We start from the raw sequence: 57671 nt of genomic DNA, 5'->3' as shown, positions 1-57671 counted from the left end.
ACCCCACTGTAAAACAGGCTCTCAGCGTTTCGTTATATAGAGGTTGAATTCTCTTCTGCAAAAATAATTGCAGAGAGAGATTTTGATAATATGGCGCAAAGGAGGAAGTAACCTGGTTATGGCAAGTACCTTTGGTCTGCCTCTTGGCGATGGAGCTCTCCTAAGCGGAAGGCCGCTGGTTCGATTCCAGTCAGATGCCCAGATGAATTCCCAGAATGTAGATGCTTTGGAGATCGGTGATACCGACGGCAGTCCGATCGAAGTGAGGATTCCGTTGATTGCTCCAGATGATCCAAACAGTCCTGTAAGGATTCCTGCCATAACGACCCATGAAATGTGGGAAGGTGATAACGGTCTGTACAACACGTTTCACCGCTTTCTTTCGGATTTCATTCAGGAACAGTGCAACCAGGATCGCACACGGCATCTGGAATGATCATCAGGTAAATCATTTTATAATCCTTCCAGATTTTTCTTATTTTGTTTTTGCCCTTTTTCATTTTCTCCCTCCTGTTCTGGTTTCGTATCTCTTGAACTTTATGGCTTTATTATAGAGAAAACAGGGCCTTTCTAAAATGTACCTTTTCTCCCTTTTTCTTAGAAAAAAAGAACCTGCCATTGCATGTTCTTCCCCCAGGATCCTACCTTCCATCCTTTCTCTTCTGTCATACCCTGCTGTAAGTATAGCATAGACTTTTGTTTCCGGCATTAAAAATTCCATCGACATCCGTTTCTGCACACGGTATAATAGGTATCATGTAAAGAAAAAGGAGGTTGTTTTCTTATGTTATCCTGCACCTACGAAGTAGTCGCCATCGATGGTGATTACGCGCATTTACGCCGCAATGACATCGAACCGGAGTACAATGAAACGAAACTGGTTGCCCGCGCGCTGCTGCCGCCGGAAATTATGGAGGGCAGTATTTTGAAATACGAGATGCTGCAGTATGAAATCATTGGCTGATGCTGTTTTTCCGGCCGAGGTGTTTTCTCTCCCGCTCTTTCATGGCATCTCGGAAACCGGGCGGACGGCTCTTGTTTCGAGCGGGTGGCTACGGACGTGTTCGTTTGAGAAAAACCAGACCATTTATCACATGGGTGACCGCGTGTCCGAACTGGGGATTGTGCTGTCCGGCAGCGTTTTCGTGGAGAATACGGATCTCTGGGGCAACCGCAGTATCTTAAGCAAGATCACCCCCGGCCAGGTATTTGCCGAAACGTATGCCTTCTGTCGGGAGCCGATGATGGTGAATGTCACGGCAGCCGAAGCCTCGACGGTTCTCTTTTTCAATCTTCGAAACCTCGACCAGACCGCCGATGGTGATGATGCATGGCTGTCCCAGCTTCGCAGTAACATGCTCCGCATCTCCATGCAGAAAAATCTTACCCTCTCCAACCGCATTTTCTGCACTACACCAAAGACGATCCGCGAGCGCGTGCTGGTCTACCTCGCCGCGCAGTCTGCCAAAACCGGCGCCGACACCTTTACGATCCCCTTCGACCGCCAGGGCCTCGCCGACTACCTGAACCTCGACCGGAGCGCCCTCTCCAAAGAACTCGGAAAAATGCAGAAAGAGGGAATCCTCGAATTTCATAAAAACAAATTTACGCTGCGTCATCCGTCTCTCTAGGCGGTACCGCAGCGTAAATTTTTTACCGTTTCATCGTTTCAAATGCTTATTTTTCATAAATGAATATACACAAAAAGTATTTTTCCGTGGTTATAACCACATACTTTTCCTGTTCTATCCGATATTCTATACGTGTAAATTATGAAACTCCGCGCAGATCTGTTTTTCCCTCTGCGCTTAACCCCTCGGAAATACCCTACAGGAGGAACTATTTTTATGGAACAGAATATGTTTTGCTACCAGTGTCAGGAAACTGCCGGCTGCTCCGGCTGTACAAAATCCGGTGTCTGTGGAAAGCGCCCGGAGACAGCGGCGCTGCAGGATCTGCTGATCTGGACGACGAAAGGACTTTCCGCCGTGACGACACAGCTCCGCCGCGAAGGAAAAACCGTCGATGCCAGCGTCAATCATCTCATCACCGAAAACCTGTTTACGACCATCACAAACGTGAACTTTGATGATGATACGATCCGCGCACGAATTGAGGCAACGCTTGAGACCAAAGCGCTTCTCGCTCAGCTTGCCGACTGCTCCGCTCTGCCGGAGGCCGCCCTCTGGAACGGCACAACCGATAAGTTTGCCGCAAAAGCGGTTACCGTCGGCGTACTTTCCACGGAAAATGAGGACATCCGCTCTTTACGCGAGCTCATCACCTACGGTCTGAAAGGACTTGCCGCGTACACCAGCCATGCCAATGTTCTCTTAAAAGAAAACGAGGAAATCGATGCCTTCCTGCAGCGTGCTCTCGCCGCAACGCTCGACGATTCCCTCTCCGCAGAGGAACTGACGGCTCTCGCACTCGAGACCGGCTCCTACGGCGTGCAGGGAATGGCACTGCTCGATGAGGCCAATACTTCCGCTTACGGCAATCCGGAGATCACCACCGTCGATCTCAGTGTCGGCACCCGCCCGGGTATTCTCGTCTCCGGTCATGATCTGCGCGACCTCGAGATGCTGCTCGAGCAGACCGTGAACACCGGCATCGATGTTTACACCCACTCCGAAATGCTGCCTGCACACTACTATCCGGCGTTCAAAAAATATGAACATTTTAAGGGAAATTATGGTAACGCCTGGTGGAAGCAGAAAGAAGAATTTGAAGCCTTCAACGGCCCGATTCTGATGACGACGAACTGTATCGTGCCGCCGAAGGACAGCTACAAAAACCGTATTTACACAACCGGAGCGGTTCGTTATCCGGGATGCCCGCACATCGACGGCGTCATCGGTGAGACAAAAGATTTCTCTCTGCTCATCGAACAGGCAAAGCACTGCGCACCGCCGACGGAACTCGAGCAGGGAACCATTGTCGGAGGCTTCGCCCATGCACAGGTACTCGCCCTGGCAGACCAGATCGTCGATGCCGTGAAATCCGGCGCGATCAAAAAATTCGTTGTCATGGCTGGATGTGACGGCCGTGCAAAGAGCCGCAGCTATTACTCTGATTTTGCACAGGCACTGCCGAAAGACACCGTGATTCTGACCGCCGGCTGTGCAAAATACAAATACAACAAGCTGAACCTCGGCGACATCAACGGCATTCCGCGCGTCCTCGATGCCGGCCAGTGCAATGATTCCTACTCTCTTGCCGTGATTGCACTGAAATTAAAGGAGGTCTTCGGCCTCGACGATATCAACGATCTGCCGATCATCTACAATATTTCCTGGTACGAGCAGAAAGCTGTGATTGTTCTTCTGGCACTGCTGTCGCTCGGTGTCAAGAACATCCACCTCGGTCCGACACTTCCGGCATTTTTAAGCCCGAATGTTGCAGCTCTTCTCGTTGAAAACTTCGGCATCGCCGGAATCGATACCGTTGAAAACGATATGGAATTGTTTTTCGGGAAATAAAGAAAACCCCTTGCTTTCTTTCATTTTTCCACGTATACTGTATATGTTCAGACAAAAATATCTTTGAATTTGGGCATATCAGAAAACGGACCTCAGATTCCATTTCTATACACGCCCGACACTGATGAGTCATCTCATCTTAATCACACATTTTTAGAACGTGCCTGGGAATTTTTTCAGACACGTTCTCATTCTATCACGGAGATTTATGAACTATGAGCATCATGAAAAATATCAATAAAGCCAAGGTTATGGTCTTAAAAGATCAGGTTTCCTACCAGGAAGGCCAGATCGTCAGCAAAACACTGGTACAGAATGAATCCGTCAGCATCACCTTATTTGCCTTCGACAAAGGCGAAGAAATCAGCACCCACGAGTCCGGCGGCGACGCCTTCGTCACCTGCCTCGACGGAACCGGTGAAATCACCATTGACGGCGTAAAATACGAACTCCACGAAGGCGAATCCATCGTCATGCCGGCAAAACACCCGCATGCTGTATACGGCAAAGAGCAGTATAAGATGCTGCTGGTCGTTGTATTCTAAATCCGCACCTTACATCCTAAAATACACAAATCCCAATCAACGCCTTCGCTTTTGCGAGAGTTTGTTGATTGGGATTTTTTACTTTTAGATTTGTGCCTTACTAACTTGATTTAATACATTCTTTTTGTTACACAACGCTTTACAATTTATTTTTTCTTCTTTTTCTTAAATATATTAATACTCCAGCAAAAAGCAACGCGCTTAACACCACTAACATAATCTCTTTTTTTAAACTCTCCTCTATCAATGTATAAACGCTAAAATGTGATGTTTCAAACGTAAATCCTCCATTTTTTATTTTCACATCCATTTCTGTTAAAGTTCCATCTGCTTCCACCCTGTAAATTTTTGTTTTTCCAAGATAAGCAAAAAGTTTCATTTTCTCCGGAATCGGAATGTATACCTGCACATTTTCTTCTGGCTGTATTTCTTCTCCGCTTTCCATAAGTGAAATATTATATGTGTAAGATGTTCGATCTTTAATTGCATTGTAAACCTCTAAATTTGTTTTCTTTAGTTCCTCCAGTTTTTCAGAATCCAATTCTACTTTAAAAACTCTTAACGATGTTTCATCTGAAAATCCATTTTTGCTCTCCACTTTGATCTGCTGAGATGATCGAAACCCTTTTTGATTTTGAATATAAACAGAACCCACTCCCTGCGATCTGACAAAATTCATATGTTGTAAAAATTCATTTTCAAATTTTCCCATAGCAAATATTGCATCTAAAGCTTTTCCTGCAGGTCCAGATACAAAATGAAACATTTTTTCGCCAATACTCACACCAAAATCTTTAGCTGTATCTTCAATGACATCCATCAAATCAAATTCATTCAAATTTTTTATAATGGTTTCACTAAATGATCCCAACGATTCTGTTGAGAAGAACACTTTATCAGAAACACCTTTGCATAAATTTTGTGGAAGTTCACTCCCATCCTCAATTAAAGTTACAAACGCTTTACTTTCCAGCAGTTTTTTAGTCAATGCTTCGCTGAATACTTCACTGTCCACATCAAAATTTTTGATTGTCTTTGCCAGTTTCCCGAACCCAATCAGAAGATCTGCTGAATTTATAATATTTACCACTGCTGAATCCTGCGGATCATTGCTGATTTTAATATACCCTTCTTTTGGTATTTCTACCTTGACTGATGTCTTTTTCGAAAATCCACTTTTTTGTCGATAGCTTCCTATTGTTCCCTCTTTCAAATCAGAAATCAATCCACTGGTATTATCCCACAATGCACCTTTCATACTCGTATTGCCAGAACTCATCTTTTTAATCAAAACCACATCTTTTAAATGTCCCTTTTCATCATACGTCTCTACACTTCCATATATATAACTGCTATTATATACATCAAACGATACACTTGCTGTCCTGTTATCTTTATTTATTTCATATGTATAATTATCAATATATAAACCGTTCATATTATAAATATTGGTAGCATATTCTTTTTCAATATATTGTACAGGCACAGTATTTACCGTATAGGAATACTGGTGACCTTGATACACTGTAACTGGAATCTCACTCATATACCCTGTATTTGTATCTTGAAAAAACACATGTGCCGTTCCCGTCTGAATTCCTTTCCATTCTGTATAACGTCGTTTATCTGCCACACCTGTTTTTTTCAGTTCAAGAACCGATGAATCGTCTACCCAAAATGTAATTCCAGAAACATCATCCATCAGTTCTCCATTATTGAAAATCCCAGCGCTTAACGTAATGCTATTATCTTTACAAATACTCAGACTGGTATAATCTGAATAAACCGCTAAGCCATCTTCCGGTGTATTTTCCCTCTCCTCATTTTCCTGCTGTTCCGTTTCCTCTGTTCCAACCTGATCAAGGCTTAAAAATTTATATTTTACCGTATACTGCATATCCGCATTATATCCCTGATACTGCATGGAAGCTTGAAAATCCATAAGAATTTCATCAATCTTTCCTGTTGTTTCATCTATGTTTATTTTCACCTCTACATCGCTGTATTTTAAATTTTCTACGCCATCTATCATCTGCGCAGCAGCTATTCCTATCTCATTTGCTTTCTCTGCCGGAATTGTAAAGGTAATCTCATCTCCGGAAATTTTACCCCTTTTCATCATATTCTGTGTTAATGAAGTGAACTGAAAGTAATTTGGATTCATCTCAACATCTACCGTTTTGCTTACTGGTTCCTTATATTCATAGTGAGCCTTCCCATCTCGATATGTCATATTCCATATATATTTTTGTCCAAGCACAGCCATACTGGCAGAGCCTGTCATTTGAACAGCAGAGCTGTCATTCTCATCATAATCAGATACCTCTGTAACTGCATCTAATGTAACTTTCGTTTTCGTTTTTGCTTTTCCCTGGATAATTGTCATATCTGCATCCATATCCAGTTCTTCTTTCCAGTTTCTCGACGCGACTGTTTTCTGCATTGCTTCCTGATATATCAGAAAAGCATCTTTCCCTTTTCCATATACCGTAATCGGAAATAATTGAAACCCTATTACCAACGCAATCAAAATATTCCTCATTTTCTTTCCCATTTGTGCTCCTTTCAAAAAAGGACCCCGTATAAAACATACAGAGTCCTTTTTTCATCTGATTTTTTTCCTAAAACAGGTTTCCCATTGTATACAGATCCAAATACCAAGAACGATCTACTTTTATCACAGATACTTCCAGCGAATTACTTATTTCTGTTTCATCTCCCTTCAAAGTAAACTCTACCTCTACAGTTTTAGCTGCAGATACTTTTACGTTTATATCTTCATAATTGCTTTTTAAATCATTCAGGTCATCACCTGTCACATCTTCAACATTTGTCATTTTATAAGACAGTTTCCAGTCATCTCCCAGATATTGATCTATGTAATCTACTTGTTTCTTGAGAGAATCATTCGTCTCCTCTACCAGCTCTGTTTTACTATATCCTGTCTCCTCTAATTCTTTATCTAATACTTTTTCTGGAAGCAACTCTACAATAGATTGTGCATCTACTGCAAACTGAGACGTTACAAATGTATCTATTGTCTTTTTGTAGCTTCTTCCCCCAAGTGTATAAACAAGAAGTACGACTGCTACAATCACACACAATGCTAATACAATACCCTTTTCTCTGTTTTTTTTCGCAGTTGACTTTTCATTTAGCGCTTTTCCACATTTACTGCAATATTTTGCCCCATCTGGATTTTCTGTTCCGCATTTTTTGCAAAGCATTTATTTCCCTCCACATTTTGAAATTTTTATCACGAACGCTATTTTATTTGGATTCAGATTGCCACATTCTTTGCATCCCTTCCATAATTTCGTTCAGCTCTTGTTTTCGGCTCTGAACTTGGTATGCAGATACCCGCATACATAAAATAAATGGTGCATCCAGAATCAAGAAAAACAATGCCATGATTCCGATTCCATTAATGAGCATTCCTGCCGCCGCTACCAGCAACAATACTGACATTATTATTCCTACAATTTTAAATCCTTTAGCTCGTTTTTGATATGCTTCTACCTCTGCCATAAGTTCATCTGGATTTCTAAATTTTCTTCCGCATTTTTAACAAATCCAATATGTTTTCTGTTGTAAGCCGCTTGCCCCGGCAATAACTCCAGCCTTCGTACCAGCAAATGCAGAAACACCCATTCCGCTTACTACAGAACCTCCTATATCCCGATCTCCTATAATGTTTAAGTCTTTTCCTCCACACCGTGGACAACAGATTTTTACATATGTAGCTGTTTCCATATCTTCCTCCTAATTTATTCCTTTTTATCTATTTTTTTGCTGTTAATGGATGAAACGCTTGAATCGTAATTCCTCGATACTCCAGAATACCTTCATCTCCCACTGCAATGAATATGGTGTCTGCATGAAAACTTCTAAGTTTTTTACGCTCTCCATTTTCAAATTCAACTACATACCATTCGATGTTTCCTTTTTGTACTGGTTTTTCCAGAATTTTTACTTTCGCTTTTTCCAGTGGCTTGGAATTGTCTTTTGATTTCAAAATAAAATATCCAATCCAGGAAGCGATTCCTATCACTAAAATAACTACAACAAATGCAAAAATATCTTCATTAGAAAAACTGCTGCCGCCGATACGTACATATGTCATTTGATTTTCCTCCTGCTTGTCAAACATTAATCCTAAACTATTCTTTAAATTCACTATAGGGAATCGGATCATCATCAAGCCTGTTCGAGTAATATACCACGCTTACATCTCGGGCTTTTCCTTGCAGATACAGAAAAACCGAGTCTGATCTCCATACGACTGAATTACCGTTTTCTAAATTTCCAACATGAATTATTCCACTTGTTGCACCACTTAAGCTGATGTTCTCTGTAGATGTAAAATCAAATAAACTCTCTACCGTACTGCCTTCTGGAACTTGAACCACAACGCTGCCATCTGTAACTTCTTTAGTTTCTGATGTTGACTTACCACATCCAATCAGAATCATCATACTTAAGGACAGTAGAAACAAATACACCTGTTTTTTTCGTGTCATAACACATTCCTCCTGCTTCTATATCTTTGGTTTTGGACTTCTATTTTTTTCTTTTTCATCCCTCCTCCTTAAAAACTTTGTTACCCCATTTTCAGAAAGTGTACTTTTGCAAACCAGAAAATACATTTCATTTCTTTAGATATTTTCACCAAAACACATTGCCTTTTTCTTTCTAATACTGTATAATATGACACAACGCATTAAATTTTCAGAATTTGCAAAAGTACACCTTTACGAATTCTGTTTTCTTCCCATTTGCCTTTCATCTTCCATCTTTCTTATCTTTCCATAAAACGTCCCCACCGGCATATCACATGCTTTCGCAGCTTCCTTTAATGTCATCTTTTTTGCTCTCCATTCCCTATGAACCTCATCAAAATTATCCGGTACCGACCGCGGCGGTCTGCCAAATTTCACTCCTTTTGCTTTTGCTGCTGCAATCCCTTCTGCCTGCCGTTGACGGATATTTTTACTTTCACTTTCTGCCACGAAAGACAATACCTGTAAAACAATATCGCTCAAAAAGGTTCCCATCAGATCTTTTCCCCTTCGGGTATCGAGTAATGGCATATCAAGGACAACAATATCAACGCCTTTTTCTTTTGTCAGTACACGCCATTGTTCCAAAATTTCCTCATAATTTCTTCCCAATCGATCAATACTTTTTATATACAGCAAATCGTCTTTCTTTAATTTTCGTACCATTTTTCGATATTGCGGACGGTTAAAATCTCTGCCCGACTGCTTATCCAGATAAATATTCTTTTCCAAAACACCAATTTGTTTTAACGATAATAACTGCCGGTCCTCATTTTGATCCCGGCTGCTTACTCGTATGTAGCCATAAATATTCATAGCGTGTTCCCTTCTTTTATAAAATTTTGCATCACAGGAAATTTTACATGCTCGACATGAAACTTGTGATCACAAAATTTCATCGACATCTCTTTTCAGACACGTTATGATAAAACATCTTTAAGAACACATATTTTTGTATAGTGATATATTACGCTCGCTTATCTGACCATTATTCTCCCAATCAAAATTGGTCCACTGGACCAATTATTGATATGCATAGCAATAAAAAAGCAAGGCAGCATGCCACGAATTTTCCTGTGACCTACTGCCTTGCTTTTTTATTTTATTCTTTTTCATTTAAGCCTTTTCTATCAGACATTCATGCTTTTTCGTCTTTTTATCATAATTAATTCCAACCAGCAGAATGTCTCCAATATAAGGTTCCAATGATGCAATGTACTTTTTCTCTTTGATCTGATTCAGTGCCGTATGGGCAGAATGATTCCATTTCAGTTCTACGAGAAGTGCCGGGTAATCACTGCGAAATTCCGGTTTCGGAAGATAAACAAAGTCTGCAAAGCCCCTTCCTGTCGGCAGCTCACGAATCGGCTTGAAGTAATACTTCATGGAGCTTAAATAAGCAATCGTCAGAACGCTGCTCAGCGAATTTTCATCATGGTAAGTGATGACAGACGTATAGGAAGAGTGAATCTTCTCGATTTCATCAGCAACTGTTTCGGTATCTAAATCAAGCGTCGCATCAAGAAGCTGATCCGAGGCCGCCTGAAAAGCCATCATTTCATCCCATCTTTTCCGCCGGGTTGCAGCAGTTAATTCCTGACGAAGTTCCTCATTTGGAATAAATGCTGACTGCGTATTCTGATCATAGCCAAGATAACCCAAATGAATCAAATAAGTGAGAACATCATCTTTACTGGAAAAATTGATCATATCATTCTGAAAACAGGAGACATCAACTTCAACAGAAGATCCAGAAAGCATAGTGATAACAGCAGTTTTCAATCCGTCAAAATCCATATTGATGAGCGGGACAATCGCGTCATACGTGCCTGTGCGGGACCAGTAGCTCTGATATTTATTCCAGCGAAGGACTTCGACAACAGCTTTTGGATTATAAACCTGACAGTTCTCCAGCAGATAACCATCATACCACCGTTTGACCTTCTCAAAATCCCGATGATATTGATCACAAAGCGTTTTTACTTCTTCTTCTGTAAAACCAATATATTTCGCAAAACCGCGTGCGTCCAACATCGTAAACTCATTAAAATTATTCAGTGCTGATTGTGTCTGCACTTTTTTTATTGGGAGAATACCAGTCAGATACGCAAGCGCAATATATCTGGTTGGCAGCGTTCCTTTAAAAAGGCCACGCAGAAAATTAATGTACGAATCCTGGATTTTTGTATCAGCAGATGCATCACGAATTAGAACATCCCATTCATCAATAATAATGACAAAACGTTTCTGTGTTGCAGCATTAATCAAAGACAGCGCTTCCGGTAAAGAAGTAATGCTTTCTGGCAGTTCATCCGGATATAAAATTCTCAGTTCCTGAAGCGTATTTTGTATGATAAAATCCACAAGTTTTTCCGGTCCGCCCGAGGGTTCCATACACCATTGCACATCAAAATGAATGACATCATATTTGTTTAAATGCTTTTCCCAATCCGGTGTCTGACTGATTTTCAAAGATGAAAACATATCTCTGGAGTCACATCCTCTGCTGTAATAAGCCGTCAGCATATCCGCCGTAATCGATTTTCCAAACCTGCGCGGACGACTGTTGCAGATAAATGCATCCGTAGATTCCAGAACGCTGTTCGTATATTCAATTAATCCAGATTTATCAACGTAGATCTGGGCATTCAAAGCACTCTGAAACGCACTCTGATCCGGATTCACAAATAATCCCATATGGCTGCAAACTTCCTTTCTTTCATAATGCAATACGTGTTAGATATATTTTATTATAGCGTGTATAATAACGGATGTCGATGAAATTTTGTGATCATCTTTCACCCGCAACCAACAATTTCTCCCCCCTTTTCCCTCAACTTATTGTATAATAAACATATTAGAGTTTTTTACACCAAACTCACAACGCATGCCAGCTCACTTGCCAATACGCGGACGCTGGAGATGGTGGATGTGCAGCTTGCCTGGCTGATTCTCCGGGCGCTCTACTATTATTATAAAAACAGTATGAGGAAAACGAGGACAAATCCGTTCTTGAGGAATATATCTTTTGCATTTTCAAGGTCGTCACCGTCGGCTACAACGTGATCCAGGGTTCCGACAAGGGACGCGCGACGAACAAACTGAATGACATCTACCGCAGTGTATCCATTGAAGCTGCAGAAACCGCAAAAACTTTATGCAGAACCCGGAACTCTTTGCCTGTCTTTCTAAAGAACGTAAGGAAAATCTGCTGGAAACACTGCTGTTCCGCCCTTCCATTTACGAGCGTCTTTATTATGAGGAAGAAATGGTCCGCAAGCAGATCGTCTGTTATGAAGAATTTCTGCAGATCGTCCGCAATCCGCAGATCCGTGCCGCAGCGCCGGAGATTGATTTTGAATTTGAAGAGTTTTCCGCAAACTCCTACCTCTCCCTTGTCGATGAATATTTATACTGGAACAAAGTACCCGGGGACATTCTGCTCCGCCTGAAAAAAGCCGCCGAAGACGCCCTCGCCTATGCCAGAGAAAACAAAAATTTCCGCCAGAACGAAGAAACCCTGCTTGGAACACTACACACAATCCAGGGCTATCTCGGCGAAATTTCGATTTCCGAGATGCTGGACACCTACGTCAACTGGCTGAACGGCGCCGATCCGACGCAGTATGACTGGATGAACGTGGAAAACAACCTGCTCCCGGTGCTCTACACCTTCTGGCTCTGCGAAGCCCGCCCGGAATGGACCGACACCTGCCGCTTATTTTTGCTCGAAGGCCAGCGCAAATCATTCGAATACATCAAAAATTCCCGCGACAAGGGCGCTTACGAATGCATGCAGCGTTTCACAAGCTACATCATGAACTCCTACATCGAGCTCGACAGCGGCATTCCGTTCCGCCATTATTATGAAAAGTTTGCGCGTTCCCTTTTCAATGAGGAATTTGACCTGATCCGACTGCCTCGATGCGGCAACCGATTCCGTCGGACGCGCCTACAGCTCCAGCAAAAATTTTGCCGATATGCTCGCCGATCTCCGCTGCAACGCAGGCCGTATGTTCAACCCGGATCTCGTACAGCTCTTTGTTTCCAAGATTTCCTGCCGTCTTCTCACCAGCAGAATAATACGCTTATGCGAATCACGTGATTGCTGTACCTGTCTGCATGGCCTAATCAGAAACATAGCGCATGGTGCAAACACATTTTAATGTTGGTGTTCACTTTGTTAATCTTCATGTGAACATTGTTTTTGAAAAAATTATTTTTTATTATTTTATGTTCACTATAGTTCATTTTATTATTGAACATTCTGTTGACACAGATAAAAGAAAACTGTTTACATTTTGAAAAAAATATACTAAAATAAGAAACAGGCAAATCTCCGCCGGGCGAAAAAACGGCGGAGATTTTTCTGGGAAAAAGGGCAAAAAAGCAGAAAATAAATTCTGCAGATCAGCCCGGAAAACATGAAAATACATTTTGTATTATTTTACAGGGAGGAACTCATACTATGAAAGAAATCATCCAGGGCTTCTACCAGAAGAAACATTTCTGGACCCGCCTGATTCTGGTCATCGCTGCCGTCATCCTGATGGGCTTTGCGCTCTCATGGCTGCTTCTCGTCGATCTCGGCACCGATCCGTGTACCTTGTTAAACCAGACCATCTCCACCCGCCTCGGCATCAGCATCGGAAACTGGCAGGCGCTCTTCAATACCGTCCTGCTCATCTTCGTTATCATTTTCGGCGGCAGAAACTTAGGCTTCGGAACCCTCGCAAACATGTTTCTCGTGGGATATTCCATCGACTTTTTCTCCTGGATCTGGGCGAAAGTCCTTCCGGCAGACCTCTTCACCTCGATGGGTGTGCGAATCGCCGTGCTGATCCCGGCGCTGATCCTGTTTATCCTTGCCGCATCCTTCTATATGGATGTTGATATGGGAACTGCACCGTACGACGCAGTATCCTTCATTATCTCCACCCACCTGCCGAACGTTTCGTTCCGTGTGATCCGCATCGTCTACGACTTCGTTGTCACCGCGATCGCCGTTCTGCTCGGCGGAAAACTCGGCATTGTCACCGTGCTGATGGTTATTACCCTCGGTCCGGTCATTGAATGGCTGGGAAATATCATGAAACAGCATCTGAATATTTTTGATGACTGAAATCATTGCTTTTCCGCGCTTTCTATACTACAATAGAACTACCAGATGATCTTTTTTCTAAAAGAAAAGCCTGCCTCCGGGACTCACATCTCTGTGGCAGGCTTTTCTTCCCTAAAAATAGCCGAAAAAAGACTCAAAAAGCAGAAAATCATTTATTTAAGGAGGTTTTTCCTATGAGCAACACCCCAAACCCTGTTTATGAAAAACTGATGAAATGCTACGAGAGCTTCCGCTCCCAGATCGATTTCCAGCCGGAAGTCGCACTGATTCTCGGTTCCGGCCTCGGTGATTTTGCGAATGATATCCGCGTTACCGCAACCCTCGATTACCACGATATCGAAGGCTTCCCGGTTTCCACTGTTCCGGGCCACGCGGGCCGTTTTATCTTCGGCTACGTCGGCGATGTGCCGGTTGTCTGCATGCAGGGCCGCGTTCATTATTATGAAGGCTATCCGATGACCGACGTCGTTCTCCCGACCCGCCTCATGAAGCTGATGGGCGCAAAAGCACTGTTCTTAACCAACGCCGCCGGCGGCATCAAACAGGGCACAAAACCAGGCTCTCTGATGCTGTTAAACGGCCAGATCGCCTGCTTCGTTCCATCTCCGCTTATCGGGCCGAACATCGACGAGCTCGGCACCCGTTTCCCGGATATGAGCCAGATCTACGACCTTGAATTCCAGAAAATCGCACGGAAAGCCGCAGCCTGCCTTGATATCGACCTGATGGAAGGCGTTTATCTGCAGCTCACCGGCCCGCAGTACGAGTCCCCGCAGGAAATCGCCATGTGCCGCACCCTCGGCGCAGACGCGGTCGGCATGAGCACCGCCTGCGAAGCCATCGCTGCACGCCATATGGGCATGCGCGTCATCGGTATTTCCTGCATTACCAATCTTGCCGCCGGCATCTCCCCGCAGCCTCTGTGCCATGCGGAAGTTCAGGAGGCAGCTGACATGGTTGCACCGCAGTTCAAAAAACTCGTTGCCGCAACGATTCAGGGCATCGCAAAGACACTGTAAACACACAGCGGCCGGGGTCTGTCAAAAAAAACAAGCCCCGGCCGCTGAAAACAGCACGTAAAATAAAGGAGAGATCTTTTTTTGAATACACGTTTTTACAACGCCAAAATTCTCGTACTAGACGCTGAAAACCATTTTTCCATCGCCGAAGACGAACTTCATGTCACCGGCGACACCATCACCTATATCGGACCTGGTAGAAAAGCAGATCCAGATGCCGCAGAGACCACTGTCTTCGACCGCGAAATTGACGCCCGCGGCAATCTCCTGATCCCGGGCTTTAAAAACGCACACACGCACACCCCGATGACCTTCCTCCGCTCCTACGCGGACGATCTCCCGCTCCACGAATGGCTCGAGCGCCAGGTCTTCCCGAACGAGGCAAAGCTCGCCGGGGACGACGTTTACTGGCTCAATATCCTCGGCATCATGGAATATCTGACGAGCGGCATCACCTCCAATTTCGACATGTACATCCAGCAGAAAAACAGCATCGCTGCCACGGTCGACACCGGATTCCGCACCGTTCTTACCAGCGGTCTCAACAACTTCGTCGACAGCCCGGAAATTCTCGAAGAGATGTATAACTATGTCAACGAACTCTCCGACCGCACCTCGTATCTGCTCGGTTTCCACGCCGAATATACGACCGGCGGCCCGCTTCTTGAAGCCGTTGCCAAACTCGCCGAAAAATACCATTCCCCTGTCTGGACACACAACGCCGAAACAAAAAGCGAAGTCGAGGGCTGTAAAGAGCGCTGGGGACTCACCCCGACACAGCTGATGGAACGCTTAGGCATGTTCCAGTACGGAGGCGGCGGCTACCACTGCATCTGGATGGAGGACCGCGATTTTGAGATCTTCCGTGACCGGAAACTGACGGCCGTTACCAATCCCTCCTCAAACCTGAAGCTCGCCTCCGGCATCTGCCCGCTGAAGCGTTTTTACGATAACGGCATCAACCTCGCCATCGGCACCGACGGACCGGCCAGCAACAACTGCCTCGACATGTTCCGCGAAATGTTCCTGACCACCGGTCTTTCCAAAGTCCGTGAGATGGACGCCGCAGGAATCCCGGCTGATGCGATACTCTACATGGCAACCGCAGGCGGCGCACACGCGATGCAGATCGATGACTGTGACCGTCTCGCCGTTGGCAAAAAGGCGGATCTCGTCATGATTGATCTGCACCAGCCTAACATGCAGCCGGAAAATAATCTGATCAAAAACCTCGTTTACAGCGGCAGCAAACAGAACGTAAAGCTTACCATGGTAAACGGTCAAATTCTCTACGAAAACGGCGAATTCCGCATCGGCTTTGACCCGGAAGAAATTTATGCAAGATCCAACGCCATTATCCGAAGAATTTCCGGCTCGCATGCAGATAATTAGTGGATTTCACGCAGTTTTTCCTTTGCTTGACATACTTTTTTCTTTTATATTATAATGTAGCCATACACGCAAAAACGCTGTACCTCTTGAAAGGAGAATACTATTATGAAAAAGAAAGTAGTTAGCTTACTGCTTGCAGCCGCCATGACAACTGCTGCACTCGCAGGATGCGGTTCCTCCAATGGATCCTCTTCCTCCGACGCATCCACAGGCGCCGATTCCACCAGCGCAACTTCCGCTTCTGCTTCCACAGACGGAGAAAAAAAAGACGCCGCAGGTGAGAAAATTGCCATGATCACAGACTCCGGAGATATCACCGACGAATCCTTCAACCAGATCACCTGGGAAACTGTATGCGCCTACGGCGATGCAAACGGCGTAGAGTACGAGTACTACAAACCGGCAGAGGATACCGATGAAGAGCGTATCAACTCCATCGATCTTGCTGTTTCCGAGGGTGCTACCGTTGTTGTAATGCCAGGTTACCTGTTCGGACCTGCCATCGCTGAAGAGCAGGACACCTATCCGGATGTAACCTTCATCGCAGTCGATGTTACCGAAGGTGATATTGTAAAAAACGGCAAAGCTGTTGATCTCGGAAAGAACGTGTACATCTGCTCCTTCGAAGAAGAGCAGGCCGGCTACCTGGCTGGATACGCTGCAGTAAAAGACGGCTACACAAGCCTTGGTTTCCTCGGCGGTATCGCTGTTCCGGCCGTTATCCGTTTCGGTTACGGTTATGTACAGGGTATCAACGCTGCTGCTGAAGAAGACGGCGTAGATGTAAACGTAAAATATTACTATGGCGGCCAGTTCTACGGCGATGACTCCATCACCGCCCGTATGGAGGGCTGGTATGCAGACGGAACACAGGTTGTATTCGCCTGCGGCGGCGGTATCTGGACATCTGCTCTGGATGCAGCTGAGACACACGACGGAAAAGTTATTGGTGTAGACGTTGACCAGCGTTCCAAAATCGGCGAGCGCTGCCTGACTTCCGCTATGAAAGGTCTCCCAAGCGCCATCAATAACGCTCTGGATTCCTACTTCAGCGGAAACTTCTCTGAACTTGGCGGAACTGCTCAGCAGCTTGGACTGAAAGACGGAGATTACATCGGCCTTCCTACCGATTCCGAATCCTGGGGATTCACAACCTTCACACAGGATCAGTATGAAACTGTACTGGCTGGTATCCGCGATGGTTCCATCGAAATCTCCAGCGATACAGAAAATCAGCCGGAAGTAGGTTCTCACGTAACCGTTGATTACATCAGCTAATGTGCATACTGTTTCTGTAACAATATGCCTTTTGGGGAAGAGAATATTATTTCTCTTCCCCTTTTTTTCTGCCATGCAAAATGCTATACTAGACATAATGAAAGCCCGCAGTTCTGCCTTATTTTCCATAGCTTCGGCAGTCCTGCAAAACCACGCTTGAAAGGGAATATGTATATGGAAAATGAGTACATTATTGAGATGTTGAACATCACCAAAGAATTCCCGGGTATCAAGGCGAACGACAACATTACATTACAGCTCAAAAAAGGAGAAATCCATGCTCTGCTTGGAGAAAACGGTGCAGGAAAATCAACCCTGATGAGTATTCTTTTTGGTCTGTATCAGCCTACCTCCGGAATCATCAAGAAGAATGGGCAGGAAGTCCATATCAACACGCCGAACGACGCCAACGATCTCAACATCGGTATGGTTCACCAGCACTTTAAGCTGGTCGAATGTTTCTCGGTTCTCGACAACATCATCCTCGGCGTAGAGCCGACCAAAGGCCTTTTCCTCGAGAAAAAGAATGCCCGTGCAAAAGTCATGGAGCTGAGCGAAAAATACGGTCTGATGGTCGATCCGGACGCTCTGATCTCAGATATCACCGTCGGTATGCAGCAGCGTACCGAAATTCTGAAAATGCTCTACCGTGACAACGAAGTCCTGATCTTCGACGAGCCGACCGCGGTTCTGACGCCGCAGGAAATCGACGAGCTGATGAAGATCATGAAGAACCTCGCAAAAGAAGGAAAATCCATCCTCTTCATCACCCATAAACTCAACGAGATCATGGAAGTTGCCGACCGCTGTACGATTCTCCGCAAAGGAAAATACATCGGAACCGTCAACATCAGCGAAACTTCCAAAGAAGAGCTCTCCCGCATGATGGTCGGAAGAAACGTCAGCTTCTCCGTCAACAAAAAGCCGTCAAAACCGGGCGACACCGTTCTGAAAGTAGAGCACATGACCGTACCGAGCAAGGTGCACGGAAACAACGCCGTCAAAGATGTTTCCTTTAATGTAAGAAAAGGCGAGATTGTCTGCATCGCAGGTATCGATGGAAACGGCCAGTCCGAGTTCGTTCAGGGCCTCACGGGACTGGAAAAAGTATCCGGCGGTAAAATTCTGTTCAACGGACAGGACATCACGAAAGCTTCCATCCGCGACCGCTCCAAGATGGGCATGAGCCACATCCCGGAGGACCGCCATAAACACGGCCTCGTGCTGGATTACTCCATCGAGCAGAACATGGTGCTGCAGCGTTACTGGCAGCCGGAATTTGAATCCTTCGGCTTTATCAAATCAAAAGCCGTGCGCGAATATGCCGAGCGCCTGATCGAGCAGTACGATGTCCGCAGCGGCCAGGGTCCTGTGACCATCACCCGCAGCATGTCCGGCGGAAACCAGCAGAAAGCAATCATCGCGCGTGAGATCGACAAAGATCCTGATCTTCTCGTTGCGGTACAGCCTACCCGTGGTCTTGATGTCGGAGCCATCGAATACATTCACAGCCAGCTCGTTGCACAGCGCGACAAGGGAAAAGCCGTTCTTCTGGTTTCTCTGGAACTGGATGAGGTTATGGATGTTTCCGACCGTATTCTTGTTATGTACGAAGGAGAGCTGGTCGGCCAGCTGGATCCGAAAACCGTTTCTGTCGAAGAACTCGGTCTCTACATGGCAGGTGCAAAACGGGATCCGGTTCCCGAAGAAGTATAAAAGAGAGGTAAGAAAAGCATGAACGAAAAAACGAAAAACGCTCTTCTGTCCATTGTCGCTTCTCTTGTATGTATTGTGATCGGTCTTCTTGTGGGATTTATCATTTTATACTGCATCAACGCGGAGAACGCAGTGGATGGATTTACACGAATCATCAAAGGCGGCTTTTACTTAAAGCCGAAGGGAATCGGAAGTGAAATCGCTCAGTCCGCTCCCCTGATTATGACCGGACTTTCGGTTGCATTTGCTTTTAAAACAGGTCTGTTCAACATCGGTGCTGCCGGACAGTACACCGTCGGTGTCTTCGGCGCCCTGTATTTTGCCATCATCCTCCACATGCCATGGTATGTATGCCTTCTGGCTGCTATGGTCTGCGGAGCCATCTGGGGAGCAGTTCCTGGTATCTTCAAAGCATACTTCAACGTAAATGAAGTTATTACTTCCATCATGTTCAACTGGATTGGTCTTTATCTTGTCAATGAGCTGATGTACAACACCATCCCGGACATGTATGATCAGAAGACCACACGTACTTACAAATTAAGCTCCGCTTCTCCGAAATCCCTGATTCCGGACTGCGGCATGAACTCCATTTTCCGTACCAGTTCCACAACGATTGCGATTTTCATTGCGATTGCCATTGCGGTCATCATCTACATCGTTCTGAACAAAACAACCTTCGGCTATGAGCTGAAAGCCTGCGGATTCAATAAGGATGCTGCCAAATACGCCGGCATCAACGAGAAGAGAAACGTTGTTCTCTCCATGACCATCGCAGGTGCGCTTGCCGGAATCGGTGCAGGCCTCTACTTCCTCTCCGGTGCATCCGAGTGGAACCCGCAGGTATCGACAGCACTCCCGGCCATCGGATTTAATGGTATCCCGGTTGCGCTTCTTGCACTTAGCAACCCGATCGGCGTTATCTTCGCTGCTCTCTTCGTTGCTCATATTTCGGTCGGCGGTGCTTACCTGCCTACGAAATATTATCAGCCGGAGATCGCGGACCTGATCGTTGCCGTTATCATTTACCTTTGCGCATTCGTTACCCTGTTCAAGGGCATCGTTGCAAACCTGTTCAAGAGCAAAAAAGAGCAGAAAGCAAATGCCAATGCAGACAACGGAAAGGAGGAGAAGAAATAATGTTCCTTTTAATTAAATTTACCTTACTGTACGCCGTTGTTCTGATGCTCGTTGCGATGGGCGGTATGTTCTCCGAGCGAAGCGGTGTCATCAACATCGCGCTGGAGGGAATCATGGCGATCGGCGGCCTTGCCGGTGTCTTCGTCCTGGTTCTGTTCCCGGACCTCCCGGCTCCTGCACTTGTGGCACTTTCCATTCTGGCGAGCGCCGTATCCGGTATGATCTACTCTCTGCTGCTTGGCTTCTCCGCCATCACACTGAAAGCAGACCAGACGATCGGCGGAACCGCGCTGAACATGCTGGCTACTGCCATTGCCATCGTCCTGGTAAAAGCATTCAACAACGGCTCGGATGCCGGAAACGGTGCAGCTTCCGCAAAGCTGAACTACACCAACGCCGCTTTCATTTACAAGATCGGACCATTTACCGTGAACATCTTCCTGTTCATCGGCATCATCCTTCTGATCTGCAGCTACGTGTTCCTCTTCAAAACGAAATGGGGACTGCGCCTGCGTGCCTGCGGTGAGCATCCACAGGCAGCCGACTCTGTTGGTATCAACGTATACCAGTGGAGATACACCGGTGTTATCATCTCCGGTGCACTCGGCGGTATCGGCGGATTTGCCTACATCGTTCCGTCCGTTACCACCTGGAACTTCGAAGTCGGCGTAGCCGGTGCCGGATTCCTTGCCCTCGCTGTTATGATCTTCGGTCAGTGGAAACCGTTCCACATTGCCGGAGCAGCCGTATTCTTTGCGGTATTCCGTTCCCTGGCAAACATTGCGGACTCCACCGTCCTCTCCCATCTGGGACTGTCCAAGAACATTTACAACATGATGCCGTTTATCGCATCCATGATTATTCTCGCCTTCACATCCAAGAATTCCCAGGCTCCGAAAGCCGAAGGTATTCCATACGATAAGGGCGCAAGATAATATGTAACTATTCAGAGCCATGTGAAATGGAAGAAAAAATTGCGAATCATGCTTGCATGAATGAGCGGTTTTTTCTGGAATTTCATATGGCGAGCAGCCACATCGAGATGCAGCGCAGCGGAATCGAGATGTGGCTCTGAATAGTTACAATTTTTAAAGGCAGAGCCGTTAAATCCGAACTGTGTTTTTTCGGCTCTGCCTTTTCTCTATCATTCTGATTTATTTTTCATAAAAGAAAGGAAAAAATTATGCTGAACACCAAATTATTTGACCACACTATTTTAAAAGCAGACGCAACCGAAGCACAGGTTGCAAAGATCTGCGACGAGGCACTTGCACATGATTTTGCTTCTGTCTGCGTCAACCAGTACTACACCAAATTCGTTGCTGAAAAGCTCAAAGGATCTGACGTCAAAGTCTGCACCGTTGTCGGCTTCCCTCTGGGCATGTCCGATACCCGTGTAAAAGCGTTTGAGACCCGTGCAGCCATCGAAGACGGTGCACAGGAGGTTGATATGGTCATCAACGTCGGAGCCCTCAAAGACGGCAAATACGACTTCGTACGCTCCGATATCCAGACCTTAAAAGAAGTATGCGGCAAGGACATCGTTCTGAAAGTCATCATCGAGACCTGCCTTTTAACCGATGAAGAGAAAGTAAAAGCGTGCGAGCTCGCAAAAGAAGCCGGCGCTGACTTCGTAAAAACCTCCACCGGATTTTCTACCGGCGGTGCAAAAGCGGCTGATGTTGCCCTGATGAGAAAGACCGTAGGCCCGGATATGGGCGTAAAAGCTTCCGGCGGAATCCACAACGCAGACGAGGCACAGGCTATGGTAGATGCCGGCGCAAGCCGTCTCGGAACAAGCGCAACACTGGCTATCATCGGATAAAAAGGAGTTTCTTATGGATACGATACTGATAGGAATTGCCGGAGGAACCGGCAGTGGAAAAACGACACTGGCAGATAAGCTGGTAGAAAGTTTTGGACGCGATAAAGTGAGCATTCTGCGCCATGACAACTATTACAAACGCCATGACGATATTCCTTTTGAGGAGCGTGCCAAATTAAATTACGATCATCCCGATGCCTTTGATACCGACCTGTTATGCCAGCACATTCTCGAGCTGAAAGCCGGAAAATCCATCGAGATGCCGGTTTACGATTATGCCATGCATAACCGCTCGGATAAAACGATTCTGGTCCATCCTGCCCCGGTTATCGTGCTCGAGGGCATTCTCCTCTTCGTTGAGAAGGATCTCTGCGATCTGATGGACATCAAAGTCTTTGTCGATACCGATGCGGACGTGCGGATTCTCCGCCGGATCCTGCGCGATGTAAAAGAGCGCGGCCGTTCCCTGGACAGCGTTGTAACGCAGTACCTGACGACCGTAAAACCGATGCACGAGCAGTTCGTAGAGCCGAGCAAGCGCCGTGCCGACGTGATCATCCCGGAGGGCGGACAGAACACCGTTGCTCTTGAAATGCTGATCGAGCGGGTGCGTAAGCATCTGAATCTGGTGCAGAACCAGTAAACATCCGTTTATCGCTATAAAAATCTGCAAAAAAAGAACGAGGACTGAATTTTCTCTTTTTCCGTCCTCGCTCTTTTTATTTTTCCCTTACAGATGTTCCAGCATTCCCTGCAGCCAGATCTGGCCTTTGAAACGTCTTCCCACTTCCGGTACTCCAAATAAATCCTTTTCGTTGATACAGATGTCTATCGGCACATCGTTGCAGACGAGACCGAGCTCATACACCCGCTCGCCCGTTACCGCGTTCTTCGTTGTATTCATCTCCGTAATTTCACCCATCACGCTGTACTGGTCACATTCGAGACCGCTCGGCATAAAAAAGCTATCTACAATAGAAAAGACATCTTCCTTCGTCAGACGCTGGGAAATCATGGCATATGTGTCAATATCATCCATGGTGAGACTTTCCATCGCATCCTCATCCCCGTTTCTGGCAGCCGAGATCAGTGAATTCTTCTGCTGCGTGCTGCGGCGCTCCTTCTCGACTTGTTCCGGGTCTTTCTGGATCGGAAGCAGAATTGTTCCTTCCGCTGCAAGACCGGAGACAGAAAGCGGGAGCGGAAGCGGCTGCAGCGCATTTTTCTGTTTCATCTCAAGATATTCCGCTGCATGCGTCAGATAAAAGATCATCGTGATGCCAAGCCGCATATCGTCGCAGGCGCCTGCAAACGATTCCTTATCGACGTGGCGCTCCACCGATACCTCCTCGTAGGAACTGATCTGCCCGCCCTCGAAATAGGGATAATAATATTCCATCTGGAAACGGTTGTTCTCATCAATTTCCCCACAGACCGTGATACCACAGTCATATGCATATTCTTTCGAAAATTCAGCAAAAAGGTGGTGTTCTTCTGTTTCCACAATCTTTTTACGGTCGTAGTTTTCTACTACATCACGAAGAATCTCCTGGAGTTCCTTCGTCGTCTTGATCTTTGAAAATCCAATGGTTTTCAGGTAAGCGTGCATAAGAACACCTCCTCTCATTCCTTTGTATTTCTTATGCGATTAGTGTTTCGGAACCAGTTTCTCTTTTCCGCCCATGTACATACGAAGAACTTCCGGAATGCTTACGGTTCCGTCTGCATTCAGGTTGTTCTCCAGGAATGCGATCAGCATACGCGGCGGAGCAACTACGGTGTTGTTCAGGGTATGTGCCAGGTATTTCTTTCCGTCCTCGCCGTTGACACGGATTTTCAGACGTCTTGCCTGTGCATCACCAAGGTTGGAGCAGCTTCCTACCTCGAAGTATTTCTTCTGACGCGGAGACCATGCCTCAACATCGACAGATTTTACTTTCAGGTCAGCCAGGTCACCGGAGCAGCACTCCAGAGTACGAACCGGGATATCCATGGAACGGAACAGGTCTACGGTGTTCTTCCACAGTTTGTCATACCACATCATGCTGTCTTCCGGTTTGCAGACAACAACCATCTCCTGTTTCTCGAACTGGTGGATACGATAAACACCACGCTCCTCGATGCCGTGTGCTCCTTTTTCTTTACGGAAGCACGGAGAGTAGCTGGTCAGGGTCAGAGGCAGTTTCTCCTCCGGGATGATGCTGTCGATGAATTTACCGATCATGGAGTGCTCGCTGGTTCCGATCAGGTACAGATCCTCGCCCTCGATTTTGTACATCATGGACTCCATCTCAGCGAAGCTCATAACACCGTTTACGACGTTGCCGTGGATCATGAAAGGCGGTACGCAGTAGGTAAATCCGCGGTCGATCATGAAATCTCTTGCATAAGAAAGGATGGCAGAGTGGAGGCGTGCAATGTCGCCCATCAGATAATAGAATCCGTTTCCTGCAACTTCTCTTGCTGCATCCAGATCGATTCCGTCGAAGGACTCCATAATGTCGGTGTGATACGGGATTTCAAAATCCGGTACAACCGGCTCGCCGAAACGCTCTGCTTCTACGTTCTCGCTGTCATCTTTTCCGATCGGTACGGAAGGATCGATGATGTTCGGGATGACCATCATGATCTTTTTGATTTCTTCTTCTACTTCTTTTTCTCTTGCGGAAAGAGCCTCGATGCGGGAACCGTCAACAGCTACCTGTTTCTTTACTTCCTCAGCCTCTTCTCTCTTGCCCTGACCCATCAGTGCGCCGATCTGTTTGGAGATTTTGTTTCTCTTCGCGCGAAGTGCTTCTACTTCCTGTTTGATGTCACGGTTTTCTTTATCCAGCTCGATGACTTTATCAACCAGCTCCAGTTTCTGATCCTGGAATTTATTTCGGATATTCTGTTTTACAACTTCCGGGTTTTCTCTTAAAAACTTAATGTCTAACATAATTTCCTCCTAGTAGATCTTATCCCCTCATTTTGGCGGGATTCTTTTTGTTCTTTCCAGCCCGGAACCACTGCCGTTTTTCCAGCATTTATGCGGGTTTGGCGCGTTCCAGTACCATCATATAACAGTATATGCATTTTTTCAAGCGTTCTTTCATGCTGTTTTTCTGCGGTCCGCTTTTACATCAGATCGATCGAATTCATCGTAATTGCCTGGCGCAGCGCGTCGATTTCCTCGGTGCTCAGCATGATATAGGACTCGCCTTTTACGATCTCTTTCAGATATAAAAAGCAGTTGTCACGGCTGTGGATTGCATTCAGGATAAAACCTGTGTTTTCTTTGTCGAGCATTGCCAGCGCAAAACTCATCTTTCCGCCCACATCGTCAAACGCATCATATTTTACGATTCCGTATTTGTTCAGCGTCATGCCCTGGATCTTTTTCAGATCCGCAAGATTCTTTTTCGTCAGTTCATTCTGCTTGTTCAGTTTGTCAATTTCCTTGAACCGCTGATGAAACAGCTTTTCGAGTGACTGGGCGTCTTTTCCCTTCATAAAGCTTCTGTACTTCTGGTTCAGTCTGCTCAGACGCAGCGACATGCTGACCGTCATAATCATCATCACGATAATCAGTACAATCAGAAGAAGTACAACAACGCCAAGGTCAATTCCTACCTTACTAAATAAATCGCTCATTATTCTACCTCTTACTGTATTGATTCAAACAGATCCATGATTCTCTCGAGCTCTTCCTGGGAATAATACTCGATCTCGATCTTTCCTTTGTGCTTTGCCCCGCGGTGAATGGAAACCTTCGTACCAATGATGCTCTTAATTTTCTCTTCCAGACCTTCGTAGATGGCTTCCTCTTCCAGATTGACTTTCTTTTCTTTCTTCACCTTCGGATTCAGGATCTCTTTGACCAGGCGCTCGGTCTCACGGACACTGAGCTTTTCATCGAAGATTTTCATTGCCGTATTGTACTGGAGCTCTTTATTCTCCAGCGCCAGCAGCGTACGCACATGACCGGTTGTCAGCATTTCATCGACAACCATCTGCTGTACCCTGTCGTCCAGTTTCAGGAGACGCATCGAGTTTGTAACCGCCGTTCTGCTCTTGGAAACGCGCTCTGCGATTTCATCCTGGCGGAGATGGAACTCTTCCATCAGGCGTTTGTATGCGTGTGCCTCCTCAATCGGGTTCAGGGATTCTCTCTGAATATTTTCAATCAGGGAAATCTCGACAACTTCCTGCTCGGTAAAATCTTTGATGATGACCGGTACTTCTTTGATTCCGGCAAGCTTTGCAGCCCTCCATCTCCGTTCCCCTGCGATGATCTCATAATAATCATCTTTTTTCTGCACCAGAATCGGCTGTAGAACTCCGAACTGTTTGATGGATTCCGAAAGTTCGATCAGGCCGTCCTCGTCAAAGGATTTTCGCGGCTGTTCGCGGTTCGGTTCAATTTCGGAGATTTTCAGTTTCATCTCAACTGGTTTTTCGACAACTTTTTCAACAACCTTCTCGACTACTTTGACCTCCGGTTTTGCCGGTTTCTCTTTTGCTTCTGCTTTGGCCGAATGTCCCGGTGAAATCAGGGAATCCAGGCCCTTGCCTAATCCTCCTCTTCTCGCTGCCATTACTCTTCATCCCCCCTGTGAATCACTTCGTCTGCCAGGAGACGGTAGCTCTCTGCACCGGTGGACCGCTTGTCGTAATAGTTGATCGGCATACCGTAGCTCGGTGCCTCCGCAAGGCGGACATTTCTCGGAATAATGGTTTTGTAGATATTCTGATCCAGGCTGTCTTTTACGTTTTCTACTACCTGCAGAGAAAGATTCGTTCTCGCATCGTACATGGTAAAGACAACGCCTTCCATCTCCAGTTCTGGATTCAGACGCTCCTGCACCAGCTCAATCGTGTGCATAAGCTGGGATAAGCCCTCCAGTGCGTAATATTCACACTGAATCGGCACCAGAACGGTGTCCGCGGTGGTCATCGCGTTGATTGTCAGCATATTTAAGGATGGCGGACAGTCAATAATAATGAAGTCGTACTGATCGCGGACCTGATCAATTGCGTTTTTCAGAATGAATTCTTTGTCTTCCACCCCGATCAGCTCGATCTCCGCTCCGGCCAGATTGACATTGGAAGGGATAAGGGAAAGATTGTCAAAATTCAGAGGAATGATGCAGTCCTCCAGTTTTGACTCTCCAAGAAGCAGTTCATAGATGGTATTTTCCACTTCATTTTTCTCTACTCCCATTCCGCTGGTGGTATTTCCCTGCGGGTCCATATCAATGGTCAGAACTTTTTGTCCCATTTCTCCTAAACAGGAAGAAAGGTTAATTGCGGTGGTAGATTTACCTACGCCGCCTTTCTGGTTTGCAATTGCAATTGTTCTTCCCAAAATATGTATTGCCTCCTTTCATCTTTTTGTTTTCCATTTGCAGTTTTTCCTTTTTACAGGAAATGACCTGCCGGCACTTCTTTCAAAAAAATGATTCATGCGGCAGGTGTTTTGGCATATAGATAGGAAAAATCTCCTTTTCTATGCCAGTCTATCTGAGGAATTCTTCAGATTCTATCTCAAAATTGCCCCAATTTGGGACAAAGATATTTTATCATACTACGCCGGATTTTACTACTGGAAATGTTTCACGTGAAACATTTTCTGCATTTTTGCATGATTAGGCGGTTTGAAACATAAGAAAATTGGAGATTTTTGGCGATGTTTCACGTGAAACATTTTGAAAAGCACTGTTTTACAATAATTTTTCTCGGTTTTTACGCTGTTTAAAGGCTTTTTGGAATTTTTTCAGCGATGATTTTGCATTTTTTGATGGTTTCCAAGTAATTCTGCAATGTCAGAACATTTTTTCTGTTTCACACAGTTTTTATAAAATGTTTCACGTGAAATATTTTAATTTTTGACGTTTTTGAGGTATAAATATACTGGAAACGTTATTTTAATCGTGTGATGCTCTTTTTCAAGGAAATCTCAGGTGATTAGGAAGAAAAAATCAACTTATCAGGATATTATTGATACATAGATCAGGAATCAAAACTGTTTATGGTTGTTCGGTGATCGTAAATGTCTCTTTTGTATATAAAATGTATTTTTATTCACCAGGGCTCTGTTTTTTCATCGTTCTTCCTCGCTTTTTTCAAATTTTCAGCATTTTTCTCTTTATTTTCATCAGTAAGAGGCATAATCCGTGAGACATCCTCTTTTTCATTTTTTCTCCAGTTTTTCTCTTTTCGGGCGGTTTTTCTTTGATTTTTTTATTTTATAGGCCAAGCTGCACATTTTCTGTTTTTTATCGATTTATTTGATTTCACTATAATTTTTCTGTTTTTATGGTTTTAATATTTTTCTCTCGCTGCCACGTCTTTTATCCTCTTTTCCATCTTTCTGGCTTACCTTTCTCTTTTTTTGTAAACAATCTCACTTTTTCTCTTTTATCAACATTTTTTATTCCTTCTCTCCGTTTTTATTCTTTTCGCCCATGTCTATACTACATTTTCCCCTTTTCAGTCGTTTTTTGCCTTTTCTCAACTCATTTTTATCTTTTTTGCTTTTTCCGCCTCTTCCATCGTTTTACACCCTCTTTTTGCCATTTTTTTAGATCGTCCTTCATTTTTTCGTTTCTACTTATGTCACTTTCCCTGTCTCATTTTTCACGTTTCACGTCTCTCAAAATGTTTCACGTGAAACATCGTTTTTTACGATTTTCGGTCTTCGGCGATCAGTGAGAAGCGATTTGCTTTCCGGCTTTCCGAAAATCACTCTCATTTTTCACCTCTCTTATTTTTAAAATAATCGTATTTTCTATTCTATTTTTGATTTTCTCCGTCTTTTCTACATTTTTCCTGCATTTTCGCGTGTTTCACGTAGTTTTTCGTCTCTGTTTTCTCTCTTTTATTAAATTATTTAATTATATTTTTATATTTTCGTATGAATTGAACTTTTACATTCGTTTTTTCGGATTTTCCAAACCATTTACTAAACGCATTTTGGGACCATTTTTTCATGGATTTTTACCAATCTGGAAGGATTTTATCCCATAGTGCCGTTTTCATGCTTTTATGTGTATTATTGCATCATTTTTTCTCTGTTTTTTTTGCAGTTATGTAAACCATTTAAATATGCCATTCGCCAGTAGTTGACATAACGTAGTTCTCCTGGAATTGTCTACGCTTTTTGTTAAATTGCGCCTTGTTTTCGTCTCTTTTTCTCATTTTTCCCTTAATTTTTGCATTGTATCTTTCCCTTTTTTCGCTTATAATAAGCTCAACACAACGTTTCGAACCGATTCCTCCCCTCCGGGAGACCCCTGAAAGGAGTTTTATCATATGAAACACAGCAAAAAACTGGTCACCTTGAGTGTCCTCACCACGATGTCCGGCGCAGCGATTTACTTTCTGAATAAAACGCTCGATACCGCCGCCGTACGGAAAAACCTGCTCGCATCGGCTGAAAAAGAGAGCTTTTCCTGGCAGTTCGGCGATATTTTTTACACAAAAAAAGGCACCGGAACCCCGATGCTCTTACTTCATGACTTACATTGTGCCTCCAGCGGCCGCGAATGGCAGTATATTGAGGATGCTCTCGCTCAGGATCACACCGTCTACACACTCGATCTCCTCGGCTGCGGCCGTTCCGACAAGCCGGCGATCACGTACACGAACTTTTTATACGTACAGCTCATCGTCACCTTCATCAAACAGGTCATCGGATGTCCAACCGACGTAATTGCATCCGGTTTATCCGGCTCTTTCGTCGTAACCGCCTGCAATACAGCCCCGAAATGCTTCGGCCGAATCATGATGATCAACCCGACCGACCTTGCCAAGCTCAACAAAATCCCGGATAAACGCAGCCGCTTCCTGAAACGCATGATCGAGCTCCCGCTCGTCGGCACGCTGCTGTACCACACGCTCACCGGCCGCTCCAACATCGAGCTTTTATTCACTGAGAGCTATTATCACAACCCATTCCACCGCTCACCGGAGGACGTAGACGCCTTCTACGAGTCCGCACACCTCCAGAACAGCGCCGGAAAGTACCTTCTCGCAAGCCTCGTGGGCAATTACGTGAACCTCAACATCGGCCACGCCTTAAAACACATCGACAACAGCATGTTCCTCATCGGCGGTGAGGAGGAACCGGGCATCGCAGAAACCTTTGCGCTGTACACGGCACTCAACACTTCCATCGAAACCCAGATCCTGCCAAAAACAAAGCACATGCCGCAGATGGAGGCCCCACAGGCCCTCTTAGAGCAGATCCAGATCTTTTTCGCCCCGGTACAATAACACCCCTTCTGCTCCCGGCCTCGAGCGAAAAAAATGAGACAAAAAAAGCGGAGAATTTACTGATATTTCCATGTCAGTAAATCCTCCGTTTTTCCATTTTTAACCCGGCTCACAGTCCATTTCCAACGCATCTTCCTCTGCGCCCGGATAATCCGTTGGCGGCGCTGTATACGTTTCCATTCCCTCTTTTATTTCATCCATCGTATAAATATTAATTCTCTCCTCCGGCGCTGCATCCGGGTCAAATTCCACCGTTTCTCCCAGTGCAAGCATCATTGGCTCATCCGCATTTCTTTTCTCATCTGCAATCTCATACGCGTTTACATATTCACCCAACGCAGTCTCTACATACTGTCCAAACCCGTCGCAAAGCCGGTAATAAAGCTCCTTTTCCGCATCTTTCTCCAGAAAATACAAGGATTTCTGCCCGATCACCGGATCAAGGTCGCAGAAGCTGATCTGTATATAGTTCTCCCGCCGTTCCTCCTCCGAATACTCCGCTTTCAGCTCCTCTGCGTTCCAGTACGTAATTCCCGCATCCTCCATGGACTGCAGATACTCTTCCACCGTAACTGCTCCGCCCGGCTTTCGAACCGTAATATGTTCTCCGGCTTCCATATCACCTTTCAAAACGTCATCCACCCGCAGTGAAATATCGGTTGCAATCTCAATTCCCCCGGCAAAACAGCTATAATCCTCTACCGTTCCTAGAACAATGAGATCGCTTCCCTCTTTCTGCTCATAAAAGCTATTATAAAACCGATCCCACTCCTTCAACCCTCCGTACTGCATATTTACCTTTGCCGGATCCAGATTTTCAAACCGCATTTTCTCCTCTGTTTCCGCCGTTTCTGCATTACCGCAGCCCACCAGCAGAATACACAATACTGTCAAACAAACCTTTTTCATCCTTTCACCCCCCCATCCACCGTCTTTGTTATACTCCCATTATACTTCTTCCGCTTTCATTTTCCCATAAAAAAGCGGAAGACTTACTGATTTTTTCACTCTCAGTAAATCCTCCGTTTTCAATTTTAACCAGATTTTAATGACTCTTTATTCCGCTGATTCTGACGTGCTGTCTGAAGAACTGTCATCTTCCGTCTTTGCCGCAAGCAGTTTCCCGTAATTTTCCAGCATGGTCTTCACGTTATTTTTATTCACAAGAGACGGCACTCCGTCCTCATCTACCGTGTAATAGAAGCTCGAATCATACGGGCTGTAAGCAAATGTCAGGTCGCCGTCTGTCATATGGAAGACTGCGGTAAACTCGGCATCCTTGGCCTGCACGAGGCTTTCATCCTTCGTCTGCGCCTTCAGGCCAATGAGCGAAGAATAGAACGTGGTAAACGTTGATTTATCAATCGTTTCATCGCCGCAGATGTAACTGATTTCCTGTGTTGTGGAATCGCTGTCGTCATCCTTTTTCTCTTCCACATGGCGTACATACGTCTTCGTCTCGCCGTTATACGTAATATCAAGGCTCGTCAGATCCGATACATTTTCCATGCCGATATACATGTTCCAGAAATCAGATGCCTTCTTTCCGGTGAAGGTTTCAACATTCGAAGCCGTCATCAGATGAACTTCATTCGAGCCGTCCAGCTTCACGTAATAAGAACCGCCGTCCTCATTTGCATTGCCGACATACAATACCAGATCTTTCTCCACCGTAACGGTTGTCGTTTCGGAAGAAGAGCTCGTTGCAGTGCTGTCGCTTGATGCAGAATCTGTTGTGGAATCCGAAGAAGTATCTGCCGTTGTTGTATCGTCAGCCTCAACCTCCTGCTCTTCCGTGTAATGCACGCGGATCGTCGTCTTTGGCTGATCCAGTCCGTACTGGGAAAGATCCGATGCGTTGTACGTAACAAGATCTCCAAAGCTAAGAGATGCCACTGCACTTGTCATGGTGCCGATCGAATCCGCATCACCGCCATGTGCCGCTCCATCTGCGTCCACAACCTGCCATTCATCCGTCTGAAGTGCCGAATCAGCAGCGCTTACTTCTTTTGTCAGCGTATATCCGTTCTCACCCTCCACCTGCAGCTTTGTAATGTTTTCCGCCGTCACAGATGGCATGGATTCCGTTGTCGCCCACTCCATCATATCGGACGGGAACATCGTTCCAAGCGATGTGCTTACCAGATAAACCTTACTCGTATCATCGTTCAGATAAATATAGTATCTGCTCGAGCTGTTCTTATCTCCGACATGAATCGTCGTTTTCTCGTCTCCCGCAGTCACTATAACCTCCTGAGACGGCGTCTCGAGCCCGAAATCGGCCATAGAATCGATTTCATCGCCTTCAATGACTCTTTCTGCTGTCATGCTGCTAAGAGAGCTTAAAACGCTCGTTATCTTGCCCTCATCCAGTGGGAATCCATCCTCCTGGTCGTATGTCCAGATATCGGTATCATCGTCTCCTGCTGTTTTCGTAAAAGACACCGTCTCTCCGTTGATCCGGAACGAAAGCGCTGTTACATCATCTTTTGAAAAATCAACCACTTTTTCGGCGTCTGCACCAGAATCCGAACTGCTGCTGTCCGCATCGGCGGTGCTGTTTTTCTTCGTCAGCACCACCAATACGGCAAGAAGCAGTACCAAAAGGATCAGGCAGGCCGCCATCTTTCCTTTTTTCTTCATCACTGTTTTCTCCTCTTCATCCAGATCATCACGCCAATCACAACAAGTACCAGCGGAATTCCCGCAATGGTAATAATAGACCAGGTGTTAACTGCTCCCTGTGTAAATACCAGGTTTGTATAGCTTGTGCTCTTGCTTGGAATAACAACGGTCTGCTCCACATCACACATGGAGGTCAGTGCAGTCGCTGCCAGCTTTGAGTTCGCACCGCTGATTGCCTGGTCAATCTGGCTGCTCAGCATCGATGCACTCGAGAAATAAATGATCTGTGTCTCTTTATCATCTACGGTCTCTGTGATGGAAACGCCAAGGTCAAATGCGCCCGTCTCACTGTCCGCGCTCTTCGACCAGGTGCTGTTCTCCGGATCATTTTCAATATAAGCGTCCTCGGTGGTCGTCAGAAGGCTCTTGATCGTAATGGTATCACGATAAGAATCGAGCTTCTGAATTGCCTGTGCAACCGGCATCAGAATGTAATTACTCTTTACTTCGGTTGTAATGTCATCACTCTGAATGTTCGGCAGCAGATAATACGGCATCTGCGGATAATAATGCTGGGAATCGGTCTCCACAACAATTCCGCTGGAGCGTTTCACACCGTAATTTTCCAGTATGGAATCCAGATTCGGCATATCCGTTCCGGTATAGCTGGTGAACATCAGAAGCTTTCCGCCGTTTTCCAGGTAGGTAATGACTTTATTTGCCTCATCCTCTGAAAAATCGGTGGTCGGGGACATGATTACAAGCTCCTCGGCATCCTCCGGGATATCGTCTGTCATCAGGGCAAGATCACTGATTTCCACATTGTTTTTGTTAATGGCATCGCTGAAGTTCGTAGAGAGATCACTCTCGGAAGCCTCGCCGTGGCCGGTTACCCAGTAAACCTTCGGGTTGTTTTCACTCGTCACATACGTGATGGCGCTGGTAATCTGACCCTCGCCGTCAAAGCCGGTCGTCTGTGTCTGATAGGTCTGATAGTTTGTGGAAGTCTCCCACATATCACTGTTGCTGACCACCTTGCTCTTATCGCCGCATACGACAATCACACTGTTTGCAGCTACCGTCTGATCGGTATACTGGCTCGTAAATTTCGGATACAGATCCGGGTCTTTTGTCTCTACTTTGATATGGTCAGAAAGCTCATCGTAGTGCTCCAGCAGCTTCTCGGTGGTGTCATCCTCACTGCCCTTCTGCACAATATAATACAGGGTAACGTCTTGATCGAGATCCTTTAATGCCGTTTTCGTCTCATCTGTAATGGAGTACATTTTCTGCGTACTCAGGTCAATCTGTGTTTTGCTGGTCGGAATCTGCGCCACAATCAGGTTAATAACCACAATCACAGCCAGAACAATCACCGTCATAATCGAAGAATAAGAGCCCTGTTTCAGATGCTTTTTCTGCTCCTCGCCGGTAAACACTTCCTTCAGATGTTCTTTGGAGAACGTCTTTTTCAGCTTTTCTTTAATATTAAAATTCATTTTATGCTGTTTCTTTTCTTTCTTTTCGCTGCTCATCGTCTCCACCTCCTAATTCCAGCGTTTCTTCTGCAGGGACTGCATTGCAAGGAAAGTGCAGATTGCAATGACGGACAGGTAGTAAACAACACCGCCAATGTCCAGAATACCGTTCACAAAGTTATCCATATGGCCTGCCATGTTGAATACACCGAGCAGATCCTGGATTTTGCCCTCGAGAAGGGTGGATTTTGTGAAGTAAACTGCCGTCAGCGCGCCTTCGCCGATCACGGCAATCACACCTGTAATGATCGGGTTTTTAATCATACTGCCGATCCAGAGGCATACCAGTGCAATGATGATAAAGAAAGCAAAGAAAGAGCTTCCGGCTCCTTCCGGGAAGAAGTTTGCGATACCGCTCTCCACGTAGCACAGGAACAGGATCACAAAGCCGACAACGGCTGCGATGACCTGGCTCTCGGTGATGGAGGAAACGAACACACCGACCGAAATATAGGCTGCTCCCAGCAGGAAATAGCCAAGGATCGAAGTGTAGGATACAGCGTAGGAAACTGTTCCGTGGGTTCCAAGAAGCAGCGGATACAGGCACATAATCAGCACTGGAATCACATAAATGGTGAGAAGCGCCAGATATTTTCCAAGGATAATATCGGAAATTTTTACCGGTGCGGTAAGGAGCAGCTGATCCGTCTTATTTTTCTGCTCCTCCGACAGGACACGCATTGTCAGAACCGGTACTGCGATCAGCAGAATAAATGCGGAATTCTGCAGCGCGTATCCGATCTCCGGGTAACCCTGCTGCAGATTGATGGCCGTAAAATACAGGCCGAACAGCGCCAGAGTAAACGCCATAAACAGATATCCGATCATGCTTGTCAGATAGCTTTTTAACTCTTTTTTATAAATCGCCGTCATTGTGCGTCTCCCTCCTCCTGTTTTGTTTCAGCGGCTGATTCCGCTGCATCTGTGCTTTTTTCTTCAGACGTTTCCCCGACAGCCGTTTTGTCTGCTTCTGGTTCACATTCTTTTTCACATTCTTTTTGTTTCAGCTGTTCTTTCTCTGCTTTTTTCAGCTTTCTTGCAGCCTTTCCGGAATCATCGGTCAGCTCCAGGAAGACGTCTTCCAGAGACATCGAGGAGGAAGTCAGCTCGAGGATCGGGCAGTTGGCCTTTGCCAGTGCATAGAACAGCTCCTCGCGGATATCCTTATCCTTTTCCGTGGTAATTTTTACCTTAATCTGCTCCTCATTCGGCGTATTTTCATATTGGATCTCTTTTGCATCGAGCGCATTAAGCGCCGGAACCAGCTGCTTTCTCGTTCCGTGAACGGTACATGTAACCGTGTTTGATCCAAGCATCAGTTTACTTAAGTTTTCCGGGGTATCACTCGCAACGAGCTGTCCCTTTGCAATAATCATGACGTAATCGCAGACAGCGCTGACCTCGGAGAGGATGTGGGAACTTAAGATAACGGTATGTTTTTTACCCAGTGATTTGATCAGGTCGCGGATCTCAATGATCTGCTTGGGATCCAGGCCTACCGTCGGCTCATCGAGGATGATGATCGGCGGATAACCGAGCACTGCCTGTGCCAGTCCGACCCTCTGTCGGTATCCTTTCGACAGGTTCTTGATCAGACGGTTCTGCATATCGGTGATCTTCACCAGATTCATGACCTCAAGAATCTGTTTCTTTCTCTGATCCTTTGGAATTTTCTTTAATTCCGCCACGAATTTCAGATATTCCAGAACGGTCATGTCCGTGTAGACCGGCGGCAGCTCCGGCAGATAGCCGATGCATTTCTTTGCCTCCTCCGGCTCCTCCAGGATATTGTGGCCGTTGATCAGCACCTCGCCCTCCGTAGATGCCAGATAGCCGGTGATGATGTTCATGGTCGTTGATTTTCCGGCACCGTTTGGGCCAAGAAAACCATAGATCTGGCCTTCTTCTACGGTAAAACTCAGGTTGTTGACAGCTACGTGGTCGCCATAGCGTTTCACCAGATTTTTAACCTCTATCAATGTTCCTTCCTCCTTGTTTCTTAAAGCAGTCCCAGCCCGCCCTTGGGGGTGAAAGAGCCGGAGATGCTCTCATTTTCTAAAGACACTTTATCTTATTCTGAAAATGTGATAATTTGCTGGAAAATTTGTGAAAAAACAGTGAAGCCATGGAGCAGTTTGTTTGTTTTTCGACGAAAAATCAATTTCTTTTACCATAAGAATCATGTATACTATAACGTATCCGCGGACGGACGCTTTTCCATTTTTGTTCCGCCGCAAAATATTACGCCGGACTTTTTCCCGTCCGGGACTGGAGATTTTAGGAGACTCTATGAATAAAAAAGACTACTACTGGGCCAAGTATATGCTGATTTTCGGCTTTTTCTGCATCTCTTTTGGCACCTCGATTTTCCTGAAAACCGAACACGCCCCCGATGAGGCGATGCGGATGCTGATTCCGGAATACATCGTCTCACACCACACACTGCCGAACGGCATGGAAGAATCGGTGCGCCATCCGCTGTGGGGATTCTCCTATGCGCTGTATCCGTATCTGACCGCGATCATCAGCTCCGTGTTTATGGCCATTACATCGCTGTTTACGAAAAGTGCAGCGGCTCTTTTAACTGCCGCCCGCCTCACCAGCGTCCTTTCCGGCACCGGCACACTGATCGTTGTCTTTCTGATCGGAGAAGAGCTCTTTGAACGCCGCGAATCGGCACTGCTTGGCGGTATTTTCGTCGGTTTCCTGCCGCAGTTCGTGTTCCTCTCCTGCTATGTAAACAACGACTCGTTCGCCGTTTTCACGGTCGCACTGATCATCTATTTCTGGATTCGCGGCATGAAAAGCGCATTCTGCAAAAAAGACTGTATCGGCCTGGGAGCAGGCTGCGGACTCTGCGCGCTGTCGTACTATAACGCCTACGCGTACCTGCTGTGCAGCATTCTGCTGTTCTTCGCGCTGATGATTCATTTCCGGAAACCGGCAAAAGAAATTTTTGTCAAAGCGCTGGCTGTTTTCGCTATCGCCTTCCTGATCGGCGGCTGGTTCTTCATCCGCAATGCCGTCATCCACGACGGCGATCTGCTCGGCATGCGCACCTCGAATGAATCCGCAGCGCTGTACGCAGCCGATGAATACAAACCAGAGAATCGTCAGACCCCGGCATCCGAAGGCTGGAACTTCCAGCAGACGTATTTACAGACCCCGGAGGGCCGCACCTCCAACTGGCTGTTCTCGACCGTCAGCAGCTTCATCGGCTCGTTCTCCTACATGACCGTCCATCTCCCGATGGTGCTTTATCTGCTGTACGGCGCCCTGATGGCATTCGGATTCCTAGTGTTTTTGTTCCTCGGCATGGTTCCGCACTGGTTCCACAAAAAGCCGCAGCTTCTCCTCTTTGTGATGCTGTTCCTCGCCTGCCTGGTCACGCTGTTCATGGACATGTACAACACGTATTTCAGCGACTACCAATCGCAGGGCCGTTACCTGATGCCGGCGCTCGTCCCTCTGATGATCTGGATCGACGACGGCTACTCTTCTCTCACCGCGAAACTTCCCGCCGAGTGGAAGCGCGCCTCCTGCCATCTGACACTCCTGCCTGGAACGATCTGGCTGGTACTGTTCCTCATCAGCTACATCGGATTTCTGATTCCGGGCTGCTGTGTATAAAAAATTTGTAACGCAGTAATTCACGTTCTGCCGTGCTGAATTTTTGGCATTATTTTCCGGAATTTCTATAAAAAACAGGTGCTGTCTCTTTTTCTCAGATAGCACCTGTTTCTTCGTTACAAGCTTTTCGTTTTTAGATATGTTTCATCCGGGCTTCCCTTTCACTTTCTTTGTTTCCTTTTAATTGCCAAACCAGCTATAATACCAACTGCCAGAATCCCAATTCCTAAAATAATTACCAACATCTTATTTTGATGTTTCACCGGCTGATTTGCAACATCAAGGACAATATTGGTTCCTCCTTGTGCATCGTCAGTTTCGATATAAGACGAATCAGCAACTGCGGCAACAACCGCAGCATAACTATATGCATGGAATTCTTCTTCACCATCAAGTCTATCTTCCGCTATTTCCGAACTATCTGTAAGACACGCTGCAGCATCTTCACGTCCCGGTATCAGATACTCCATTTGCGTTTCCGTGAATGTAATCCAGACCGGAAAACGAATTGGATCTACTCCTCCAACAAGTCGAAACTTATAATTGTCCCATACAATATCTGGGTTTGCAGCAAGTGAAATATTTAATTGTTCTATATAGGTCGGCGTATCGTCTAATTCATATCCTCTGGCTCCACTTATGTGCCATTGATCAATCGGTTGTCCATCTTCCCCATTTGCCCTTACCGCACATGCTTCATACAAATGTCCATATGCTCTAATCGGGATAATCCAAATATAATCGCTTTGTTCTAACGCGCTTTCTACTTCGGACACAGAAAGAAGTTCTGAGGTCAAAAGTGGCGTATCAATATACTCTTTTAATGCATTATCAAAATCAATATCCGATACACGGATTCCCTCCTCAAACGGATCCTCAACAGGTCCTCCATTTGTAATAGACACAATTTCATCAGCCAGCTCAACTATTTTTTCATAATCTTCAGATTCCGATAGTATTTCAAGTTTAGATGCCGATACAGTAGATGCTGATATCATAATTCCAATGAAGCAAACAAATATTTTTAATATTTTCCTCATGCCATTCCCCCCTATCATATTTTCTTTTACGTTTCACAATCGATCTATTTATCTCATCATACACTGATATAATTTTTTTAACAATTATCATATTTTCACAAAATATTCAGCGCAAAATACTGCAAATAGGAGAATTGTTTTTTTTGCTCAAAAGTGTAATTTTCCAGACATTTAATCGTATATATACATAAAAAATCAGAAGAGGTTATTATGCCAACTTACTCGGCATAACAATCTCTTCTGATTTCACCTTTTACACTTTTGTTTCTTTTTTAGCTTTCTCAAAAAATCTATTCTTTACTGAATCGGCTCCTTCGCCGGTGTTCCCGCTTTTCTCGGGTACTTTTTCGGCGTTGCCTTCCCCTTCTCGATACAGACAAACGATCTCTCATCCTCCGTTCCTGTAAGCTGGAAATAAACCGGCTCTTTTGCCTCGCCGCCGAGCACATGAATCGCTTTTTGAGCTGCGGCAAGCTCCTCATTCAATTTGCCCGATTTATACGAAACAAACCGTCCGCCCACCTTCACATACGGCAGACAGTACTCCGAAAGCGAGCTTAAATTCGCCACTGCCCGCGATACCACGAGATCAAACTGCTCCCGGTAATCCTTCTGGCGTGCGAAATCCTCGGCTCTTCCGTGAACCGCCGTAATCTTCGAAAGGCCAAGCTGTCCGATCACCTCATTCAGGAATTTCACTCTCTTATTCAGTGAATCCAGCAATACAACTTCCACCTCCGGAAACGCGATTTTCAGTGGGATTCCCGGAAAACCGGCTCCCGTTCCCACATCGAGAATGCGTCCCGCCTGTGCCACATCACAGACCTTCACCAGCGACAGGCTGTCGAGGAAATGCTTCGTAATCACCTGATCAAACTCCGTAATCGCCGTCAGATTCATAAACGAGTTCCACTCCACCAGCAGCTCATAATACTGCAGGAACTGCGTCTTCTGCTGTTCGGAAAGTGTGATTCCAAGCTCAAAAAGGCCGCGCTCAAATCCTTCAAGATTGTATTCTTTCATGTTGTTCTCCGTTCTTCTCTATTCTTCCAAGTGCCCGCTGCACTTTTTGTTACGATCCACGCAGCGCGAAAGCACTTGCTGTTTCGCTGCATAAGAACGTAATTCAGGCATGCATATCTGCCCTTTATTTATGTCCCAGATACACCAGCAGAACCGAAATATCCGCCGGGGAAACGCCTGAAATACGGGACGCCTGGCCGATGTTGATCGGGCGGTACAGGTTCAGCTTCTGTTTCGCCTCGATACGCAGACTCTGAATCTCGTCGTAATTGATATTCTCCGGGATCTTCTTCTCTTCCATCTTCTTGAACTGCTCCACCTGCTTCATCTGGCGCTTGATGTAGCCGTCGTACTTGATGTTGATGTTGACCTGCTCCTGTACATCCTCCGGCAGCTCGGGTCTTTTCGGATCTACTTCCGCCAGCATCTTATAATTCAGTTCAGGTCTCCGGATCAGCTCTGCGAGCGAACTTCCGCCGGAAAGCAGCGTCGATCCATACTCTTCCAGAAGCTCATTGATGTTCGAGCTCGTTCCCACATACGTATTCTCCACGCGCTCAATCTCTTCCTGAATCTGCTGTTCTTTTACTTTCAGTGCCGCATACTGCTCCTCGCTGATCAGTCCCACGCGGTATCCGTATTTGCGCAGACGCAGGTCCGCATTGTCCTGGCGGAGCAGCAGACGATATTCCGCGCGGCTCGTCATCATTCGGTACGGCTCGTGGTTCTCTTTCGTTACGAGGTCATCGATCAGAACACCGATGTACGACTCGGAACGGTCGAGCACCAGCTCCTCTTTTCCCTGCACGCGGAGCGCCGCATTGATGCCCGCGATCAGGCCCTGTGCCGCAGCTTCCTCGTATCCTGAACTGCCGTTAAACTGGCCGCCGGAAAACAGATTTTTGATCGCCTTGAACTCCAGGGACGGCAGAAGCTGTCTCGGGTTGATACAGTCATACTCGATCGCATACGCATTCCGCACAATTTTTGCATGCTCCAGACCCGGCACGGTGTGATACATCGCAATCTGCACATCCTCCGGCAGTGAACTCGACATGCCACCGACGTACATCTCGTTTGTATATCTTCCCTCTGGCTCCAGGAACACCTGGTGGCGGTTTTTATCGGCAAATTTTACGACTTTATCCTCAATCGAAGGACAGTACCGCGGACCAGTTCCCTCGATCATGCCGGAATAGAGCGGCGACCGGCTGAGATTTTCGCGGATGATTTTGTGCGTCTCCTCGTTCGTATACGTCAGCCAGCAGGATTCCTGATCGATCTGTACACTCTCCGGATCGGTCGAGAACGAGAACGGCACAACCCGCTCATCGCCGAACTGCTCTTCCATCTTGGAGAAGTCGATGCTCCGCTTGTCGATACGCGCCGGTGTTCCTGTTTTAAAGCGCACCATCTCCACGCCGTTTGCCTTCAGCGAATCCGTCAGATGTGTTGCCGCCTGCAGGCCATTCGGTCCCGTATATGTGCTCACATCACCGTAAATGCACCGCGCATTCAGGTAAACACCGGTACAGAGCACTGCAGCCTTGCAGTGGTAAATTGCACCGGAAACGGCTTTTACGCCCGTCAGAACGCCGTCTTCCACGATCAGCTCCGCAATCTCCATCTGGCGGATCGTCAGATGATCGGTATTTTCGAGAACCTCGCGCATCGACTGGCTGTACGCCCGCTTGTCTGCCTGCGCACGCAGCGAATGCACCGCCGGTCCCTTTGATTTATTCAGCATTTTCGACTGAATAAACGTTTTATCAATATTTTTACCCATCTCGCCGCCGAGCGCGTCGATCTCTTTTACGAGGTGTCCCTTCGAGGTGCCTCCGATGTTCGGGTTGCACGGCATCATGGCGATGCTGTCGACACTTACCGTAAATACAACCGTTTCCAGCCCCATCCGCGCTGCCGCAAGCGCTGCCTCGCATCCCGCATGGCCTGCGCCGATGACGGCAATATCAATTGTTTCTTCTAAAACTGCCATTTTTCTTTTATCCTCTTTCTCTATCTACAGCTTTGAATTTTGCCTTAAGCTTTTTCTACTCTGTCAAAATCCGGCTGTCGTTCCTTGTAACTCTATTCCGGCAGATCTTCGTAATCTGCATTTGCTGCCTTTATTTACCTGTACAGAACTTGCTGAAAATCTCATTCACAAGGTCCTCTCCCACCGCCTCACCGATGATCGAACCCAGCTCCTCATACGCATTCATAAGATCAATGGAAAAGAAATCCTCCGGCATACCCATTTCGATGCTTTCTGCCGTCAGTTCCAGACTCTTTTTTGCTGCAAGAAGCGCCTGCTTGTGGCGCGCATTCGTGATGTAAACCTCATCGTTGAACGAAATTTCGCCCTGGAAAAACATCTTTTTCATCTGTTCCTCCAGCTCTTCCATACCCGTCTCTTCCCGCGCGGAAATGCTGATGACCGGAGCGCCTGTTTTCTGCTCCATCTCCTCTTTTTCGATCACAGCAGTCAAATCCGACTTATTCAACAGCACAATCGCCTTGCGCCCTTTCAGGATTTCCATGATTTTTGCATCATTCTCATCAAGCGGCACGGATGCATCCACCACGTAGAGAATCAGATCCGCGTCCTTTGCATGCTCCAAAGCACGGTCCACACCGATTTTCTCGACCGTATCCGCCGTTTTTCGAATACCCGCCGTATCCAGAATCCGAAGGGAAATGCCCTTTAAGACCAGATTTTCCTCGAGCACGTCGCGTGTCGTTCCGGCGATATCCGTCACAATCGCTTTTTCCTCGCCTGCCAGCAGATTTAAAAGCGATGATTTTCCGGCATTCGGTTTTCCAAGGATCACCGTCTTGATGCCCTCCTGGATCATCTTGCCTTCATCCGCAGATGCAAGCAGCTTTTCCACCTCCTTTTTCTGCTCCGCAACAACCTGGGCCAGCTGCTTTGGATACCCGTCCAGGCTGATGTGCTCCGGGTCATCGAGCGCCGACTCGATAAATGCTATCTCGTAAATCAGCTTCTTGCGGATTGCCCGGATCGCCTTTTTCACCGTTCCGCGAAGCTGGCTCTCGGAGCTTTTTAAGGCATAGGCACTTTTCGCCGAAATGACATCCATGACCGCTTCGGCCTGCGTCAGATCCATTCTTCCGTTCAGAAACGCCCGTTTCGTAAACTCGCCCGGATCTGCCGCCCGCGCGCCCGCATGTAAGACTGCCTCAAGCACCTTTTTTACCGCCAGCACACCTCCGTGACAGTCGATCTCGACGGTATTTTCACCTGTATATGTTTTCGGTCCTTTCATTACCATGACAAGGACCTCATCAATCACTTCCTCCCCTTCGGTAATCCAGCCATAATGAATGGTGTGCGATTTGACCGTAGAAAGCTTTTTTCCTTCTTTTTTTGCACGGAATACGCGATCCGCCACTTCGAATGCATCGTTTCCGCTGATTCTTACAATACCAATTCCCGCCGGCGCCATCGCTGTGGACACTGCGGCAATTGTATCATCCAAATGAAATCCTGCCATTGTTTCCAGTCCTTTCTAAAACCTCTCTTTTTGGGGATCCCAGTATTCAGATCCACATTTTTTCTTTCCTTTCGCATGGCTCTGAATAGTTCCATTTTAGCAGAAAACCAGAAAAGACGGTACCCCGTATTTTACACAGGTACCGTCTTTTTGCATATTTTTTACGCTTTCTTATCGTTTCGGCGCTACAACAACGTGGCGATATGGCTCGCTGCCCTCGCTGTAGGTCTCCACAAATTTATTTCCCTGCAGTGCAGAGTGGATGATTCTTCTCTCGTAAGGATTCATTGGCTCCAGAGAAACCGGTCTTCTGGTCTTTTTCACTTTGTAAGCGATGTTTCTTGCCAGGTTTTCCAGTGTTTCTTTTCTGCGCTTGCGGTAATTTTCCGTATCAAGTTTGACACGAACGTAATCCTTCTGCTCTTTATTGACTACAAGGCTGGTCAGATACTGAAGGGAATCCAGCGTCTGTCCTCTTTTTCCGATCAGGATGCCCATATCCTCACCGGCAAAATCAACTTCAAGAGAACCGTTCTCGGCATTGTACTCCATCTTGATCTCAACCGGGAGCTCCATGGCTTTGAATACACCGCTTAAGAACTCAAGTGCCGTTGCCTTGATCTGGGCGATTTCCTCGTCTGTTCTCTGAACTACTTCACGCTCTTCTCTTGGCTCGAAGCGTCTTGCAGTTTCTGCCTGACGCGGAGCAGATTTTCTTTCCGTTTCTTTCTTTACAGCTTCTTTTTTCGGCGCTTCCTTTACCGGTGCAGGAGCTGCCTCTTTTTTCTCTGGTTTCTGGGGTGCTTCCGGTTCTTTTTCCGGTGCGGCTTTTACAGCGGCACGGATCACAGCCGGTTTACTTCCGATTCCAAAGAATCCGGAACTGCCTTCGCTGATGACCTGGATCTCCAGTTTATCGCTGGCAGCCTGAAGCTCGATGCAGGCTTTTGTAATGGCGTCGTCCACGGTTTTTGCGGATACTTCGATAAACTCCATAAAGATTTACCCCCTATTTTTTCTTTTTGCTGTTCTTTTCATCAAACTGTTTTACCATGTTTGCTTTCGCAGCGATGCTTCCGGCGCGGTATTCCTGATTACTGTTGTAATACTCAGTCGAAGCTTTTCTTGCTGCCTCTTTTTCCTCAGCAGACGGCTCTTCGTTCTCCTGTACCTGAATATTACGCACACTCTGCGTTGCAGCCTGTGTGATTTTCTGCGGCGGAAGGCCGGCTTTTTCTCTCTTCTTTGCAGCTTTTTCTTGGTTTTTGCGGATCACCTCATCCATGTCAATGGAAGACATATGACGGTTGATCACAATCTGCTGTACGCTTCGAACAAGCGCACCTGCAATCCAGTAAATACCAATACCGATGGAGAACGATAAACACATAAATGCGGAGAAAACAGGCATTACCGTGTTCATGGTCTTCATAGAATTTTCCATGGAGTTTGCTGTCTTATTTCCGTTGTTGGAAGATGGTGCCTGCGGCATCAGCTTGTAATTCAGCCACTGGGTAAACCATGCCAGAACCGGCACCAGAATTGCTCCTACAATCAGAAGAGCAGATCCGTTTGCCATACCCTCGCGGATGACATCCATCGGAGACTGTGTGATATTAAATCCAAGGAACATGTTGATATGCTTGGACTCCGCGGCGGTTTTTGTAATGGTATCCGCAATACCGGAGAACTCGCTGATATCGGCCAGCTTCGTCCACTGGGACGGTTTCAGCACATAAAACATGTCCAGAAGGTTATTTTCGGTTAATGTTTCACTTACTTTACTGTACATGGTAACACGGTTATCTGTGATAAACTGTGTCAGGATGTCAGAATATCCTGATACACCCATCATCTGTGTTGTCAGTCCCTGGAATACATTGCGGACACTTCCGATATATCCCGGAATATGATAGATAACCTGGTACAGTGCAAGCAGAATCGGCATCTGAACCAGCAGTGTACTGCAGCTTCCTGTCGGGGAGACACCGTATTTCTGATAAACTGCCATGGTTTCTTCAGATTTTTTCATCTGAGAAGCCTGGTCTTTTTTGTTCTGATATTTCTTTTCAATTCTCTGCAGATCCGGCTGCATTACGCTCATCATCTTCGACATCTTCTGCTGCTTGATCTGAAGCGGCGTCAGAACGAGATAAATGATAATCGTATACAGAATAATCGCAATACCGATGTTCGGAATTCCAATTTTTTCCAGGCAAAAATAAATTCCATTGATCAGCCAGCCGAGGATCTGGCATACCCACCCGATAATCGGCCACGTTGACTTACTCAGTACGATATCCAAAACGTCTTTTCCTCCTTATTTATCTACGGCACAGGGTCGTAACCTCCGTGTGAAAACGGGTTACATCTCAGTATTCTCCATAATGCCAGCAGACTTCCTTTGAAAGCACCATATTTCTGAATCGCTTCCAGCCCGTACTGCGAGCAGGTCGGCGTATAAGGGCAGTGCACCCTCTTCAGAGGAGACAGGTACTTCTGATAAAACCGGATACCTTTTATCAATACCGTCTTCATTTTTCTGTTTCCTTTAATATATGATGCAGTTTTCCCAGATGCAAAAGTGCTCCCTCTATCTCGAAATACGTACAGTTTTTTGCATTAACTCTTACGATCACAACTACATCCATTCCACACTGAAATTCCTCTTCATGCAGACGATAACTCTCCCGGATCAGTCTCGCCAGATGGTGGCGCACAACGCTGTTTCCAACCTTTTTACTTACTGAAATTCCAATCCGGTTCTGTCCCAGCTGATTTTTCTTCACATACATGACCAGAAATCGGTTTGCAAACGATGTTCCCTGCTTATAAACCAGCTGAAAATCTCTGTTTTTTTTCAGGCTTTCCGAATATTTCATGAATCCATTCTTTCCTTCATGATTTGTCTAAATTTTCTTTTCATTGAATAGCTTTAGATAGAAGAAAAGACCACATAAATTTTATGCGGCCTTTGGTTTTATGCTGATAATTTTTTTCTTCCTTTTAATCTTCTTGCAGCTAAAACTTTTCTTCCACCTTTTGTGCTCATTCTTGCTCTGAATCCGTGAACTTTAGCTCTGGATCTTTTTTTCGGCTGAAATGTCATTTTCATAAGATAAGGCACCTCCTTTAAATTCTAATCAATAACTGCCTGCAAGGCAGTATTTCACTACATGTATGACAGAAAACATCATTTCAATTATATTCATAAACCCCCATTTCGTCAACCCTAAAATCAATAATTTTCGCAGTTTTTTCGGGAAAAATGCCGCTCTGACGCGGTTTTCCGGTCTGCCGCTGCCCGTGCCTTCCGTGTGCTGATTTTCGGTTTATCCACAACTTATCCACACTGTCCGCCGCACGCGTACAAATACCAGTTCGATTTTTGTGCTTTCCACACGATATCTTGTAACCGTAATCAACATTATCCACAATCTGTGGATAACCTTGTGGATAACTTTCGGTTTTGCTGTGTACAACCTGTGGGCATTTCCAATTTTTCCAGTATTTACGCTATGTATAATGTGTATATAAGTTTTCCAGACTTTACACATTTCGGTTTTTCCAGCCCTCTATCCACAATTTTATCAACATAAGATTCCCTGTTATCCACAAACTATCCTCCATTTTATCAACAGGAAAATTTTTTACACATTCTGTGGATAAAAAAATAATTATCCACATTTTTGGGTTGAATAAAACGGCATTTTATTATATCATATAGAAGTAAAAATGCGACTATTCGGGGAAAATTTCGTTTTTCAGACAGAAGTTATCCCCAAAAAGCAATGATTATAGAAGCGGAGCGACAGAAAAAGCATGGAAATCGTACAAGATAAATGGAAAGAAATACTGCAGAGAGTGCGGGACGAGCACGAATTATCTGAGATCTCCTTTACTACATGGATTGAACCACTTACGATCCATTCGGTTGAGGACAATCTGATCACAATCCTGGTTCCATCCGAAAAAATGGGTCTCGATTACGTGAGCAAAAAATATACTCTTCCTATTAAAGTGGCCATCGCGGAAATCACAGGTGTCAACTATGAGATCCGCTTTATTCTTCCGGAAGAAGTGAAACAGGAAAAAGCGCCTGCTCCCGTCCAGAAAAATCTCTATGTGCCGAACCTGAATCCAAAGTATACCTTTGATACCTTCGTGGTCGGCAGCAATAACAAATTTGCCCATGCAGCTTCTCTCGCCGTGGCCGAATCCCCGGGAGAAATCTACAATCCGCTGTTTTTATACGGTGGTGTTGGACTGGGCAAAACCCATCTGATGCACTCGATCGCACATTTTATTCTTCAAAAGAACCCGTCTTCGCGGATTCTCTACGTAACGAGTGAAGAATTTACCAATGAAGTCATCGAGGCCATCCGAAACAGTAACAACACCGCAATGACCAAATTCCGTGAGAAATACCGCAATATCGACGTACTTCTCATCGATGATGTGCAGTTTATTATAGGAAAGGAATCCACGCAGGAAGAGTTTTTCCATACCTTCAATACGCTGCACGGCGCCAACAAACAGATCATCCTTTCTTCGGATCGTCCCCCGAAAGACATGGATATCCTGGAAGACCGCATCCGTTCCCGTTTCGAATGGGGACTCCTTGCCGATATCCAGAGCCCGGATTATGAGACGCGAATCGCCATTCTCCGAAAGAAACAGGAATTAGACGGCTATTCCGTCAGCGACGATGTGATCGAATACATCGCTTCCAATATTAAATCGAACATCCGTGAGTTGGAAGGCGCTCTCAACAAAATCATTGCATACGCAAACCTTGAAAAACGTGAAATCAACATTGATCTTGCAGAGCAGGTGCTGCGCGACATCATCTCCCCGAACGAGAAGAAGGTGATCACGCCGGAATTTATCATCGACACCGTTGCAGATCACTTCGATATTACGCCGTCCGACATTGTCGGCAGCAAGCGGAGCAGCAAAATCGTATTCCCGCGCCAGATCGCAATGTATCTGTGCCGCGAAATGCTCGATGCCCCGCTGACCGGAATCGGAAAAATGATGGGCGACCGCGATCATACCACTGTCATGCACGGCATTGAAAAGATCGAAAAGGAAATGAGTGCCAAAGACAGTGTCCGCAACACGGTAGATATCTTAAAGAAGAAGATTAACCCGTCTAAATAAGCGGCAGAGCTGTAACTCTGTCAAAACAGTTCGAACCGATCTACATTTATATAAGAAAAAACGCATCGGTTTACAGGCCCTTATTTATGCACAAACCGATGTGGAAAGCCTGTGGATGAATTGTGGACAAATTTGGAGCCTGAAGTTATCAACATTTCATACACAGGTTCACGTTCGATTATTCACAGAGTTATACAGATCCATTTTTCCAGTATTTCCGCATTCTCGAAGGGGTTATCCACATATCCACAGCCCCTACGACTAAGACTACGGATTTTTACTATATTTTTTCTTTATAAGCATACTCACCCAGCCGTGAGGAAAGGAGAGTTATCCACAATTATGAAATTAGTGTTTGACAAAGCAGACCTTGTAAAAAGCGTTGCCATTGCGATGAAAGCTGTTTCCGGTAAAACTACGATGCCAATTCTGCAGTGTATCCTGATTGATGCATCTTCCAGCCAGATCAAGTTTACCTCCAACGATATGGAACTCGGAATTGAGACCCTTGTCACAGGTATGATTCTGGAACGCGGTGTTGTTGCTCTGGATGCAAAGATTTTTTCTGAGATTGTAAGAAAACTTCCGGATAATCAGGTTACAATAGAGACAGATGAAAACCTGGTAACAACAATTACCTGCGAAAAAGCAAAATTCAATATTCCGGGACAGTCAGGAGAAGATTTTTCCTATCTGCCGATTCTGGAAACTTCTGACTGTGTTTCGATTTCCCAGTTCACCTTAAAAGAACTGATCCGTCAGACCATTTTCTCCATTGCAGCCAATGAGAACAACAAACTGATGACCGGTGAGCTTTTTGAAATCAAAGATAACACACTTCGCGTCGTATCTCTGGACGGACACCGTATTGCGATCCGCAGAATTGAGCTGAAAGATTCGTATCCGGACCGAAAAGTCGTTGTTCCGGGAAAAACCCTGAACGAAATCAGCAAAATTCTGTCCGGCGAGATGGATGATCAGATTGATATTTACTTCTCGGAAAACCACATTATGTTCAAGTTCGATGATACAACGGTCGTTTCCAGACTGATCGACGGTGAATATTTCCGCATCGACCAGATGCTTTCGAGTGATTACGAGACAAAAGTGACGATCAACAAAAAAGAATTCTTAAGCTGTATCGACCGTGCGACGCTTCTTGTCAAAGAAGGCGACAAAAAACCGATCATCATCGACATCCAGGATGGAGCGATGGAACTGCAGATCAACTCCGCGATGGGTTCCATGAAAGAAGAGATCGATATCAACAAAGAAGGCAAGGATATTATGATCGGTTTTAACCCGAAATTCCTGATCGATGCACTTCGTGTTATTGACGACGAGGAGATTTCGATTTATCTGGTCAACCCGAAGGCTCCATGTTTTATCCGGAACGAAGAAGAGAGCTATATCTACCTGATTCTGCCGGTAAACTTCAATTCCGTGAGATAAGTCACATAAGTTTGAAATCTGCCGGAACCTTTTCTGAAAGAACTTTCAGCGGTTTTACAGCCACACAGGTTGAAAACTGCGAACTTACGTGAGGAAAAGGCACGGCAGTGCAGGAGGAAAAAATGGAAATTATTACGCTGCGTGAAGATTACATCAAACTGGGCCAGGCATTAAAAGCTGCGGCTCTGGTAGAAGACGGCGTGGAAGCAAAGCTCGTCATCAAGGACGGCGAAGTGACCGTAAACGGTGAAGTAGACACCCGCCGCGGCCGCAAGCTCTATGACGGAGATGTTGTCTGCTACAATGGAAATGAGATACAAATTAAAAAATAAGGCTTAAAAACTTAAGCTGATTTTTCACGGACGAGTGCTCATGTATATCAAATCTTTAGAACTGAAGAACTATCGGAATTATGAGAGTTTATGCATAAATATCAGCCCCGGAACGAATATTCTCTACGGCGACAATGCCCAGGGAAAGACGAATATTCTCGAGGCTTTATATCTCGCGGGTACGACAAAATCGCACCGTGGCAGCAAGGACCGCGAAATCATCCAGTTTGACCGGGAGGAAGCCCATATCCGGATGATGGTGGAGCGGAACGGCAGCACGCATAAAATCGATATGCATCTGAAAAAAAATAAATCCAAGGGAATCGCCATCGATGGAGTTCCGATCCGCAAAGCGTCGGAACTTTTTGGCATTGTAAATATTGTGTTTTTCTCTCCGGAGGATCTGAATATCATCAAAAACGGTCCTGCGGAGCGCCGGCGTTTCCTGGATAGCGAAATTTGTCAATTGTCAAGACTATACATGATCGAGCTTGCCAATTATAATAAAGTGGTGGCGCAGAGAAACAAGCTGCTTAAAGAGATTTCGTTTTCCGGCAGAATGGCGGATACACTCGAGATCTGGGATGAGCAGATGATCCGCTATGGAAAAAGCATTATTTCCGAGCGGAAAAAGTTTATCAGCCGCCTGAATGATATTTTATCCGAGATCCATCAGAATCTGACCGGGGGAAAGGAACAGATTCTGATTACCTATGAACCGAATGTGTCCGAGGAAGGGTTTTCCGAAGAGTTAAAAGCCGGAAGAGAGCGTGATCTGCGTTTCGGACAGTCCTACACCGGGCCGCACCGGGACGATTTCTGTGTGCGGGTCAACGACATTGATATCCGTAAATACGGTTCCCAGGGGCAGCAGAGGACGGCGGCGCTTTCGCTGAAACTGGCGGAGATCCGTCTGGTCGAGGAGGAAATTCACGATACACCGGTTTTACTGCTGGATGATGTTTTGTCGGAGCTGGACGGCAGCCGGCAGAATTATCTTCTGCAGAGCATTCACAGCATACAGACACTGATTACCTGTACCGGACTGGACGAGTTTGTCGAAAATCATTTTGAGGCAAACAGCGTATTCCAGGTGGTCGAGGGATCTGTGTTTCACAAAGAAACAGGAGGAATCTAAATGAGTACAGAGAACATGGAAAAGACAGAGTATGGTGCAGACCAGATTCAGATTCTGGAGGGTCTGGAAGCCGTACGGAAGCGCCCAGGTATGTATATCGGCAGTACCTCCGCACGGGGACTTCACCATCTGGTTTATGAGATTGTCGACAACTCGGTAGACGAGGCACTGGCAGGATACTGCAAAAATATTGACGTTACGATTAACCCGGACAACTCCATCACTGTCATCGACGACGGCCGTGGTATTCCGGTCGGCATCAATCATAAGTCGGGCCTTCCGGCCGTTGAGGTTGTCTTTACGGTGCTGCACGCAGGCGGAAAGTTCGGCGGCGGAGGGTACAAGGTATCCGGCGGTCTGCACGGCGTTGGTGCATCCGTTGTAAATGCGCTGTCCAACTGGCTTGAGGTGCGCGTTTATCACGATGGAAAGGTTTACTTCCAGCGGTATGAGCGCGGAAAAACCATGAATAAGCTGGAGGTCATCGATACCTGTCCGATCGAAAAAACAGGTACCGAGGTCCGTTTCCTGCCGGATGACACGATGTTCGAGGAGACGGTTTATGATTACGACGTTTTAAAAACAAGACTCCGCGAGACCGCATTCCTGACCAAGGGACTGCGCATTGTTCTGCGCGATCTGCGCACGGATCCGGTAGTGGAAAAAGCATTCCACTACGAGGGCGGTATCAAAGAGTTTGTCAGCTACCTGAACAAGAGCAAAACGGCGCTCTACCCGGACATCATCTACTGCGAGGGAGAAAGAGACGGCGTTCTCGTTGAGGTTGCGATGCAGCACAACGATTCCTATCAGGAAAATACGTACGGTTTTGTCAACAACATTACGACGCCGGAGGGCGGTACCCATATCGTGGGATTCCGGAATGCGCTGACGAAAACCTTTAATGAATATGCAAGAGCAAATAAACTGTTAAAAGACAGCGAACCGAACCTGACCGGAGAAGACATCCGCGAGGGTATGACGGCGATTGTCAGCATCAAAATCGAGGAGCCGCAGTTCGAGGGCCAGACAAAGCAGAAACTTGGAAACAGCGAGGCGAGAGGAGCAGTCGACAATATCGTGAGCACCCAGCTCGAGCTGTTCCTGGAACAGAACCCGGCTGTCGCAAAAACGATCATTGAAAAGTCCCTGCTTTCCCAGCGTGCGAGAGAGGCTGCAAGAAAAGCGCGTGACCTGACGAGAAGAAAATCCGCACTGGACGGTATGTCCCTGCCTGGAAAACTGGCAGACTGCACCGACAAGGATCCGAAAAACTGTGAGATCTTCCTGGTCGAGGGAGATTCCGCGGGCGGTTCCGCAAAATCCGCGAGAAGCCGTGCAACGCAGGCGATCCTGCCTCTGCGTGGAAAAATCCTGAATGTAGAGAAAGCACGTCTCGATAAAATTTATGCCAATGCCGAGATCAAAGCGATGATTACGGCATTCGGAACCGGAATCCACGACGATTTCGATATCACCAAACTGCGCTACGACAAGATCATCATCATGACCGATGCCGATGTCGACGGCGCGCACATCGACACACTGATGCTGACGTTCCTGTACCGCTTCATGCCGGAGCTGATCAAACAGGGCCACGTTTACCTGGCACAGCCGCCGCTGTTCAAGATTGAGAAAAACAAAAAAGTATGGTACGCATACGATGACGATCAGATGAATCAGATCCTCAATGAGATCGGACGCGGAGATAATAAGATCCAGCGTTACAAAGGACTGGGAGAGATGGATGCGGAGCAGCTCTGGGAGACCACCATGGACCCAGAACGCCGTGTTCTGCGCCGCGTTGTGTTCGATGAAGAGTATTCTTCTGAAATTGATCTTACCTTCAATACGCTCATGGGCGACAAGGTAGAACCGCGCCGTGACTTTATCGAAGAGAGAGCAAAATACGCAAACAACCTGGATATCTAAAAAGTCCTGTGAACTGAAGTGGAGGAAAAGATGGAAGATAATGTTTTTGATAAAATTCACGAGGTCGATCTGAAAGACACGATGGAGGAATCCTACATCAACTATGCGATGAGCGTAATTGCATCCCGTGCACTTCCAGACGTCCGCGATGGCTTAAAGCCGGTACAGAGACGTATTCTGTACTCCATGAGTGAACTGAACAATACGCCGGATAAGCCGCACCGTAAGTGCGCGCGTATCGTCGGTGATACGATGGGTAAATATCACCCGCACGGCGACAGCTCTATCTACGGAGCACTCGTCAACATGGCACAGGACTGGGCAACCCGTTATCCGATGGTGGACGGCCATGGAAACTTCGGTTCCGTCGACGGCGACGGCGCTGCGGCTATGCGATACACCGAGGCACGTTTAAGCAAAATCTCGATGGAGATGCTGGCGGATATCAACAAAGACACCGTAGACTTCGCCCCGAACTTTGATGAAACCGAAAAAGAGCCTGTTGTTATGCCGGCCCGCTACCCGAACCTTCTGGTAAACGGTACTTCCGGTATCGCAGTCGGTATGGCAACGAACATCCCGCCGCACAATCTGCGCGAGGTGGTAAGTGCCATTGTAAAAATTATTGATAATATCATCGAGGAGGACCGTACGACAGATCTCGAGGAGATTCTCAGCATTGTAAAAGGCCCTGACTTCCCGACCGGAGCAGAAATCCTCGGCACCCGCGGCATCGACGAGGCCTACCGTACCGGCCGCGGTAAAATCCGTGTTCGTGCGGTATCAAACATCGAGACACTGCCGAACGGAAAGAGCGAGATCATCGTAACCGAGATCCCGTACATGGTAAACAAGGCGCGCCTGATCGAGAACATCGCCGCGCTGGTAAGAGATAAAAAGATCGACGGCATCACCGGCATTGCGGACCACTCCAACCGTGAGGGTATGCGCATCTGTATCGAACTGCGCCGCGACGCCAATGCAAACGTCATCTTAAACCAGCTGTACAAACATACCCAGATGCAGGATACCTTTGGTGTGATCATGCTTGCACTGGTAAACAATCAGCCGAAAGTCATGAACCTTCTGGAGATGCTGACGTATTATCTGCAGCACCAGGAAGAGGTTGTGACGAGAAGAACGAAATACGACCTGAACAAAGCGCAGGAGAGAAGCCATATTCTGGAAGGACTCTTAAAAGCGCTTGACCATATTGACGAAGTGATCCATATCATCCGTGCATCCGCGAATGCGGCAGAGGCAAAGAAGAACCTGATGGAACGCTTCGATCTGAGTGATGCCCAGGCCCAGGCAATCGTAGACATGCGTCTGCGCGCTCTGACCGGTCTGGAACGGGAGAAGCTCGAGAACGAGTACAAAGAGCTGATGGCGCGCATCGAGCAGTTAAAAGCCATCCTCGCAGACCGCAAGGTGCTTCTTGGCGTTATCCGCAGGGAGATTCTGACCGTATCCGAAAAATACGGCGATGACAGAAGAACTTCCATCGGCTTTGATGAGTACGATCTCTCCATGGAGGATCTGATTCCGCGCGAGAATACCGTCATCACCATGACGAAACTGGGCTATATCAAACGTATGACCGTTGACAACTTCCGCAGCCAGAACCGCGGCGGCAAGGGAATCAAGGGCATGCAGACCATCGAGGACGACTACATCGAGGAGCTTCTGATGACGACGACCCATCATTACCTCATGTTCTTTACGAATACGGGAAGAGTCTACCGTCTGAAAGCATACGAGATTCCGGAGGCGTCCAGAACCGCAAGAGGAACGGCGATTGTCAACCTTCTCCAGCTGCAGCCGGGAGAGAAGATTACCGCTGTTATTCCAATGCGCAAATATGAGAAGGGCCATTATCTGTTTATGGCAACGAAAAAGGGACTGGTGAAGAAGACGCCGCTCGAAGAGTACGAGAACGTCAGAAAAACGGGTCTTGCTGCCATTGCGCTCCGCGATGATGATGAACTGATTGAAGTTAAGACAACTGATAACGAGAAAGAGATTATTCTGGTAACGAAATTCGGCCAGTGTATCCGCTTCAAGGAAAACGATGTGCGTACGACAGGCCGTGTTTCCATGGGTGTACGCGGCATCAACCTTCTGGACGGCGATGAAGTAGTCGGCATGCAGATCTGCACGCAGGGAGACTATCTCCTTGTCGTATCCGAAAACGGCATGGGCAAACGGACGCCGATGGCAGAGTTTACCGTACAGCTCCGCGGCGGCAAGGGTGTCAAATGCTATAAGATTACCGAAAAGACCGGAAACCTGATCGGTTCCAAGGCAGTCAATGAGGATAATGAGATTATGATGATTACCACAGAGGGAATCATTATCCGTACACCATGCTCCGGCATTTCTGTTATGGGACGTATCACGTCCGGTGTCAAGCTGATGGATGTGGACGGTGAAATCAAGGTTGCCAGCATTGCAAAGGTAAGAGACAAAGAGGCATCCGAGGAGACTCCGGTTTCGGTGGAAGAGACCGAAAGTGCTTCTGAGGAAACGAAGGAATAATACAGCGTCGCAAAACGTGTCTGAGAGAAAAAAGCTCAGGCACGTTTTTCTCGTTTGGGGAAGGGGAGAAAAATATGAAACGAATTTTACTGATGGTGCTGCGGAATCTGCTTCTGGTTCCGTGGATGTGGTGCCGGCTCTGTTACCATGCAGCGCATCCGGACAAGTACAGTCTGGAAGAGCACTTTAAAATGCTGCGCTTTATTGTACAGCGGGCGAACAAAGGCGGAAACGTCATTGTGGAATCCTATGGAGCAGAAAATCTTCCGGAGCAGGACGGTTTTGTGATGTATCCGAATCACCAGGGACTGTACGATGTGCTGGCGATCGCAGGAGCGTGCTCGCGTACCTTTACAGTTGTTGCCAAAAAAGAGGTAGAGCATATTCCGTTTTTAAAACAGGTCTTTGCGTGCATCCACGCGCTGTTTATGGACCGGGAGAATCTGCGGCAGTCAATGCAGGTTATCAATGAGGCGGCCGATGCCGTAAAAGAAGGCAAAAACGTCATTCTGTTTCCGGAAGGAACGAGGAGCAGAAAGGGAAACCAGCTGCTGGAGTTTAAAAGCGGCAGCTTCAAGATCGCAGTAAAAGCAAAATGCCCAATCGTGCCGGTTGCGTTAAAAAACTGTTTTGTTCCGTTTGACTCCAATACCGTCCGTCCCGTAACGGTAGAAGTCCATTTTCTCGACCCGATCCCATACGAGGAATACCAGGGAATGAAGACAACAGAGATTGCCGAGATGGTAAAGAAGAGAATTGAAGCCGTCGTAACCGCGTAGCGGTTTCAGAAAAGAGCGTGATATGCGCTCTTTTCTGCTATTCTGGGGGCTGATTTGGGTTCTGTAAGGCATATTTTCTATAATAGTAAGAAAAAAACAAAAAATTCGAAAAAACGGGTTGACAAGAACGTAAGGTTTTTGTATAATAAACCATGCGTCACGAATGAGTGACTGCACATATCATTTTATATTTAGGCATTTGGAGAAGTACTCAAGTGGCTGAAGAGGCGCCCCTGCTAAGGGTGTAGGTCGGGTAACCGGCGCGAGGGTTCAAATCCCTCCTTCTCCGTTTAAAAGCCAAAAACAAAATGATATTTTTTGTGGAAAAAGTTCTTGACAAACAGTTTCACATCTGATAAGATAGCAGAGTTGGTGATAGGTTTGAAAAAACTAATCCAAAAAATAAATTAAAAAAGTTCTTGACAAAAGCGAATGAGTTTGATAAAATAAACGAGTTGCTGATCGAAAGAACAGCGAAGAAGTTAAAAAAACTTCAAAAAATAAATCAAAAAAGTTCTTGACAAACGAAAAGCTCTGTGGTAAAATAAATGAGCTGATCCGAGTCGGAACAGCAAAGATCCTTGATAATTAAACAATGAAACACATCCTCGAAAGTTCTGAATAAGTAATTC

52 protein-coding genes and 1 tRNA gene are annotated in these 57671 nt (G+C 46.3%); 25 read left to right on the top strand and 28 right to left on the bottom strand.

Going from position 1 to position 57671, the window contains the following annotated elements; all coding sequences use genetic code 11:
- Positions 1–118: 118 nt before the first annotated feature.
- Positions 119–436 carry a hypothetical protein gene (locus DW743_RS14950; RefSeq protein WP_117762004.1) on the top strand — a complete coding sequence of 106 codons (318 nt, stop codon included), beginning with the start codon at positions 119–121 and terminating at the stop codon, positions 434–436.
- Positions 437–496: 60 nt separating this feature from the next.
- Here the strand turns inward: DW743_RS14950 and DW743_RS14945 are convergent, their stop codons facing one another.
- Positions 497–721 carry a hypothetical protein gene (locus DW743_RS14945; protein WP_117762005.1) on the bottom strand — a complete coding sequence of 75 codons (225 nt, stop codon included), beginning with the start codon at positions 719–721 and terminating at the stop codon, positions 497–499.
- A 63-nt stretch (positions 722–784) separates the two neighbouring features.
- On the opposite strand from DW743_RS14945, the gene DW743_RS14940 reads away from it, so the two are divergent.
- The 4 genes from DW743_RS14940 (at position 785) to DW743_RS14925 (ending at position 4027) form a co-directional block, all read left to right on the top strand.
- On the top strand, positions 785–964 hold the full coding sequence (locus tag DW743_RS14940; protein ID WP_117762006.1) for a chorismate--pyruvate lyase: 180 nt from the start codon (positions 785–787) through the stop codon (positions 962–964).
- Positions 948–1631 carry a Crp/Fnr family transcriptional regulator gene (locus tag DW743_RS14935; protein ID WP_055225921.1) on the top strand — a complete coding sequence of 228 codons (684 nt, stop codon included), beginning with the start codon at positions 948–950 and terminating at the stop codon, positions 1629–1631. Before DW743_RS14940 ends, DW743_RS14935 begins: the two co-directional genes overlap by 17 nt.
- Before the next feature lie 216 nt (positions 1632–1847).
- Positions 1848–3482: a hydroxylamine reductase gene (gene hcp / locus DW743_RS14930; RefSeq protein ID WP_117762007.1), complete on the top strand. Its 1635-nt coding sequence runs from the start codon at positions 1848–1850 to the stop codon at positions 3480–3482.
- 215 nt (positions 3483–3697) lie between these two features.
- Positions 3698–4027, top strand: coding sequence for a cupin domain-containing protein (locus DW743_RS14925; protein WP_022462474.1), 330 nt, complete (start codon positions 3698–3700; stop codon positions 4025–4027).
- 139 nt (positions 4028–4166) lie between these two features.
- Here DW743_RS14925 and DW743_RS14920 read toward each other — a convergent pair whose 3' ends face one another.
- From DW743_RS14920 to DW743_RS14885, 8 genes are all read right to left on the bottom strand, one after another.
- Complete coding sequence (locus tag DW743_RS14920; protein ID WP_117762008.1) at positions 4167–6581, bottom strand: hypothetical protein; 2415 nt, start codon at positions 6579–6581, stop codon at positions 4167–4169.
- Between the two features lie 67 nt (positions 6582–6648).
- Complete coding sequence (locus DW743_RS14915) at positions 6649–7254, bottom strand: zinc ribbon domain-containing protein (RefSeq protein ID WP_117762009.1); 606 nt, start codon at positions 7252–7254, stop codon at positions 6649–6651.
- A gap of 43 nt (positions 7255–7297) precedes the next feature.
- Positions 7298–7555, bottom strand: a complete 258-nt coding sequence (locus DW743_RS14910) for a hypothetical protein (protein WP_117762010.1) — start codon at positions 7553–7555, stop codon at positions 7298–7300.
- A gap of 36 nt (positions 7556–7591) precedes the next feature.
- A complete protein-coding gene (locus tag DW743_RS14905) occupies positions 7592–7780 on the bottom strand; it encodes a hypothetical protein (RefSeq protein ID WP_117762011.1) in 189 nt (62 codons plus the stop codon).
- A gap of 28 nt (positions 7781–7808) precedes the next feature.
- Positions 7809–8150, bottom strand: coding sequence for a hypothetical protein (locus DW743_RS14900; protein ID WP_117762012.1), 342 nt, complete (start codon positions 8148–8150; stop codon positions 7809–7811).
- A gap of 37 nt (positions 8151–8187) precedes the next feature.
- Positions 8188–8547: a hypothetical protein gene (locus DW743_RS14895; RefSeq protein ID WP_117762013.1), complete on the bottom strand. Its 360-nt coding sequence runs from the start codon at positions 8545–8547 to the stop codon at positions 8188–8190.
- Positions 8548–8778: 231 nt separating this feature from the next.
- Positions 8779–9402 carry a recombinase family protein gene (locus tag DW743_RS14890; protein ID WP_117762014.1) on the bottom strand — a complete coding sequence of 208 codons (624 nt, stop codon included), beginning with the start codon at positions 9400–9402 and terminating at the stop codon, positions 8779–8781.
- Between the two features lie 300 nt (positions 9403–9702).
- On the bottom strand, positions 9703–11283 hold the full coding sequence (locus DW743_RS14885; protein WP_117762015.1) for an AAA family ATPase: 1581 nt from the start codon (positions 11281–11283) through the stop codon (positions 9703–9705).
- A gap of 460 nt (positions 11284–11743) precedes the next feature.
- Between DW743_RS14885 and DW743_RS14880 the strand changes: the two genes are divergently transcribed.
- The 10 genes from DW743_RS14880 to udk all read left to right on the top strand — a co-directional run bounded on the left by DW743_RS14880 (position 11744) and on the right by udk (position 22721).
- Positions 11744–12691 (top strand): hypothetical protein, encoded by a 948-nt coding sequence (locus tag DW743_RS14880; protein ID WP_117762016.1) that lies wholly within the window; start codon positions 11744–11746, stop codon positions 12689–12691.
- A 363-nt stretch (positions 12692–13054) separates the two neighbouring features.
- A complete protein-coding gene (locus DW743_RS14875) occupies positions 13055–13708 on the top strand; it encodes a YczE/YyaS/YitT family protein (protein WP_022461580.1) in 654 nt (217 codons plus the stop codon).
- Between the two features lie 173 nt (positions 13709–13881).
- On the top strand, positions 13882–14727 hold the full coding sequence (locus DW743_RS14870; RefSeq protein ID WP_117510620.1) for a purine-nucleoside phosphorylase: 846 nt from the start codon (positions 13882–13884) through the stop codon (positions 14725–14727).
- Between the two features lie 81 nt (positions 14728–14808).
- Positions 14809–16119 carry an amidohydrolase family protein gene (locus DW743_RS14865; RefSeq protein ID WP_117762017.1) on the top strand — a complete coding sequence of 437 codons (1311 nt, stop codon included), beginning with the start codon at positions 14809–14811 and terminating at the stop codon, positions 16117–16119.
- 105 nt (positions 16120–16224) lie between these two features.
- Entirely contained in the window at positions 16225–17397 is a 1173-nt protein-coding gene (locus DW743_RS14860) for a BMP family lipoprotein (RefSeq protein WP_055225931.1), read from the top strand.
- 168 nt (positions 17398–17565) lie between these two features.
- Entirely contained in the window at positions 17566–19113 is a 1548-nt protein-coding gene (locus tag DW743_RS14855) for an ABC transporter ATP-binding protein (protein WP_373141908.1), read from the top strand.
- Positions 19114–19131: 18 nt separating this feature from the next.
- Complete coding sequence (locus tag DW743_RS14850) at positions 19132–20253, top strand: ABC transporter permease (protein ID WP_117762018.1); 1122 nt, start codon at positions 19132–19134, stop codon at positions 20251–20253.
- Positions 20253–21188 carry an ABC transporter permease gene (locus DW743_RS14845; RefSeq protein ID WP_055225933.1) on the top strand — a complete coding sequence of 312 codons (936 nt, stop codon included), beginning with the start codon at positions 20253–20255 and terminating at the stop codon, positions 21186–21188. Before DW743_RS14850 ends, DW743_RS14845 begins: the two co-directional genes overlap by 1 nt.
- A 248-nt stretch (positions 21189–21436) precedes the next feature.
- On the top strand, positions 21437–22078 hold the full coding sequence (gene deoC, locus DW743_RS14840; protein ID WP_022461750.1) for a deoxyribose-phosphate aldolase: 642 nt from the start codon (positions 21437–21439) through the stop codon (positions 22076–22078).
- Between the two features lie 13 nt (positions 22079–22091).
- Entirely contained in the window at positions 22092–22721 is a 630-nt protein-coding gene (gene udk / locus DW743_RS14835; protein ID WP_117762019.1) for a uridine kinase, read from the top strand.
- An 87-nt stretch (positions 22722–22808) separates the two neighbouring features.
- Here the strand turns inward: udk and DW743_RS14830 are convergent, their stop codons facing one another.
- The 5 genes from DW743_RS14830 to DW743_RS14810 form a co-directional block, all read right to left on the bottom strand.
- A complete protein-coding gene (locus tag DW743_RS14830) occupies positions 22809–23687 on the bottom strand; it encodes a DUF3881 family protein (protein WP_117510628.1) in 879 nt (292 codons plus the stop codon).
- Between the two features lie 39 nt (positions 23688–23726).
- Positions 23727–25016, bottom strand: a complete 1290-nt coding sequence (serS, locus tag DW743_RS14825) for a serine--tRNA ligase (RefSeq protein ID WP_022461753.1) — start codon at positions 25014–25016, stop codon at positions 23727–23729.
- Between the two features lie 179 nt (positions 25017–25195).
- Positions 25196–25711, bottom strand: a complete 516-nt coding sequence (locus DW743_RS14820; protein ID WP_055225938.1) for a DUF4446 family protein — start codon at positions 25709–25711, stop codon at positions 25196–25198.
- A gap of 11 nt (positions 25712–25722) precedes the next feature.
- Positions 25723–26655: a ParB/RepB/Spo0J family partition protein gene (locus tag DW743_RS14815; protein WP_022461755.1), complete on the bottom strand. Its 933-nt coding sequence runs from the start codon at positions 26653–26655 to the stop codon at positions 25723–25725.
- Complete coding sequence (locus DW743_RS14810; RefSeq protein ID WP_022461756.1) at positions 26655–27425, bottom strand: ParA family protein; 771 nt, start codon at positions 27423–27425, stop codon at positions 26655–26657. The genes DW743_RS14815 and DW743_RS14810 overlap by 1 nt, the downstream gene beginning before the upstream one ends.
- Positions 27426–29371: 1946 nt before the next feature.
- Here DW743_RS14810 and DW743_RS14800 point away from each other — a divergent pair.
- Complete coding sequence (locus tag DW743_RS14800; RefSeq protein ID WP_117762021.1) at positions 29372–30334, top strand: alpha/beta fold hydrolase; 963 nt, start codon at positions 29372–29374, stop codon at positions 30332–30334.
- A gap of 99 nt (positions 30335–30433) precedes the next feature.
- On the opposite strand, the gene DW743_RS14795 is transcribed toward DW743_RS14800, so the two are convergent.
- From DW743_RS14795 to DW743_RS14775, 5 genes are all read right to left on the bottom strand, one after another.
- Entirely contained in the window at positions 30434–31243 is an 810-nt protein-coding gene (locus DW743_RS14795; protein ID WP_117762022.1) for a hypothetical protein, read from the bottom strand.
- Positions 31244–31390: 147 nt separating this feature from the next.
- On the bottom strand, positions 31391–32977 hold the full coding sequence (locus DW743_RS14790; RefSeq protein WP_117762023.1) for a DUF4340 domain-containing protein: 1587 nt from the start codon (positions 32975–32977) through the stop codon (positions 31391–31393).
- The gene (locus tag DW743_RS14785; protein ID WP_243004592.1) at positions 32977–34494 is read right to left on the bottom strand and encodes a GldG family protein; all 1518 of its coding nucleotides are present in this window, start codon (positions 34492–34494) and stop codon (positions 32977–32979) included. The genes DW743_RS14790 and DW743_RS14785 overlap by 1 nt, the downstream gene beginning before the upstream one ends.
- Positions 34495–34506: 12 nt before the next feature.
- Positions 34507–35370 (bottom strand): ABC transporter permease subunit, encoded by an 864-nt coding sequence (locus DW743_RS14780; RefSeq protein ID WP_022462025.1) that lies wholly within the window; start codon positions 35368–35370, stop codon positions 34507–34509.
- Complete coding sequence (locus DW743_RS14775; protein WP_022462026.1) at positions 35367–36476, bottom strand: ABC transporter ATP-binding protein; 1110 nt, start codon at positions 36474–36476, stop codon at positions 35367–35369. The genes DW743_RS14780 and DW743_RS14775 overlap by 4 nt, the downstream gene beginning before the upstream one ends.
- Before the next feature lie 310 nt (positions 36477–36786).
- Here DW743_RS14775 and DW743_RS14770 point away from each other — a divergent pair, with 310 nt between their 5' ends.
- Positions 36787–38127, top strand: a complete 1341-nt coding sequence (locus DW743_RS14770) for an ArnT family glycosyltransferase (protein ID WP_158568583.1) — start codon at positions 36787–36789, stop codon at positions 38125–38127.
- A gap of 161 nt (positions 38128–38288) precedes the next feature.
- Here the strand turns inward: DW743_RS14770 and DW743_RS14765 are convergent, their stop codons facing one another.
- The 9 genes from DW743_RS14765 to rpmH all read right to left on the bottom strand — a co-directional run bounded on the left by DW743_RS14765 (position 38289) and on the right by rpmH (position 46820).
- Positions 38289–39167 (bottom strand): hypothetical protein, encoded by an 879-nt coding sequence (locus tag DW743_RS14765; protein ID WP_117762025.1) that lies wholly within the window; start codon positions 39165–39167, stop codon positions 38289–38291.
- Positions 39168–39464: 297 nt separating this feature from the next.
- Positions 39465–40190: a 16S rRNA (guanine(527)-N(7))-methyltransferase RsmG gene (gene rsmG / locus DW743_RS14760; RefSeq protein WP_117762026.1), complete on the bottom strand. Its 726-nt coding sequence runs from the start codon at positions 40188–40190 to the stop codon at positions 39465–39467.
- Positions 40191–40314: 124 nt separating this feature from the next.
- Positions 40315–42186, bottom strand: a complete 1872-nt coding sequence (gene mnmG / locus DW743_RS14755; RefSeq protein WP_117762027.1) for a tRNA uridine-5-carboxymethylaminomethyl(34) synthesis enzyme MnmG — start codon at positions 42184–42186, stop codon at positions 40315–40317.
- A gap of 130 nt (positions 42187–42316) precedes the next feature.
- Positions 42317–43705, bottom strand: coding sequence for a tRNA uridine-5-carboxymethylaminomethyl(34) synthesis GTPase MnmE (gene mnmE / locus DW743_RS14750; protein ID WP_117762028.1), 1389 nt, complete (start codon positions 43703–43705; stop codon positions 42317–42319).
- Positions 43706–43876: 171 nt separating this feature from the next.
- A complete protein-coding gene (gene jag, locus DW743_RS14745; protein WP_117762029.1) occupies positions 43877–44701 on the bottom strand; it encodes an RNA-binding cell elongation regulator Jag/EloR in 825 nt (274 codons plus the stop codon).
- 13 nt (positions 44702–44714) lie between these two features.
- Positions 44715–46010: a YidC/Oxa1 family membrane protein insertase gene (gene yidC, locus DW743_RS14740; protein WP_117510648.1), complete on the bottom strand. Its 1296-nt coding sequence runs from the start codon at positions 46008–46010 to the stop codon at positions 44715–44717.
- 23 nt (positions 46011–46033) lie between these two features.
- Complete coding sequence (yidD, locus tag DW743_RS14735) at positions 46034–46243, bottom strand: membrane protein insertion efficiency factor YidD (RefSeq protein ID WP_022462271.1); 210 nt, start codon at positions 46241–46243, stop codon at positions 46034–46036.
- Positions 46240–46587: a ribonuclease P protein component gene (rnpA, locus tag DW743_RS14730; RefSeq protein WP_117762030.1), complete on the bottom strand. Its 348-nt coding sequence runs from the start codon at positions 46585–46587 to the stop codon at positions 46240–46242. The genes yidD and rnpA overlap by 4 nt, the downstream gene beginning before the upstream one ends.
- A gap of 98 nt (positions 46588–46685) precedes the next feature.
- Complete coding sequence (rpmH, locus tag DW743_RS14725) at positions 46686–46820, bottom strand: 50S ribosomal protein L34 (RefSeq protein WP_005952426.1); 135 nt, start codon at positions 46818–46820, stop codon at positions 46686–46688.
- Positions 46821–47527: 707 nt separating this feature from the next.
- Between rpmH and dnaA the strand changes: the two genes are divergently transcribed.
- The 8 genes from dnaA to DW743_RS14685 all read left to right on the top strand — a co-directional run bounded on the left by dnaA (position 47528) and on the right by DW743_RS14685 (position 57328).
- Positions 47528–48868 (top strand): chromosomal replication initiator protein DnaA, encoded by a 1341-nt coding sequence (gene dnaA, locus DW743_RS14720; protein WP_022462273.1) that lies wholly within the window; start codon positions 47528–47530, stop codon positions 48866–48868.
- Between the two features lie 342 nt (positions 48869–49210).
- Positions 49211–50320, top strand: a complete 1110-nt coding sequence (dnaN, locus tag DW743_RS14715) for a DNA polymerase III subunit beta (protein ID WP_117762031.1) — start codon at positions 49211–49213, stop codon at positions 50318–50320.
- A gap of 122 nt (positions 50321–50442) precedes the next feature.
- Positions 50443–50652: an RNA-binding S4 domain-containing protein gene (locus tag DW743_RS14710; RefSeq protein WP_022462275.1), complete on the top strand. Its 210-nt coding sequence runs from the start codon at positions 50443–50445 to the stop codon at positions 50650–50652.
- A gap of 40 nt (positions 50653–50692) precedes the next feature.
- Positions 50693–51790, top strand: coding sequence for a DNA replication/repair protein RecF (recF, locus tag DW743_RS14705; RefSeq protein ID WP_117762032.1), 1098 nt, complete (start codon positions 50693–50695; stop codon positions 51788–51790).
- Positions 51791–53722 (top strand): DNA topoisomerase (ATP-hydrolyzing) subunit B, encoded by a 1932-nt coding sequence (gene gyrB / locus DW743_RS14700; RefSeq protein ID WP_055221593.1) that lies wholly within the window; start codon positions 51791–51793, stop codon positions 53720–53722.
- A 30-nt stretch (positions 53723–53752) separates the two neighbouring features.
- Positions 53753–56260, top strand: a complete 2508-nt coding sequence (gene gyrA / locus DW743_RS14695; protein ID WP_117762033.1) for a DNA gyrase subunit A — start codon at positions 53753–53755, stop codon at positions 56258–56260.
- Positions 56261–56334: 74 nt separating this feature from the next.
- Positions 56335–57039, top strand: a complete 705-nt coding sequence (locus DW743_RS14690; RefSeq protein WP_117762034.1) for a lysophospholipid acyltransferase family protein — start codon at positions 56335–56337, stop codon at positions 57037–57039.
- Positions 57040–57240: 201 nt separating this feature from the next.
- Positions 57241–57328 (top strand) — tRNA-Ser (locus DW743_RS14685).
- Positions 57329–57671: the final 343 nt, after the last annotated feature.

The sequence above is a fragment of the Blautia sp. AM28-27 genome, assembly GCF_003480905.1.
GTDB classification, from domain to species: Bacteria; Bacillota; Clostridia; order Lachnospirales; family Lachnospiraceae; genus Fusicatenibacter; species Fusicatenibacter saccharivorans.
The sequence above is the reverse complement of the archived record's forward strand: the minus strand, read 5'-3'. Positions and strand labels throughout refer to the sequence as shown.

Coding starts and splice junctions, on each gene's coding strand:
- DW743_RS14895 (WP_117762013.1), bottom strand. CDS start 8,547: ATGACACGAAAAAAACAGGTGTATTTGTTTCTACTGTCCTTAAGTATG.
- DW743_RS14790 (WP_117762023.1), bottom strand. CDS start 32,977: ATGAAGAAAAAAGGAAAGATGGCGGCCTGCCTGATCCTTTTGGTACTG.
- DW743_RS14690 (WP_117762034.1), top strand. CDS start 56,335: ATGAAACGAATTTTACTGATGGTGCTGCGGAATCTGCTTCTGGTTCCG.
- DW743_RS14770 (WP_158568583.1), top strand. CDS start 36,787: ATGAATAAAAAAGACTACTACTGGGCCAAGTATATGCTGATTTTCGGC.
- DW743_RS14875 (WP_022461580.1), top strand. CDS start 13,055: ATGAAAGAAATCATCCAGGGCTTCTACCAGAAGAAACATTTCTGGACC.
- rpmH (WP_005952426.1), bottom strand. CDS start 46,820: ATGAAAATGACATTTCAGCCGAAAAAAAGATCCAGAGCTAAAGTTCAC.
- DW743_RS14945 (WP_117762005.1), bottom strand. CDS start 721: ATGGAATTTTTAATGCCGGAAACAAAAGTCTATGCTATACTTACAGCA.
- rnpA (WP_117762030.1), bottom strand. CDS start 46,587: ATGAAATATTCGGAAAGCCTGAAAAAAAACAGAGATTTTCAGCTGGTT.
- DW743_RS14885 (WP_117762015.1), bottom strand. CDS start 11,283: ATGGGATTATTTGTGAATCCGGATCAGAGTGCGTTTCAGAGTGCTTTG.
- udk (WP_117762019.1), top strand. CDS start 22,092: ATGGATACGATACTGATAGGAATTGCCGGAGGAACCGGCAGTGGAAAA.
- DW743_RS14800 (WP_117762021.1), top strand. CDS start 29,372: ATGAAACACAGCAAAAAACTGGTCACCTTGAGTGTCCTCACCACGATG.
- DW743_RS14880 (WP_117762016.1), top strand. CDS start 11,744: ATGCAGAACCCGGAACTCTTTGCCTGTCTTTCTAAAGAACGTAAGGAA.
- DW743_RS14920 (WP_117762008.1), bottom strand. CDS start 6,581: ATGGGAAAGAAAATGAGGAATATTTTGATTGCGTTGGTAATAGGGTTT.
- hcp (WP_117762007.1), top strand. CDS start 1,848: ATGGAACAGAATATGTTTTGCTACCAGTGTCAGGAAACTGCCGGCTGC.
- DW743_RS14890 (WP_117762014.1), bottom strand. CDS start 9,402: ATGAATATTTATGGCTACATACGAGTAAGCAGCCGGGATCAAAATGAG.
- DW743_RS14900 (WP_117762012.1), bottom strand. CDS start 8,150: ATGACATATGTACGTATCGGCGGCAGCAGTTTTTCTAATGAAGATATT.
- yidD (WP_022462271.1), bottom strand. CDS start 46,243: ATGAAGACGGTATTGATAAAAGGTATCCGGTTTTATCAGAAGTACCTG.
- recF (WP_117762032.1), top strand. CDS start 50,693: ATGTATATCAAATCTTTAGAACTGAAGAACTATCGGAATTATGAGAGT.
- DW743_RS14815 (WP_022461755.1), bottom strand. CDS start 26,655: ATGGCAGCGAGAAGAGGAGGATTAGGCAAGGGCCTGGATTCCCTGATT.
- rsmG (WP_117762026.1), bottom strand. CDS start 40,190: ATGAAAGAATACAATCTTGAAGGATTTGAGCGCGGCCTTTTTGAGCTT.
- dnaA (WP_022462273.1), top strand. CDS start 47,528: ATGGAAATCGTACAAGATAAATGGAAAGAAATACTGCAGAGAGTGCGG.
- DW743_RS14910 (WP_117762010.1), bottom strand. CDS start 7,555: ATGGCAGAGGTAGAAGCATATCAAAAACGAGCTAAAGGATTTAAAATT.
- dnaN (WP_117762031.1), top strand. CDS start 49,211: ATGAAATTAGTGTTTGACAAAGCAGACCTTGTAAAAAGCGTTGCCATT.
- serS (WP_022461753.1), bottom strand. CDS start 25,016: ATGTTAGACATTAAGTTTTTAAGAGAAAACCCGGAAGTTGTAAAACAG.
- DW743_RS14915 (WP_117762009.1), bottom strand. CDS start 7,254: ATGCTTTGCAAAAAATGCGGAACAGAAAATCCAGATGGGGCAAAATAT.
- DW743_RS14870 (WP_117510620.1), top strand. CDS start 13,882: ATGAGCAACACCCCAAACCCTGTTTATGAAAAACTGATGAAATGCTAC.
- DW743_RS14820 (WP_055225938.1), bottom strand. CDS start 25,711: ATGAGCGATTTATTTAGTAAGGTAGGAATTGACCTTGGCGTTGTTGTA.
- DW743_RS14710 (WP_022462275.1), top strand. CDS start 50,443: ATGGAAATTATTACGCTGCGTGAAGATTACATCAAACTGGGCCAGGCA.
- DW743_RS14765 (WP_117762025.1), bottom strand. CDS start 39,167: ATGAGGAAAATATTAAAAATATTTGTTTGCTTCATTGGAATTATGATA.
- DW743_RS14780 (WP_022462025.1), bottom strand. CDS start 35,370: ATGACGGCGATTTATAAAAAAGAGTTAAAAAGCTATCTGACAAGCATG.
- gyrB (WP_055221593.1), top strand. CDS start 51,791: ATGAGTACAGAGAACATGGAAAAGACAGAGTATGGTGCAGACCAGATT.
- DW743_RS14950 (WP_117762004.1), top strand. CDS start 119: ATGGCAAGTACCTTTGGTCTGCCTCTTGGCGATGGAGCTCTCCTAAGC.
- mnmG (WP_117762027.1), bottom strand. CDS start 42,186: ATGGCAGTTTTAGAAGAAACAATTGATATTGCCGTCATCGGCGCAGGC.
- DW743_RS14795 (WP_117762022.1), bottom strand. CDS start 31,243: ATGAAAAAGGTTTGTTTGACAGTATTGTGTATTCTGCTGGTGGGCTGC.
- jag (WP_117762029.1), bottom strand. CDS start 44,701: ATGGAGTTTATCGAAGTATCCGCAAAAACCGTGGACGACGCCATTACA.
- DW743_RS14830 (WP_117510628.1), bottom strand. CDS start 23,687: ATGCACGCTTACCTGAAAACCATTGGATTTTCAAAGATCAAGACGACG.
- DW743_RS14845 (WP_055225933.1), top strand. CDS start 20,253: ATGTTCCTTTTAATTAAATTTACCTTACTGTACGCCGTTGTTCTGATG.
- deoC (WP_022461750.1), top strand. CDS start 21,437: ATGCTGAACACCAAATTATTTGACCACACTATTTTAAAAGCAGACGCA.
- DW743_RS14925 (WP_022462474.1), top strand. CDS start 3,698: ATGAGCATCATGAAAAATATCAATAAAGCCAAGGTTATGGTCTTAAAA.
- mnmE (WP_117762028.1), bottom strand. CDS start 43,705: ATGGCAGGATTTCATTTGGATGATACAATTGCCGCAGTGTCCACAGCG.
- DW743_RS14785 (WP_243004592.1), bottom strand. CDS start 34,494: ATGAGCAGCGAAAAGAAAGAAAAGAAACAGCATAAAATGAATTTTAAT.
- DW743_RS14855 (WP_373141908.1), top strand. CDS start 17,566: ATGTATATGGAAAATGAGTACATTATTGAGATGTTGAACATCACCAAA.
- gyrA (WP_117762033.1), top strand. CDS start 53,753: ATGGAAGATAATGTTTTTGATAAAATTCACGAGGTCGATCTGAAAGAC.
- DW743_RS14905 (WP_117762011.1), bottom strand. CDS start 7,780: ATGGAAACAGCTACATATGTAAAAATCTGTTGTCCACGGTGTGGAGGA.
- DW743_RS14860 (WP_055225931.1), top strand. CDS start 16,225: ATGAAAAAGAAAGTAGTTAGCTTACTGCTTGCAGCCGCCATGACAACT.
- DW743_RS14940 (WP_117762006.1), top strand. CDS start 785: ATGTTATCCTGCACCTACGAAGTAGTCGCCATCGATGGTGATTACGCG.
- DW743_RS14850 (WP_117762018.1), top strand. CDS start 19,132: ATGAACGAAAAAACGAAAAACGCTCTTCTGTCCATTGTCGCTTCTCTT.
- DW743_RS14935 (WP_055225921.1), top strand. CDS start 948: ATGAAATCATTGGCTGATGCTGTTTTTCCGGCCGAGGTGTTTTCTCTC.